Origin of the sequence: Marivirga sericea (assembly GCF_900177665.1) — a bacterium.
Classification (GTDB): domain Bacteria; phylum Bacteroidota; class Bacteroidia; order Cytophagales; family Cyclobacteriaceae; genus Marivirga; species Marivirga sericea.
Map to the genome: position 1 here is coordinate 261669 of NZ_FXAW01000003.1, position 57671 is coordinate 319339.

Here is a 57671-nt window from a genome sequence, read left to right on the forward strand (position 1 = left end):
TATTTTTAAGCAATTATTAAAGGATAGTGTACACATTTAATTACTTTTAACGTTGGAAGCATGCGTATTTATGTATAGACGACTTAATATTAACAACAATCAAAATATAATATTCTTGAAACCCATCGCTATCTTTCTATTAATTGCCATTTTATCAGCATTTAATGCAAAGTCTTTAAGAGCGCAAGTTCTGATTGGGGCTAAAACAGCCGCAAATATATCGTGGATGCGATACGAGGACTTTGATACTGAACAATTTGAAAAAAAACCTGCATTTGGATACAGTGCTGGAATAACGGCCGCTTACAAGGTACAAAAAAGGTTTTTAGTTCAGCTTGATATCATGTATACCCAAACAGGAAAAAAAATAGATGGAATTAGTGGCCCTTCATTTAAGAATTATGCTAAGTACCATCATTTGAATACTCCAATCGTATACAAATTAGATTTCAAAAATGCTTTATTTAACAGAACGTTCAAATGGTATGTGGGGGCAGGTCCAGATGTGAACTTTTGGCTGGGTGGAAATGGAATCTTGCAGTCTGAAGAATTAAGAGAGGAAGCTATTGAGGAACTTGATTATAAAATTATTTTTAAAGACGTGCCAGCAAATCCTGAATATGGAGGCTTATATTATCCTGAAGTAAATAAAGTACAGGTGGGTTTAATTCTTTCAACAGGTATAGTGCTGGAGCCCATGCCAGGTTACTCACTGATGATTGATATTAGATATAAATGGGGTCATAGCTACATGGCAAGAGAGGACGCACAATTCAGTAATGTTATAAGCTACGAGGACAATCTAAGAGCAAGAAATCAAGCTTTAGAGATTTCAGTTGCTTATGTTTTCGACATTAAAAACAAAGGTAAAAAGGAAAAGAAGATTTATTATAAAAATCAATAGCTTTGGCCTAATATTTAGCACATTGTTAGACTGAAACACTATCTTTGAAGATTCTGCCGAATGAATTTTACCTTCGATCAAGTTCGTGTAGTTAGAAGGTGCTTGGTAAAACTTAGCAATATAAAAATATAATTGACCGGTGATTTGCACCAATATTTCTGATCTAATTTTTGAGATGTAAGTAGAACACCAAAAGACTTGGCATCAATTAAAAAAGTAGAATCTGACCAAATGAAATTTTAGAATTATAATTAAAGTCTCGTAATAGGAGCTACCATTTTCTTTCGTTGAAATGCAAAGAATCACCCTATCGATAAAAGACATGAATTCAAAAAACTTCTATATTTGATCTAATATTTTACTGCATTGCTTAGTAAAAATCGGCTTTTCATCGATTTTTTTATTAATAATATCGAATTTATTACATATGTGGTTATTATTTAGATTGAGCTAATAGTTATATCCTTATTATTATTAATATGCATATTAATTCAAATCCATATAGTATATTGATTCGTAAATTCACACTGCTATGAGAAAATTTTTACTACTATCCCTTTTTGCGTCTTTTTCGATTACTCTTGCTAATGCCCAAGAGATCTGCAATGACGGCATTGATAATGATGGAGATGGTTTTACAGATTGTTTTGATTCGGATTGCTCCGACAATAGTGCCTGTGACGGTTTCTACCTAGGGAATGATGCTTCTTGCCAGGCTGAACCCTCTGAATTTCCTCAATTTACGCTTTCTTTGGGTTACCAATCTAATAATGATGCAAGTTTAAATCTTAGTCGGATAGCTATAGGTGATTTGGATAGAGACGGAATCCCTGAAATTCTTTCTACTAATCAAGGTGATGATAGGATTTATATTCTTAATGGTGATGACGCCACTATAAAGCATCAGGCTACAACCAACAATCCTTCTTTTAGATCGGCTGCAATAGCAAATCTGCAAGATGACAATTGTGGAGAAGTGTTTATTATAAACGAAAATAACGGTAGTGATTATAGGATTAGATCTTTCGACTGCGAACTAAATGAATTATGGGTTTCTGAGAGATTTAATCAAGATCCTGTGTTTGTAAGTTTCGCAGATTTTGATCGAGATGGTCAAGCAGAAATGTATTATAAAGATGAAATTAGAGATCCAGTAACGGGAACCAGAATAGTAGCTTCTACTACTGGAAACTGGAATAATATCCCTAGTGGTGGAGTTGCTGTTGACATAGTGGGTGATGCTGATTTGGAATTAGTTTTGGGTAATAGAATTTATGCAGTTGAACTCAATGGAAGAACGCAGGATGTGGGCACCTTAACGCTATTAGCTACTATGCCTACCGCATATCAAACAAAAAATAATAGTTTTGCTTCTGCACAAAGTTCAACTACTTCAATAGCTGATTATAACTTAGATGGAAATCTTGATGTCATCATCACGGGTGCTAATGGAGGAAACGTATCCAGTGTTTTTTTCTGGGATGTAATCAATAATACGGCAAAGGTTTTTAATGACCCTATAGGTACTGGTACTTATCAATTTGGCTGGCAAAGAGGAATGGGTAGAGTTAATATAGCCGATTTAGATGGCGATGGTCAGTTAAATGCTGCTTTTGTTTCCGGACAATTCCTTTATGCCTTAGACGAAAATTGGGAACCATTATGGGTTGATGCATTTGGAGATCCTGCCCCAACAGTTGTTAATGAAGAAACCTCAGGCATTACGGGCTGTACCCTTTTTGATTTTAATGGTGATGGCCAGTCAGAGGTAGTGTACCGAGATGAAGATTATTTGTATATCATCAATGGAAATGATGGTAGTGTGAACACCCAAATTCATTGTCGCTCAAGAACTTCTGTTGAATATCCCATTGTCGCAGATGTGGATGCCGATGGCTCCACTGAAATTTGCGTAGTTTGTACGACCGAAACTCATAATGCCGCAACCCCAGGAAGAAATTTAGGTATAAATGATCCTGCAGAAGTGAGAATTTATAAATCGGGAGGAGAACCTTGGGTACCAGCCAGAAGAGTCTGGAATCAGCATGCTTATTTCAATGTTAATATAAATGATGACTTAACCGTCCCTCAAAATCAACAAAAGCATCAATTGGTATTTTCTAATGGAACTTGTGCTGCAGGTGCTGTTCGTCCTTTGAATAGCTTTCTAAATCAATCCCCCTTCCTAAGTTCAGATGGTTGTCCAACATATGCTTCTCCAGATTTGAATATACTAGAAAGCACGCTCTCAGTTACTCCTCCAAATTGCCCGGATGAACAGTTTACAGTGAGTTTTGATTTTGAAAATATTGGAGATGTTCCATTATCGGGTGATGTTCCCATCACTTTCTATGACGGTGATCCTTTAATTGCAGGTACAAATAAGTTAAATACTGTATTTATAACCCTTAATAATTTTGCAGTAGGAAATGTTGGCTCAGCTGTTGACCTCTTAATAGATGGGACTGGTGGACCTTTTACACTTTATGCGTCTTTGAATGATAATGGATCTACTACACCAACCCCCATAAGTTTTCCTGCCTCAAATTTTTTAGAATGTAGTTACGCTAATAATATTGTTTCTGCAGCAGTGAACCCGATTCCATTTACACTTTCAACGGAAACGACAAATAATATTGTATGTGCGTCAGGAGGTGTTCCTCCAAACGGATCTGCCAGAGTATTCAGATTAGTTGGAGGTACTGAAGTAACATCCGATTACGATTTCTTTTGGTTCAATGGCACAACCGTTGATGGCACGCCTGACTATACAGGCGCTATCTACACTGATCTGAGTGCAGGAACTTACACTGTTTTTGCTTCAGATAAAATAGCAGGATGTAGTTCAGATACCGTACAGGTTGTCATCAGTGAAAGCGCAAGAGATGTTACTGCTAACATTACCGTGGATAGAGGAAATGATAATTGTAGAAACCCTAACGGACAATTAACAGTGAGTATTAATGGCGGTGAGCCAGTAGGGAATTTTGATTATGAATGGTACGAAGGAAACACAGTGGGAGGGGGCTTACAAATCAGTAATAGTCACGTTGCAAATAATCTAGAATCAGCTACTTACACTGTCTTAATAACAGAGAAAGCAACGGGCTGTCAAACGATTGAATCCGCACAAGTGCCAGATGAGACCGTTACTCCTGTAGTCACAGCTACAGCAACTGACATTGCTTGTTCTGACACAGATACTGGAGTCATTTCGGCCAACGTTGGAGGTTCAACTACCGGATATACTTTCGAGTGGTATATCGGAACCAGTGAAAAACCAACTGCTGATTTTACCAGTAGCACAGTTAATAATTTACCGCAAGGAAGTTATACCGTGAAAGTCACTGATAACATCACCAATTGCGAGTCAGCTCTAGTAACAGTAGTTATCGATCAAACATTATCTCCTGAAATTGATTCGATAACAAGTACAGAAAACAATTCATGTGATCCTAACGATCCAAACGGAACAGTTACAGTTTCAATAGTAGGTAATCCATCAGAACACACCATTGAATGGTTTGCTGGAGCAAGTGCTACGGGTACTGCTATTGGAAGCGGGCTGTCCTTAGAGGGTTTAGGCGGTGGTGAATATACGGTAAAAGTGACAAATAATGATACAGGATGCTTCACAACCGATAGAGTTACCATCAACAACAATATCGTAATTCCAAATCTAAGCGCTACAACAAGTCCTGTAACTACCTGTAATCCATTTAACGGAAGAGTAGAAGCATCCGTTGATTTAGATAATGTAAGCGATTATACATTCTTTTGGTACGAAGGTGATCAGGTTGATAACTCTTTAGAGATAGAAGGAGAATCAAGTAATGTATTAGATAATCAAGAGCCTGGTTTTTATACCGTACAAGCACTCAATAACAATAGAAACTGTTTGGCTGATCCTATAACTGTTGAGGTAATCGATCAAGCTATAATTGCCATCACTCAAAATGATAATGTGCTCGCTTTGCCTAGTGATTGTTCAACTGATAATGGTGTTTTAGAAGTAGAAGCAAGTTCTCCAAATAACACTTCGGGCTTTTTATATGAATGGTATGCCGGAAATACAACTATTGGAACCCCCTTTCTATCTGAAACCGTAATTTCAGGTCCGTCTCGAGCAAGCAATTTATTTTCTGGTTTATATACAGTGGTAGCAACTGACTTAGATAATGGATGTTCCAATTCAAGAATATTTAATTTACCTTTTGTAGATGCTCCGAATTTAGAAACAATAACAGTAACCAATACTACAACATGTGATCCTAATGATGAAGGTAGTATAACAGTGGAATTAACTCCTACGACTGCAGCGATTGATGCGTTTGATTATACCATCAACCTTTATGAGGAAGATGACATCACTAACACCATTGATAGTCAACCAGGAGTTACCGGAGTTGCGACCTATACTTTTACTGGTTTAAGCGAGGGAAATTATACGGTTGAGGCATTATCAACGCCGGCCCTAGGAAGTTGTTCAGTTTATTCTTTTGCCGAAATTGAGTTAGATGCAACTGACCCAATTGTAAATATCATTAGCCGCGTACCTAATACGCATTGTACAAATTCATTAGCTAACGGCTCCTTAGAAGTCAGCATTGACAATGGAGCTTCTCCATCCTTGTACAGAATAAATTGGTATGAAGGAACTGATACATCCACACCTCTGGGAACCAATGTTGGAACAGCAGCGGGAGTCAATGGTGAAATTGCCAATGGTGTATTTGGCGGGAGTTATACAGTAGAGGTTTTTAATGAAGCTACAGAATGCTCCACCATCCGTACATTTAGTATTGTTGACAATCCTATCATTGTTTCAATCCCTTCAAGTGAACTAGATATTTCACCGATAACAAGATGTGATTTCAATGATAGCGAGGTGACCGTAAACAATGTTTACGAAAACGGTATTGTAGCAGACAAAAACGATTATATATTCGAATGGTATGATGCAGATGGTAATCAACTACCTAACGAATCCTCACCAAATAATACAGATACAATAGCAAGTATTCCAGAAGGTTCCTACTTTGTGAAGGCAATAAGTAACGTTTCGGGTTGTGAAACATCATTAACTGAATTCTCAATAGAGAATGAGATTGTCATACCTACTATTACGGTAGATTTCGAGCATCCACAAAGATGTGTGACTCCTGGATTAGGCGAATTACGTGTAACCGCATCTGCTCCTGCAACCTCTTTTTCCTATAACTGGTATAACGGAGAAATAGCTTCTGGCCCCGTAGTACAGACCGGTCCGGACTATGTAGATTTACCCGAAGGATTTTATACAGTAGAAATTACTGACAGTGTCTCAAATTGTATCTACACAGAAACTTACGAATTAGTAACTGAACTGAATTCAGTTAATATCTCAACTTCTGCAACCGCAGTTACCAATTGCGATGCACCTAATGGATCCGTCTTTGCTACGGTTACTTCTATAGGTGGTTATACCTATAATTGGACCGATGCTAGCGGTAATTCTATAGGAAATACTAAAGAAATAAATGGCCTTCCAGCTGGAGAATATACTATCGTTGTAACCGATACTACTGATACTTTCTGCGAGAATACCGCAACACTGGTAGTACCCAACGATCAAATAATACCTGCACTTGTATTAGAGCAAACCGCACCATTAACAGTTTGTGATGTGACCATAGCAAACGGAGCTGCAAAAGCATCAGTCGATGGTGGCTTTATAGGCTACACTTTCGAGTGGTTTGAAGGGAATTCTGCAAGTGGTACCGTTATTCATATTGGGCCCGAATACTCTGAGATGGAAGACAGAACGTATACGGTTCTAGCTACTAACAATCTAACGCAGTGTTCCAATGAAGTAAGTATCACGATTTCTTCTGACATCCCTACAGTTGAAGATCCTAGTATCGAAATATTAGCTAATGACACCCATTGTCAAATTGATAATGGAGCAATGAGAGTAGATGTTGGCGGAAATACCGGTAATTATACTTTTGATTGGTACAGAGGAGAAAACTCAAGCGGAACAGGATTTGCTACTGGTGATAGAATAACTGATTTGGCAGCTGGAACCTACACAGTAGTAGCCACTGATATAAGAACTGGATGTATTTCTGCAGCAGTAAGCGCTGAAATAATTGAAGAGTTGAGCTTCCCTGAGTTAAATATTGAAACACGGGAAGCAAATTGCAATCAAGACAATGGTGAAGCGACTGTATTTATAAGCGGAGGAGTAGAGGTGGAAAGAATCGAATGGTACAATAGTTTTGGTTCGCTTATTACCACAGGGCCTAACTTATCAGGAGTTCCTGCCGGTGATTACAGAGTAAGAGTAAGCACTGCAAAGGGATGTAGTGTTGAAGAAGATATTCAGATTCTATCAGAGATCAGTGCATTTAATGGTATCTCAAGAAATGGAGATGGTGCTAATAGTTTTTTCAAAATCGATTGTATAACGCTATACCCAGACAATGTTGTAAAAATCTACAACAGAGCAGGAACGCTGGTGTATCAAGGAAATGGCTATGATAACAACAATATCAAATTTGATGGTGTATCTAATAGAGGTATTAATATATTAGGGGAAAATTTACCAGATGGCACCTATTTTTACGTGATTGATAAGAAAGATGGTTCCAAAATTGTAAATGGTTATTTAGAAATAGTAAATTAGAAATAATGTCTACTAGTTATATTAAAAATAAGTCTTTATTTATCCTGATTTCCTTCTTATTGTTGGCAGGATCTATAAAGGCCCAGCAATATCCTATTTATTCACAATACATATTCAATGGGCTGATTTTAAACCCTGCCTATGCTGGAAGTCATGTACAGTTAAGTGCATCTGCCATGTATAGAAATCAATGGGTGAATTTTGACGGAGCACCTAAAACGTTGTTTTTTAGTGCACACACCTCTCTGATGGACGAAAGAATGGGGCTAGGTCTACTTATTAATGATGATCGTATCGGTAGTTACTCGAATCAAAATATTTACGGTAGCTATTCTTTCATCATTAAGACTCCTAAAGGAAAATTGGCCATGGGTGTGCAAGCGGGCCTCAATATTCTTTCAGCAGATTATAGCAAACTTAATTTAGATGACCCTGGTGATAATTCCTTTGCTAATGTAAGTGGAAATCTAAAGCCAAATTTTGGAACTGGGGTTTATTTTTACAATAAAACCCTATTCGCAGGTTTTTCTGTTCCTTTTCTGTTAAATAACGGATTTGCAAATATTGATATTGAAAATGCTTTTAATGAAATAAGATCAGCTCGTTATTACTATATGCATGGAGGCTTAATGCTTCCATTAAATCTAGATAAAACTGTAAAAATACAGCCGTCTGTTCTTATTAGAGGCCAAGAAGGCGCTCCACTTAACTTTGATATAAACACTAGTGTGATCTTTTATGATCTTCTTAATGTAGGTGTATCCTATAGGAATATTGATGCGGTTGTTTCCTACATCGATTTTAAATTAAGCGAGTCTTTTCATTTTAGCTATTCTTATGACTGGACTACTTCAGATATACTGAAAGCTTCTAATGGTACGCATGAATTTATGATTAATTACAGAGTGCGATTAAGAAACATCCATGATAATGTTATATGTCCTAAATTTAATGATTTTATGTAATGCTATGCATTAGACTTTTTGGGTAAGTACTTTATTGAAAAACATAAATACATTAAACATTAAAATTAACGCTTTCCTATTTTGTGGGATTTTTCTTCTGGAAGTATTTTATTAAATACTCATGAAGCTTCTACTGATTAATAGTGAAAAAAAACATCTAAGTGACTTTAATTGAATAATAAGCATCTCCATCAGTGTCGTTTGAAGTAGACCCTAATTAGTGGCTAAAAGATCTCTATTATTACTTACTTGCAACTAAATTCCAGCCAAAAACTCTTTTACCGTGTCTATTTCATGTGAATAAGCTTTAATTCAAATAGCTTATCTGTGATAATAAAACCTAATCACCACTTTTTACAGTTATCGTAATAAATAGAACCGACATGAAAAAGACTTTTGCATTCCTGCTCTTTCTACCTATTCTTTATTCCTGCAATGAAATTTGGGGCTACAAATTTAATACCGCCACAATTCCTACTACTCCCGTTAATCTCGACTTTATCAATTCTGAGTACGATGATTACAATTCGACATCTCCAGTATTAGGAGAAACATTCCCTATATGTTTTTCTTCCAATAGACGATCCGCAGGCGGAGAATATGACATCATTTACAAGCTTATAAGGTTTAATTTCTCCAAGTCATCTGGCGAATTTCAAATAGAGGAAGAAACAAATGGGAATATGGATGTCTTTACTGAAAATGCAGATTTAAAAAATGCTTTAAGAAAAATCAATAGCCCTTTTACTGAATTTGGACCCTACCTAACGACTAGATTTCCTTTTGGCAATGGCGGGGAAAGAATACTATTATATGCCAGTGATGAATTCGGAGACTTTGATATCAGATTCACTCATAATTTAAATAATATGAATTATGACTCCATTGCTCCTATTTCCTATTTAAATTCTGAATTCAACGACTACTATCCTGCATTTAATAAAGACAGCAGCCAAATTTACTGGTGCAGTGATCGAAATGGGCAGTTTGATATATTTAATGTTGAACTAGATAATTCTCTAAACTTGCTCGATAGATTGTATGACAATTCGGAAAAAACCCCTAGAACTATTGATGCATTAAATTCCTCATCGGATGACAAATGTCCATTTATCCTGGAGGATTTCATGGTGTTTTCTTCCAACAGACCTGGAGGGTTTGGAGGATTTGACCTTTACTATTCTCAAAAAACAAATGGAGAATGGACTAAACCAGAAAATTTTGGAGCCGAAATTAATTCTGAGCATGATGAATACCGCCCAATAATTAGGCCTCAAAGCGGAGAATTCACTAATGATTTGATGATCTTTTCATCCAACAGACCGGCAGGCTTAGGAGGTTTTGATCTGTACTATGTAGGAATTGACAGGGTAAATTGAAAAAATCTATTCCTAGAGCTATTAAGACTAAAAAAATGCACTTTCTGTTATTTTTATACTTCCAGTAAAACTTATCTATAAGCTCACAGTTTATAATTAAAAGGTCTTTAAGACTACATTTTACTGCCTTTAACAAAAGGAATTTAATATTTTCCTCCCTTTTTGAAGGAGAAATTATTAGTTTAAAGTTTCTATGGAAAACTATCTTAATCGCTATAACGAAATCAGAAAAACCACTGAAGGCATTTGCGAGCCACTACAAACTGAAGATTATGTTGCGCAACCAACTTCCGATGTAAGTCCTCCCAAATGGCATTTAGCACACACTACTTGGTTTTTCGAAACCTTCTTACTCAAGGAATTCGCTAAAGGCTATAAAGAATTTCATCCTCAATTCGCTTTTCTTTTTAACAGCTATTATGTGAGCGCTGGTGAAAGAATGTTGCGCCCTAACAGAGGAAATATGACCCGCCCAACTGTTGAGGAGATCTATCAGTATAGAAGATATGTGGACATAGCTGTTGGGAAATTATTGTCTCAAATCATTACTGATGAGATGAAAAACATTCTAGAAATTGGCTTTAATCATGAGCAGCAACACCAAGAGTTGCTGTTTTATGACATCAAATATATTTTAGGACACAATCCATTATTCCCAGTTTATGACAAAGGTTTTGAAGAATACTTTACTGAAGATTGGGAACATGATTGGGTACAAATCAATAAGGGGAATTATAAAATCGGCTTTGACGGTAAAGGCTTTTCTTTCGATAACGAGCATAATTACCATGAAGTCCATTTGGAAGGCGCCAAAATCGCTAACCAACTCGTAACGAATGGAGAATATGCTGAATTTATAGAAGCAAAAGGCTATGAAAACCATGCCTATTGGCATTCAGATGCTCGAGCTTGGTTAGAAGAAAGTGGGATTTCAACTCCACTGTATTGGCATAAGATAGACGGAAAATGGCATTATTACACTTTGGCCGGCTTAAAGCCCATCGATGAATCAGCTCCATTAATGCATATTAGTTTTTATGAAGCTTATGCATTCGCAGAATGGAAAGGATTGCGCTTACCAACAGAATTTGAATGGGAAACCGCTTCCAACTTATTTGATTGGGGAAAACGATGGGAGCATACCGGCAGTGCATATCTCCCCTATCCTGGATACAAAAAACCTTCAGGGGCCATCGGAGAATACAATGGAAAATTCATGGTAAACCAAATGGTGATGCGCGGTGCTTCTCGAGCTACATCAATTAATCATTCAAGAAAAACATACAGAAATTTCTTTCATCCGCATTTACAATGGCATTTCAGCGGAATAAGATTAGCAAAAGATTTATGACAACAACTGATAAAATCAACTTCTCCGTGGCAGATGCTGTAAAAGAAGGACTCACACAAAAAGAAAAATCACTCCCTAGTTGGCTTTTTTATGATGCTGAAGGAGACCGTCTCTTTCAAGAAATTATGAACATGCCGGAATATTATCTCACCAATTGTGAGTTTGATATATTTCAAAAATATAAAGATGAGATTCTTTCCATTATTTCAGCAGATGCTGATGGATTCAACCTGATTGAATTTGGTGCAGGAGATGGTTTAAAAACTGAAATTCTTTTAAAACATTTCGTAATAAAGAAAGCAAATTTCAATTATAAGCCTGTTGATATTTCAGAGAATGTTTTGAACTTATTGCAAGAAAGAATGCAAAAGTCAATTCCTGAACTAGATATTAAACCCATTAACAAAGAGTATTTTTCTGCCTTAGATGCTTTAAATGCAGAAAGGAAAAACCCAATGGTAGTCCTTTTCATGGGTGGAAATATTGGAAATTTTGCACTTCCTGATGCACAAACTTTTATCAATCATATAGCCGAAAAACTAAGAGTAGGAGACCAGATCATTATGGGCTTTGATATGAAAAAAGATCCCGATATGATCAGAAGCGCTTATAATGATCAACAAGGCATTACCCGCCAGTTTAATATGAATCTCTTGAAAAGGCTTAACAGTGAATTAGAGGCTAATTTTGATTTAGCAGAATTTAAACATTATCCGTCTTATGACCCTCAAAGTGGTACCACAAAAAGCTTCTTAATTTCTCAAAAAGAACAAACGGTCTATTTAAAAGGCATTGATACCACCATTCATTTTAGGGCTTGGGAACATATTCACGTGGAAGTATCTCAAAAATTTGATGAGGATATGATTGAAGATATCGCAAAAGAAGCAGGTTTAAATGTGGAAAAGTATTTTTATGATGATAAAAAGTATTTTGCGGATGTGGTGATGAGGAAATAGTTAAACTCGTCAAAGCTTCACGGATCTTGGCGTCTCGCTAAGATCTTGTCCCTGTTCCTTACAATCTTAGCGAGACGCTAAGACTAGGAGGTAAAACAGGGCATATTTTTCGCTTTATCGAAAATCCTTTTGTTTTTTTTTGACTCTTTTGCGTTTAAATTCCTGCTTTTAGCTGGCCTTATATTTTTCTTATTTTCTTTGCGAATTGGCACCTTTGCGGTTAATCACAGCCTTATCCTGTCATTGTTGATGTCCGACATTTCCAGTGAAGGTTTAATCATCATCGATGACTATCCTCATCCTCCAAAATACTTAAATAGCTCTCATATCGGCTAGGGGCAATCTTCCCTTCTTCCATGGCTTCCCGAAAAGCACAGCCTGGTTCATGCGTATGAGTGCAATTATGAAATTTACATTCTCCAATATATTCTCGCATTTCGGGGAAATAATGGCTTAATTCCTCGTTACCAATATCCCACAATCCTAATTCTTTAATTCCCGGAGTGTCAATCACAAAAGTCCCCTTGCTGGCTTCAAACATTTCTGCAAAAGTAGTGGTATGCACACCTTTTCCAACTGATTCAGACACCTCTCCAATTCTTTGATCAATATGAGGAGCAATTAAATTCAGTAGGGTTGACTTCCCTACTCCTGAATGACCAGCAAAAAGCGAGGTTTTTCCTTCTAAAACTTCTTTCAATTCTTCCATACCTACATTTTCTTCGGCAGACACTAACAAAACCTTATAGCCTAATTCCTGATAATCAAATTTTAGTGCTTCGTAATATTCTAAGCCCTCTTCATCTAATAAATCGGCTTTGTTAAATAGCAATACAGTGGGAATTCTAAAGGATTCGCAACTTACTAAGAACCTATCAATAAAACCCAAACTAGTTCTAGGGAAAGCCAAAGTCACTACCAAAACGGCTTGGTCGAGGTTAGCAGCCAAACGATGGCTATGTTTCTTTTTACGAGTGGATTTCCTGATGATATAATTTTCTCTAGGCAAAACATCCTTAATAATCGCTTCCTTTTCATTTTCAGGCGCAATGCTCACCCAATCTCCTACCGCCACAGGATTGGTTACTTTCTCATCATCCAAACGGAGCTTACCCCTCAATCTGCATTCGTAGAATTGCTCTTCTGCAAAAACAGTGTACCAACTTCCAGTCGATTTGAAAACTCTTCCTTTTATCATGATACTTTCATTTTTTGAACGATTGGCGCAATATATCTCATAATCTTTTCAGTGGCTCCTATGTTTTCCTTGACGTATTCCGAAGCATTTTTAGAGGCTTCTTCTATGTTAAATTGGCCTGAATTCATAATAAATAGAAAATCTTTAGCATTCGCCACTTGGAAAGCGCCTCCATTTTCCAATAAATCTAAAGCTTCTTGAAACTTTTTATAGTTTTTATTGCCAAAAACAACAGGCAATCCAAAACACGCAGCTTCCAGAGTGTTATGCAATCCATCTCCAAATGCACCGCCTATAAATGCTATTTTACCATATTGATATAGAGACGAAAGCATTCCGATATTATCAATCAAAATGACTCTTGTATTTGCAGCAGCAACAGCCTCGATCTTGCTAAAGCGTTCGGTTGGAATTTTCAAAATCTCTTCATGCAATTTCAAATTGGTTTCGCTTATATCATGAGGTGCTATAATGGCTTTCCAATTACTATTTTGTTGTAAAAAAGGTGCTATTACTTTAATATCTGGATCCCAAGTACTGCCTCCAATTACTACTGATTGTCCATTTGAAAATTCAGTAAATAAATCTTGAGGCTTTATACTATCTGTTATGGATTTAACCCTATCGAATCGAGTATCACCACTTACACTAACATTGTGAATGTGAATTCCCTTGAGCAAAGCAGCTACCTTCTTATTTTGCACGAAAATATGGTCGAAATGCTTTAATATTTTGCGATAAAAGTCTCCATGGAATTTAAAAAAACGCTGATTCGAACGAAATATGGCAGAAATAGAATATACCCAGCAATCTGCCTTTGCTAAGGCTTTTAAGTGATAATGCCAAAATTCATACTTCACAAAAAATCCTATCTTCGGATTAGTTATCTCCACAAATCGCTTGGCATTTTCTGCAGTATCTAATGGCATGTAACAGATGTAATCAGCCAATTCATAATTTTTTCGTACCTCATAACCAGAGGGTGAAAAGAAAGTCAGCAAAATAAAGAAATCTGGATGCTCATTTTTAAATGCTTCCATCACAGGTCTTCCTTGCTCAAATTCGCCCAATGACGCGCAGTGAAACCAGACTACAGGCTGGTCAACATCTTTAAATCTTTCTTCTAAATGAGGAAAAAGATCCCTTCTACCTTCTACGAACTTTTTGGACTTCGCATTGAATAAGGCAGAAATCTTAACACCAAGACTTAAAAATGATATGCCCAAACGATAAAAGAATTCTCCCATGCGGTAAAATTAAGGGGAAAAATTGGAAGTATAGAGAAAAGTGACTTTAGATTATGAATACCGTATATTTAAAAGTTCATAATCAAACGCATCTCAACTTTTTATGTGTTAGAATCAAGAAATCAAGCCTTCCTTCTAACAAACAAGGCCACAATAGCAGAAGTCAAAGTGCCAACAATAAGTGCAAAAACTGCACTTTGCCACAAGTAACTGGTCAAGTTAAAGTAATTACTGGCCTCTTCTTGGGTCATTTGGCCTTGATTTACAGCATAGGCAGAAACATTCTCAAAATAATCAGGCGTAATTAATTCATGCGTTACAAGTTGACTGAAAGGAGTCAATATGACTACTCCTAACGTTATAACCATACCAGAAATAAAGCCTTGCCTCCAAGTCATCACATTATTGAAATACTTTCTGCGCTTCTCTAATAACGCCAATACATACACAAGTACAGATGGAATGGCAACAAAATTGGTGTAAGCTGCATGCTCTGCAATATTTTCATCATGCCAGCCCATTGCTTTTTCAAAATACATCCAGAGTAGCATCATAATAACGAAAATCAATCCCCATTTAATTTCAATTAGTCTCTTTTGCATGTTTAGGTTTCTTTTGTTGACTCACTAAATATACTCCAAAAAATATCATCAATGCAAATAAGCTTTTTTCCCAACGAAAGACCTCTTGACCAATGATAATGGTAATAAGTGTAGCAAAAACAGGTTGTAAGTAGATGTAATAACCAACAATCGTTGAGTTGACATGCTTTAAAGCCATAGCATTCAGCAGATATGCTAGAAAAGTGGTTCCAATAATCACGTAAACAATGCTCCACCAAATATCAGCTGGAAAGGCTTGAAATTCCACATTGAAAATCGGCACGAGTCCTAAAGGAATTATCATCAATGTACCAAAAAGAAAAACCCATTTCACGACTGTAATAGGCTCATATCTCTGCATCAGTGGCTTGACCATCACCAAATAAATACCATAAAAAGTAGCATTCAAGAAAATAAAAATATCTCCCAAAAAGGCATCATTATCTATGCTAACCTCTTTATTTAACACCAATAAAATTACACCACAGGCACCAATTAGAATCCCAATTATCTTACGCCAAGTTATTTTTTCATTCAATAACCAAAAGGAAATCGCCAAAACAATAATCGGGTTAGCCGTCATGATAATGCTGGCATTTACAGGACTTGTCAAGCTTAATCCATTAAAGAAAATTAGTTGATTGCCCATTACACCAAAAACGGCACATTTTGCAAATAGCCAATAATCCTTTTTCCTAACTATCTTTTCTGAGGAAGTGAAAGCATGATAAATCCAAAAAAGAGCGGTCGCAACTGTTGCCCTTAACAATATAAAGGCATTGGGACTCATATAATTAGGCATTACACCTTTCGCAATCACATAATTTGCACCGTAGATTAAGCCTACTAAAGCAAGTGCCCCATGAATTTGCCATGTTTTATTCATTTGGCAAAACTAATGGAATATGTGGATATTGCAGTTTAATGATGGATTCAAAAATTTAAATTCTCAATAGCTTTTTTGTAGTAAATAATAGCTAAATGCTTAACAATAACGTGTAATTGCACTAAAGGCTTAATTCGTCTAAAATGAAACCTACAAGGTTTTAAAGAATATGGTATTGCAAAGCTAGAATAGGCTCAATTTAAAATTGGAAATAGTATGATATTTGGAGAAGATAAACCACTCGCAGAAAGGATGCGTCCAACTCAGTTGGAAGAATTGGTAGGGCAGCAACATCTGGTAGGGGAAAAAGGAGTATTAAGATTGACGATTGCGCAGGGGAAAATACCTTCGATGATTTTTTGGGGACCTCCTGGAGTAGGCAAAACTACCATTGCAAATATAATAGCCAATCAAGTAAAGGCCCCCTTTCAAACACTAAGTGCCATAAGCGCTGGTGTAAAAGATGTCAGGGAAGTCATCCAAAGAGCATCCCGTTCGGGTAAAATAATTTTGTTTATAGATGAAATACACCGTTTCAACAAATCCCAGCAAGATGCTTTATTAGGAGCTGTGGAAAAAGGAGTGATTACCTTAATTGGCGCAACTACTGAAAACCCATCCTTTGAAGTAAATTCTGCACTTCTTTCCAGATGTCAAGTTTATACACTAAAAGCATTGGAATTAGAGGATTTAAAAGGGTTGCTCCATGCAGCTTTAAAAAATGATGAAAAATTAAAAGAGCTGAATATTGAAATCAAAGAATATGAAGCACTGATTCAACTCTCTGGTGGCGATGCCCGAAAGCTCTTGAATTTATTCGAATTGGTAATTGACGCATATGGTAAAGAGGAAAAAGTTAAAATCACCAATGAGCAAGTAAAGGAAATTGCTCAAAATAGAATGGCGATTTACGACAAATCAGGCGAACAACATTACGACATCATTTCTGCTTTTATTAAAAGCATAAGAGGAAGCGATCCAAATGCTGCTCTATATTGGCTTGCAAGAATGATTGAAGGTGGGGAAGATGTAAAGTTTATTGCAAGAAGATTACTGATTTCAGCTTCGGAGGATATCGGTCTTGCAAATCCTAATGCCTTATTAATCGCTACCAACACTTTTCAAGCGGTTAGCATGATTGGATATCCTGAAGCCGAAATAGTGTTGGCTCAATGTGTCACTTACTTAGCATGTTCCCCAAAAAGCAATGCATCTTATCTAGCAATTAAAAAAGCTAGGCAGCTAGTTCGAGAAACCGGGGATTTATCCGTTCCATTGCATTTACGAAATGCACCCACGAAATTGATGAAAGATATGAAATATGGAAGCGGATATAAATATTCTCATGATTTTCCTGGAAATTTTGCTTACCAAGAGTTTATGCCTGATGAAATCAGTAAAAACACCCTCTACGAGCCTCAAGATAATGCTAGAGAGAAAGATTTTCGACAAAAGCTGCAAAATCTTTGGCGAAAGAAGTACGGTTATAACTAATCTAAGAATTATGGTATTTTTTTTATTAATTTAATTACCTACCTTTAATTTCAATATAAATAAGCAAAACTATAACTAAAACAGAACATGGATCCAAAACTGGAAAAGTGGAAAGAGATTGAATTTAATGTGGATCTTCCTCACGCTAAATACGAAGTCTCGAATTACGGCAGAATCAAAAGTTATTCGACCCGTGAAACCGGAAAAATCATCAAAGGATCAAATGTCAATGGCTATCAAGCTATCATGGTTCGATTTGATAAAAGAATTACTCAAAGCTATTATGTACACCGTTTGGTTGCCGAATCATTTATCCCAAAAGATAACGACAATCAGGTGTATGTCACTCACTTAGACTACGACAAAGCCAACAATCATTTAAGCAATCTAAAGTGGGTTTCTGAAAGAGAATTAGCTGATCATAATAATAAAAATCCAAAAGTTTTAAAGAAAAGAATTACCGGATATAAGCTAACAGAATCAGATGTAAGAGTGATCAAAAAGATGTTGAAAAACGAAAAGACTAGATATAGTCAGATCGCACGACAGTTTGGGATCACACATACTCAATTGAATCGAATTAGAAAAGGCCATAATTGGGGACATGTAACTATTGATGAATAAGGTATCTATTATTGTTCTTTTTAAACTAAAGCATGTTTTTCTAAAGTAGAGAACATGCTTTTTTTTATCTCGAAAGACATTTTTGCTATCCATTCAAAAATTTATCTAACTGTTTACAAAAGCTTCAAGCTTTTCAATTGTATATCCCGTAATTCTGCGCTAATTTTATGTCCAAATTGGTTTACAAAATGCAAAGAGATAATTTAGTATTCGACCTCATCAAGCAGGAACAAAAACGACAAGAAACAGGTGTTGAACTAATCGCATCAGAAAACTTCACTTCGCCCGAAGTGATGGAAGCAATGGGCAGCGTTCTGACTAATAAATACGCAGAAGGCTTACCAGGAAAAAGGTATTATGGTGGATGCGAAGTGGTAGATGAAGTTGAAAACTTAGCTATAGAAAGAGTAAAAGAATTATTTGGCGCTACTTGGGCAAATGTTCAGCCTCATTCTGGTGCTCAAGCCAATGCTGCTGTGATGTTAGCCTGTCTTAACCCAGGTGATAAAATATTAGGATTTGATTTATCGCATGGAGGTCATTTAACGCATGGCTCAACTGTAAACTTCTCAGGAAAGCTCTACAGTCCCTCTTTTTACGGAGTTGAAGAAGAAACTGGTTTGATTGATTGGGATAAAGTAGAGACTACAGCCAAAAAAGAACAACCAAAAATGATTATTTGTGGTGCTTCTGCTTATAGTCGTGAATGGAATTATAAAAAACTAAGAGAAATAGCAGACGAAGTGGGTGCTATTTTAGTAGCAGATATTTCTCATCCAAGCGGTTTAATTGCAAGAGGTCTGCTTGACGATCCCTTGGATTACTGCCATATTGTTACCACCACTACTCATAAGACTTTAAGAGGTCCGAGAGGTGGTTTGATTATGATGCGTGATGACTTTGAAAATCCATTTGGATACAAAAATCCAAAAGGAGAGCTACGTAAAATGACTCAATTATTGGATTCTGGAGTATTTCCTGGTACCCAAGGAGGACCTTTGGAACATGTTATTGCTGCTAAAGCAGTAGCTTTTGGGCAGTGTTTGACAGATGATTACTTCGATTACATATTACAAGTAAAGAAAAATGCTGAGGTGATGGCTACAGCATTTATGGATCGAGATTACAAAATTATTTCGGGGGGAACAGACAACCACTTAATGTTAATCGACTTAAGATCTAAAGGTATCACTGGAAAGATTGCTGAGGCAGTTTTAGGAGAAGCAGATATCACCATCAATAAAAACATGGTACCTTTTGATGATAAATCACCATTTGTGACTTCCGGAATGAGAATTGGAACCGCAGCAGTAACATCAAGAGGTTTAGTGGAGTCTGATATGGTGAAAATAGTAGATTTCATTGATACTGTAATCACTCAACATGAAGATAAGCAAAAGCTTGCTTCTATAAAGAATGAAATTAATGAGTGGATGGTAGCTTTTCCTTTGTTTAAATAGAGCCTTTTACGCAACTATTAGAGCAAATTTAGAAATCCAAGTACCAACATTAAACTTTTATCTATTTATAATTTAAGTTTCATATAATCAATATATGCCAGCAGATCAACCACAAGTGGAGATGAGCTTTTTGGATCATCTGGAAGCCTTTCGATGGCATATCGTAAGGGCTTTATCCGCTGTAGTAGTTTTTTCTATTATTGCTTTTGCCTCTAAAGAATTTGTTTTTGGCACTTTGATTCTTGGTCCATCACGACCAGATTTTTGGTTCTACCAGATGGCATGTAATCTAGGACAAACTTTAGCAAATTCAACAGCATTTTGTATTGAAGAACTGCCATTCATTATCCAAAGTAGAAAAATGACTGGGCAGTTTAGCATGCACATTACCTCTTCCATAGTATTGGGAATCATAGTGGCCTTTCCATATTTCTTTTGGGAAATGTGGAGATTTGTGAGTCCTGCATTATACGACAATGAAAAGAAAACCAGTAGAGGTGCTACTTTTTTTGTGAGCCTATTATTTATGTCTGGAGTATTATTTGGATACTATATAGTAGCCCCTATTTCCATAAATTTCTTGGCCAATTATCAAGTAGATGCATCAGTTTTAAATGAGTTTGATATAACATCTTATGTCTCAACATTAACGATGTTGGTTTTAGCATGCGGTTTAATGTTTCAGTTACCAATGGTAATTCTCTTTATGAGTAAAGCTGGTATTATCAATCCACAAATTTTGAAGCAGTATAGAAAAATTGCAATAGTAGTCATTTTGGTGATCAGCGCTTTTATAACACCACCAGATCCTATTAGCCAATTATTGATCTCTTTTCCGCTTTTAATTCTTTATGAAATAAGTATTTATATTTCAGCAATAATCCATAAAAGGAAAGATAAAAAAGAAGCTGAATTAAAGAAATTAGAAGATAGCAAAAACTAAGTACTATGCTCTTTGCCGATATACCAGGACTTACTGATTTAAAAGAACAACTTATAAAGGGAGTAAAATCTGGTAAAATTGCTCATGCTCAATTATTTTGGGGAAACCCCGGTACAGCAAACTTACCAATGGCTTTAGCATATGCTACTTACTTAAATTGCGAAAATCCTGGGGAAAATGATGCTTGTGGACAATGCAATTCCTGTCATAAAAATGCCAAATTCATCCATCCTGATTTTCAGTTCTCATTTCCTACGGCAGCAAACGACAACATAAAAGGAGACGACTCCAAACTCAGCAATAACTTCATGAAATATTGGAGATCTTTCCTTTTGACAGATAGCTTTGCCTCTGCTGCTAATTGGATTGATCATATTGGTACTGGCAATAAGCAACTCAATATCGCTAAGGATGAGAGTAAAAATATCATCCGAAACCTTTCCCTAAAAGCATTTGAAGGCAAATATAAAATCATGTTGATTTGGTTGCCCGAATACTTACACCCCTCTGCAGCCAATGCATTATTGAAAATAATTGAAGAACCTTCTGATAAAACTGTCTTTCTTCTGGTTTCTAATAATCGGGAGAAATTAATCGGAACCATCATTTCGAGAACGCAGGCTGTACATGTGCCCAACTATTCTGATGATGAAGTAAGAGATATTCTGGTTTCTACATATGAAGTAGCAGAGAACCAAGCTAAACAGCTAGCGCATATAGCTCAGGGAGATCTCCACAAAGCAGTTGAATTGATTGATGATGTTTCAGACGATGCTCAACAAGAATTTGAACAATGGATGAGAGAATGCTGGGCAAATGATTACACAAAATTGGTGAAAAGATCTGATGATTTTCATAAGTGGGGCAAAATGAATCAGCAACAATGGCTGGTTCATGCAGAAAATATATTGAGAGAATCTTTAGTAGCGCTCATGCAAAGCACGGAACTAATGAGAGTACCAGATGAGCATGAGCAATTTGTGATGAAATTCAGCAAAACATTAAGCTTGGAAAAGATTGCACAAATGAATGAAATCCTAAACAAAGCCATCTACTATCTTGAGAGAAACGCAAGTGCTAAGATGACTTTGCTCAATGTTTCTTTACAATTGGCAGCGATCTTAAGAAGAAAATAATTTTATAACAACACATTGGGAATTGACCTTCAATTCCTCTTGATGCTACAACAAAAACCCATTTTCCGATTTGGAGGCTTCAGGAATGTTCTCGTCCTGTATCATCTCTCGTAAATCTATTTCTATAGTTCTGGAAATGGCTGTAATGGGTACATCATTGTAGGTTCCCTCAAATGGGTTCTCAGAGTAATCCCCTATTTTCTCCATTAAAAAGAAAACCCAAATTACAAGTGCAGAAAGTAGAGGGGACAACCAATACATCCAGTCAGCCATGTTTTTGAATACATCTAGCATTCCAAATGGGACTAAGAAGGCGAATACAAAAGTCAACCATAAAGCAGTAGAAGCATATTGTCTTGGAAAAGGAAAAGTTTTAATTCGTTCTGATTTCCCCTGCCCATTATAAAATTCACTAATCAAATGATGAAATTCCATATGCCTAAAATCTTCAAAATAATTCTGCGTTCTCAATTCTTGTAGTCGTTCAGCTTGTTTTCTCATTATTTGAGTGGCCTTATTTGAATTATCACTGTAAGTCTTAAGTTCAGCATCAGAAATAAACTTAGAAAGCTCTGCATCTAAGGTATTTGTATAGTTTTCACAAACCGTTGCATTGAACAATTTATCTAGCCGCATGTCAGTATGCTCCCATTCTTTACTTAATCTCAGTTGAAAACGCAGAGCAGTCAACCATGCAAGATGTCTATAAATCAGTTCTTTTTTTATCTGGTCATCTTCGGCACCCGCCACGAAACTACATACAGCTGCTCCGAACGATCGGCTATTATTTACAATTTCGCCCCAGATTTTTCTTGCTTCCCAGGTACGATCATAGGAACTATTATTTTTAAATCCTAGATAAAACGCAACCGCTATACCTATGACACTTAGAGGTTGCCAGGGTAGGTTAAAGCTTAAATCAAAAATATACGCTAAGAGCGAAATGACAAAACCATATCCCAAGCCCAATAAGAAGGGCTTACTTGACCATCCAAAAGTCATCCAAAAACCGTAATTCTTATTTATATACATTTAAAAGCTGATTTAAAGTAATACCACATAAACATAGAAATAAAATCCCACAAATGCATTCCTATTTTATTAGCTCAATCTTAACAGTATCAAGTATTCAGATAAATTAAACCTTCCGAACAATCGGTGCTCCAGTCCATTTATAGTATATAGAATATTGCCTATATTAAAATTCACGCAAACCCAACAGCTCTATGACTAAATTATACAAATATTTATTTCTATTTCTTTTTACTACGCCTTTACATGGACAAATTCTTCATTACGAGAATTTTGCTGTAATTCTGGATACTACCAAGCATGTAAAAGGTAATATAGTCCCGAGCTTTCAGTATCAAAACCTAAAAGAGGATTTGATAAAATTTGAAAATACTGCTGACCTTTCACTATTATTTAAGAAAAATGCCATGACGATAGCAAATAAGGTGGAATTGTCCCGTTTTGGCGATGAAACTTTCGAGAGTGGTGGATACTTTTTTATTGAATACCGAAGAATTCAAGATACTTTACCTTTCGCTCTTGAACCTTATTTTCAAGCTCACTGGAATGAAGTTAGGGGTTTAGATAGAAAATATGCTGCAGGAGCAAATTTACGATGGAGAGCACTTTACAAAAAAAATACTGGTGTTTTTGCTGGCTTCGGCCCATTTTATGAATATGAAAAATGGGATTACCGAGGTGTTCCAGATTCGGAAACTATACCAAACCCTGCGAACTCCATCACAAATGAATTGATCAGATTAGGTAGTTACATAAGTTTTAAGCAAAGATTTGCGGAAAAATTCCTGCTAGATCTGAGCATCTACTATCAGGATGATATACAAAATCTATTTACCAACCCAAGAGCTGGAAGTAGCTCTAGACTAACTTATAAGCTCACCAAATACTTAGGATTAACTTTACTTTATCAGAATATGTACGATCCGCAGCCACTTGTACCCATCGATAAAGTATATCATAATGTGGTATTTAGCTTTAGCATAAATATCTAATCCTGGTCCAAAAAACTCATACAAGCATTTAATGATAAGATTGCAAAAATATTTAGCACCCAAATCGATTAACTGCAAGGAGAGCACTAGGATAAAGGTCTGAAAATCAATTCATTGAAATAGTGACAAAATGTAATAACTCTTGATCCTTGCCTCTAATTTCAGCTTCTATACTTAAACCTTCTTGCTTTTCTTCTATCTTAATTATCCCATAGTTCAAATCACTGACCAACTCTCCTAGTCGATGTCGGTTAGGTTCTTGAGGAGCATTGTTCCAGGTATGTGTTAAACCGCTTGAGGTTACTTCTACCAAAGGATAGTCAAGATCTTTAATATCTAATCTTGATATTTCTGCAATATGACGGTCTCCACTTAACAATAATGTGCCTTTTGGCTTCTTCTCTTGGATTAAAGACAAGAGTCTTTGTCTTTCCTGAGGAAAATTTGCCCATTTTTCATAATTGTGATCTTCAGGAATCATTTGAATACCACTAGCTATGATAAATAACGAAACATCTTTATCTGACATTTCACCTTCCAGCCACGACCATTGTTCTTCCCCCAATATTGTACCCTCTTGATTTACCTGATAGACACGATCTATTCTCTCAAGGCTATCTCTATGGTATCTTCCATCTAATAAAATAAGTCTTATGGTATGGGACTTCCATTTTACGTCATAGGAAGAGTACGCGCCTTTCCTTTCTCTTCTTTCGTCTTCAGCTGGCACATCAAAGAAATCCAAAAACAGCTGTTGACTTTCTTCTTTATAAGCATATTCCTTTCCAGCATCATTTTTACCATAATCATGATCATCCCAAACGCCTATCACTGGCATTTGCTCTCGAAGCTCTTTATAATCAGGGTGATTTTTCTGTATTTGATATTTATCCTTTAAAATCTGCATATCATCCGTATCACCATAAATATTATCCCCTAAAAACATGAATAAATCGGGATTGTGATCTATGATGGGTTGCCATAGAGGCTGAGCTAAGTTTTGACGATTACATGAGCCGAAAGACAAAGTCAAAGTTTCTTTCGAACCAAATTCAAAGGATTGATCTTGAGCAAAAAGACATGTGATAGTGAAAAGAGTAAGCAAAAATGACAATAAAGATGTGCGCATGTTTTCTTAGTTTTTGAAGATATCGCAAATTTATTGCATTAATTTACAAAGACTGTAATTTAAGATTAACTTTTTGCTAATTTATGTGAAAATTATAATGAAATAATATTATCTAATGTATTGTAAATTTGATAAGCACCAGAAACACATGGAGTGGGTATTTTTTATAAGTGATAAAAAGTTTTTCCAATAATAACTCCAAATTCCTTGAAATATGAAAGGTTCGCTGGATCCTAAACGGAAACTAATCTTGGGGAGCTACAATGTCAAATACCGCACTGATCCGCTCAGAATCGTAGAGATTTAAAGCCTGTTGCAATCTTCTTGAGGCTAAAATATAATCCTGCTCATGAATGGCAATCAGCCCCTGATTGAAAAATTGTAAAGCACTTAATTGTCTCAAGCTTATTTCTTTATAGATTGTTTTGGAGTTGGGTTCCCCATATCCTAAAGCACCTATAGACAGGTTTTGATTCAATAATGTAGCGCTATTATCAGGTAGAAAATCCTCCTTAAATTCTTTTATCTCATTTGCATTTGACAACCATCCACTTCTTGGGTCGGTTGTTTCTAAAATATACTCTTGATCACTAATACTAGCAATGATAAAAACATGATAATCAGTTTCAATAATGCTATGCTCAATATCAAAATATTTTAGTAAAATGGAATAAGTAATACTAGCAGAGACACAGTCATAATCGCCGGACTCCAATAAATTATTGAAAGTCGTCCCTTTGCGATATTCTTTCAATAGCTTTTGATGTGTTTTGTAAAAAATGTATTCTAAAAAATATTCTGCATCTGAATTGGATTTTCTCTCCAACTTCCTAATTAGTTGATTCCAGTTTTTATGATTTTCAAACTTATCTACCGATGCTATAAATGCAATATCATTTAGTAGCTCTTTATTTTGGGGATTGAAATTCTGGGCATTTACAGGACCAATTAAACCCAATATCATTATGAAAATTCCCCCAAGAATGGCTGTGCGGTAGCTTCGATATGGTGTTAAGAATGTTTTCAATATTACCTTAATGTTAACATACAACGATTGAACGTTATACAAAGTTAACAATTTATTAATAAATATAATAAATAGGTAATATAAAATTACTATCTAATTTTTTTTTAATTAACTGACGCATAGTTTTTTAGATGACTAAATGAATGACTTGAGCTTATAAAACCAACATCTTAATACAAAATTAAGGATCTTAACAATAAATATTAAGTAAGCTAGTTTCGCTTGGAAATGGCATTTTGAGATTTAGGATCATTTTCTTTTTTTTGAAATGAACCAAAAGATTTGTCCCCCGCTGACTTTATACAATTTCAATTCCCGTAGTCTATTATTAATTTCTTAAAGCTCATCGGCATGTGCTAAATAATAATCTGCCTGCTTTAATAAATCTTCCTTTTCTTGATCAGATTTCTTGTCCCAAGTTCTGTACATCATAGAAATTCGTTGATTTTTAGCTAGCTTATCGCGGTGAGTATTGTAAAAATTCCAGTACAAACTATTGAAAGGGCAAGCTTTTTCTCCAACTTTCTTTTTATGGTCATAATGGCAATTAGCACAGTAATTACTCATTTTATGCATATAGTTAGCACTAGCTAGGTAAGGCTTAGAACCTACTATTCCACCATCCGCAAACTGACTCATCCCTCTGGTATTCGTAATTTCTACCCACTCAATTGCATCAATGTAAATTCCTAAATACCATTTATCTACTTCATCAGGATCTGTCATATTGAGCAAAGCGAAATTACCCGTCACCATCAATCGCTGAATATGATGCGCATAGGCTTCCGTTAATGATTGCTTAATGGATTTCTCCATACATTTCATTTTAGTTTTACCTGTCCAATAAAAATCAGGAAGTGGACGATCATGCTCAAAGAAATTCTTTTCAGCATAATCTGGCATTTTTGCCCAATAAATTCCCCGCATGTATTCTCGCCATCCAATCACCTGCCTAATATAACCCTCCACTTGGGCTATATTGATTTTATCTTGATCTTCCTCCCAAGCCTTAATGATTTTATCTACGAGCTCCCTAGGGCTGATCAATTTTGAATTAAGTGCAAATGAAATTCTGGAATGAAACAAAAATTGCTCTTCGGTATGCATGGCATCTTGATAGGTGCCGAAATAAGGCAATAATTCACGGCAAAAGTATCTTGCAAATTGTAACGCCTGTTTTCTATCAATCGGCCAGTGGAAATTATCAGCATCAACAGTCCCTATTGTTTTTATTCCTGCGTTCTCAATATCTTTAAAAACCTCTTTTACATCATTTTTATAGCTGTACGCAGGTGGAATCGGGACTTCTCCCTTATATTTATTTCGATTATCATGATCAAAATTCCACTTCCCTCCTATTGGTTCTTTCCCGTCCATAAGGATATCATGATCTTTTCTCATTTTGCGATAAAAATTCTCCATTAGGAATTGTTTTTTACCACTAAAAAAATCAGCAATATCATTTCTACCAGTCAAAAAATGCTCTGTGTCTACCGAATTACTAGAAATGGAAATCTCTTCAACTAAACTTCTCAACTGCTGATCTAATCTATATTCATCGGGTAAGAGATATTCGAAATGCTCTATTTTATGTTCTTTAATAATACTCTTGATATTATCTTTTAATGATTGCTTGTTTCCAGCATCGTTAATTTTAATGTAGAGGAACTTATGACCTTTCGCTTCTAATTCAACTTTAAAAGCTCGCATCGCTGAAAAAAAGGATACCACTTTTTGAATGTGATGAGTGACGTAATCTGTTTCTTGACGCATTTCCATCAGCACATATAAGACATCATCGTTCTCTTCTGAAAACCAAGAATGTTTCTGATTAAGTTGATCACCCAAAATAAGTCTTAAGGTCTTTTTCATAATTTAAATTTCATTATGAACTCATGGATTTATCATTTGTTGGCAAAAAAACATTTGTTTATTGCATTAAGAAAGGATTATTGGAATTAAACCAATAATAATAATTTGATAAGTAGACCTTATTCTTTACCAATCGTATAATATTTATAAATTTACAGTAGAGTAAAAGCAAATTTAACTTATGAAAAAGCTATTAATCATCCTTAGCAGTATTATTGCACTTTTTGTTCTGACCATTATATTGGTCCCTGTTTTATTTAAAGACAGAATAGTTTCAGCAGTTCAAACGGAAATCGACAACTCCATTAATGCAAAAGTCACTTTTGATCCTTCTAAAATAAGCATTTCGCTTTTATCAAACTTCCCCGACTTAACCTTGGGAATTCGTGATTTCTCTATTACTGGAAAAGACACATTTGAAGGAGATACTCTTTTTTCGGCAAATGACTTTTCAGTTGAAATGGATATAGTAGCCATTATAAAAGGAGAACCTTTGAATATAAAAGGTATCATGCTCGATCAGCCTTTGATCAATATCTTGGTTTTGGAAGATGGTTCTGCAAACTATGACATTACCTATCCTTCTGATGAGGAAGAAACAGAAGAAGTCAGCACATCAGAAGAGGAATTTAAATTGGGCATTGACCACTGGGAAATCAAAAGTGGTAGGATCAACTATTATGATCAGATGAATGAAGTGGCAATTTCATTATTAGGTGTTGACCATACCGGAAATGGCGATTTCACACTCTCTGTTTTTGACATGGAAACGAAAACCTCTGCCAAAGATTTCTCTTTTGCTTATGGAGGTGATGTGTATGTTGCTCATAAGAGTCTACAAGCAGATTTGTTTTTAGGAATGGATATGGACAATATGAAATTCACATTTAAGGATGCTCAAACAACTTTAAATGATTTTCACTTAAATTTTGATGGGTATTTCGCCATGCCAACTGATGATTATGAAATGGATATTAACTTCGCCACCACTGATACACAATTCAAAAATATCCTATCATTAGTGCCCGGCATGTATGCCAGTGGTTTCGATGATTTGGAAACAAGAGGAGAATTTGATTTTTCAGGATTTGTAAAAGGGGTGTATAGTGATACGCGGATGCCTTCTTTTGCCATTGATTTAGTAGTAAGAGACGCTTTTGTAAAATCGGCTGATGTTCCCCTTCCTATAGAGAATATTGAGATGGAAATGCATGCTAAATCTCAATCAGGTGATTTGAAGGACGGATTTTTGGAGCTCAAAAATTTCGGATTAAGTATTGATAAAGATAGATTTACTGCTCAGGCAGTTGTCAACAACTTTGACTCTCCTGTTTGGGACTTAAGCATGCAAGGAGCTTTAAATTTGGATATCATCTCCAAAATCGAGCCATCTGAGGATTTCAAAATGGGCGGTATTATTACAGCCAATATTAACTCAAAAGGCTCTTACGCAGACGTAGAAAAAGAGGATTACAGTAAATTGCAAACCACAGGCGACCTTAAAATGCAGAATTTTTCATACGCTGAAAAAGATGCTCCTGATTTTATCATTTCTAATGCTGCTATGGATTTTAATCCTGAATCAATTAATCTCACAGTCTTAAAGGGAAATTACGGGAAAAGTGATTTCACCTTGAACGGTAGTTTAAGCAATTATATAGCTTATGCTTTGGATGACAGTGCAGTCATAAGAGGAAATATGAAACTAACCTCTACCCTCTTAGACCTCAATGAAATGATGGGGGTTTCAGAGGAGGAAGTTGCTGAAAGCACTGAAGACACTACAGCCATGGAGGTAGTCGTTATTCCTCAAAATATTGACTTTACATTTGATGCAACAGCTCAAACCATCAAATATGATAATTTCGAGATGAAAAATGCTTTAGGTCAAATACGTGTAAAAGATGGCATCTTAACGCTTGATCCAATGAAAGTAAATATGCTAGGTGGATCTATCAAAATGACAGGCCTGTACAACAGCCAAGATGAGTATGACCCAAAGTTTGATTTCCGATTAGATATTTCTCAGTTAAGCATTCCAGAAACTTTTAAAAATGTTCTAACTATTCAAAAATTCGTTCCTATTGCTGAGAAAATGGAAGGTAGATTCAGTACTGATTTCTCTGTCAGTGGATTATTGACGCAAGAAATGATGCCTAATCTGTCAACATTAAGCGGGGGTGGTCTTATTAAGATTATGAATGCGGCAGTTAAGGATTCAAAAGTAATCAGCGGAGTTACTTCTCTGTCGAAACTAGATAATACAAATGAGGTACAAATTAACGATGTCAAAGTTCAAGCTGAAATTAAAGACGGCAGATTATCCGTTAAACCATTTGATGTGAAAATGGGGAAATATAAAGCGACTATTGACGGAAGTACTGGTTTAGAGGGCGACATTGCTTATAACTTACAGATGAACGTACCAACAGGTAGTATGGGACAAGCTGCTAATTCTGCCATATCTAATCTGTTAGGTAGTAAAGTGGAAGCCGTTGGAAGTTCTGTTAACCTTAACTTTAATATTGGCGGTACTTATGATGATCCTAAAGTGAAGTTAGGAAAAACTACTACCGAAGGTGGAAGTTCTGTTACCTCTTCGGTAAAAGAACAAGTTACCGATAAACTAACTGAAGAGAAAGATAAGTTAAAAGCAGAAGCAGAACAAAAAGCGCAAGCCGCTAAAGATAGCGCAAAAGCAGAAATAGAAAGAAAGAAAAAGCAAGCAGAAGAAGAGGCTAAAAAGAAGGCCGAAGAAGAAAAGGAAAAGCTTAAAAATAAGGCTAAAAGTAAGCTGAAAGATATGTTTGGAGATGGATAACTCAAACAAATAACTCTTTAAAGAAAGCAGGAATCGAAATTCCTGCTTTTTTTGTTCCTATAAATTCTAATCAGACGGAGAAGCATGACCTTCTTTCAATAATGCAGAATTTTAAAGCGATTTGAAAAGGCTTTTCAAGTAAAAAAAACACATCTATCTAAACAAAATTTTTTAAAATCGTAAGCATGGAAAGAAGGTGGAAATTTCGTTGCAATTGGTAAGGCAAACTGAAATATTTACCTAATTTTAGACTTTTATTTTTCAAGTATAAATTATTCAAAATATGTCAACAGCAATTTATAAGGTACCCGTTCCAAAAAACGAACCTGTTAATAGTTATGCACCTGGAACTCCAGAGAGAACTTCTTTACAAGCCAAGCTGAAAGAATTAAGAGGGCAAGAAGTAGATGTTCCAATGTATATCGGTGCTGAAGAGGTAAGGACCGGAAAAACGCATCCATTAAGTCCTCCTCACGATCATCAACATAAATTAGGCCAATTTCATGAAGGAGATGGTAGCCATGTCGAACAAGCTATTAAAGCTGCATTAGCTGCTAAGCAGGAATGGGCTGATCTTCATTGGCAACAAAGAGCATCTGTTTTCTTGAAAGCCGCAGATTTAATTGCTGGACCTTACAGGGATAAAATCAACGCAGCCACAATGTTAGGGCAATCAAAAAATGCTTACCAAGCTGAAATTGATTCGGCATGCGAATTAGCTGATTTCCTTAGATTCAATGTGCAATACATGACTGAAATCTATGAAGAGCAGCCATTCTCTCCAGATGGAGTTTGGAACAAAATGGAATACAGACCGCTTGAAGGTTTTGTATTTGCCTTAACGCCTTTCAACTTTACAGCCATTGCTGGTAATTTACCATCAAGTGCAGCATTAATGGGTAATACGGTAGTATGGAAGCCTGCGTATTCTCAAATCTATTCTGCTAATGTGGTAATGGAAATATTTAAAGAAGCTGGAGTACCTGATGGGGTTATCAACTTAATTTATGTTGATGGTCCAACCACAGGAGACATCATTTTTAAACACCCGGAATTTGCAGGTATTCATTTTACAGGTAGTACAGGTGTATTCCAAAATATCTGGAAGTTGATAGGTGAAAATATTGAAAAGTATAAATCTTACCCTAGAATTGTGGGCGAGACGGGTGGAAAAGATTTCATTTTAGCTCATAAAACAGCTGATCCAAAGCAAGTAGCAACAGCGATTACTAGAGGTGCATTTGAGTTCCAAGGACAAAAATGTTCTGCTGCCTCAAGGGTATATATAGCTAATAATATCTGGGACGATGTTAAAGAAAACCTAGTAGCGGATATCAAAGATATCAAGATGGGTGGTCCGGAAGACTTCGATAACTTCTTCAATGCGGTAATTGATAAAAAAGCTTTTGATAAAATTAAAGGCTATATAGATGATGCAAAAGAAAGTAATGTTGCGGAAGTTATAGCTGGAGGCGAATGCGATGATTCAAAAGGATACTTCATTCAGCCAACAGTAATTGTAACAAAGGATCCGCAATATGTAACGATGCAAGAAGAAATATTTGGTCCGGTAGTAACTATTTATGTTTACGATGCTGAGAATTTCGAGGAGACTTTAACTTTAGTTGATGAAACATCTCCTTATGCACTTACTGGAGCAATATTTAGTAATGATCGTTATATTATAGAGCGTGCGACAAAACGTTTGAGTCAAGCTGCTGGTAACTTCTATGTAAATGATAAACCAACTGGAGCTGTTGTAAATCAAAATCCATTTGGTGGAGCAAGGAAATCCGGAACTAATGATAAAGCGGGATCTAAATTGAATTTATTGCGTTGGTGTTCGGCTAGAATGGTGAAAGAAACATTTGTTACGCCTACTGATTACAAATATCCATTTATGGGAGAATAAAATCTAGAAAACAGATTTAAGAATTGATTAGTTTTATTGCAAAGCCTTCGGAAGAAATTCCGAGGGCTTTTTTATTCGAAATTTCGTCCACTAAGACCTTTCCTACACTGCCTCAAAAATTTAACAATTGGCGAACAAATAGATGTAATATTTGTTTTATATTCGCAATTAAATTAAAAAATAATTCAATCTAAAACACTCAACTTATGATGAAAAGACTGATAATCGGGTCTTTGTGTTTATTGATGGCTTTTGGCTCAATAGCACAAAAAAAGGAAATCGAATTTACCGAATTCGATTTAGACAATGGAATGCATGTAATTTTACATCAGGATAATTCAACTCCAATTGTGGTAGTATCAGTAATGTACCATGTAGGGTCGAAAAATGAGAATCCTGAAAGGACAGGTTTTGCGCATTTCTTTGAGCATTTATTATTTGAAGGTTCAAAAAATATTGAAAGAGGTCAGTTTGATAAATACATAACCAATGCAGGTGGTGTCAATAATGCAAACACTTCTAGCGACAGAACCTATTATTATGAACTTTTACCTTCAAATCAATTGAAATTAGGATTATGGCTAGAGTCTGAAAGATTGATGCATGCGCAAATACAAGAAATTGGTGTAGAAACGCAGCGTGAAGTTGTTAAAGAAGAGAAAAGACAAAGATATGATAACCAGCCTTACGGTACTATCTTGCCGGAAATCATGAAAAGAGCTTATACCGAGCATCCTTACAGGTGGACGCCAATCGGTTCTTTAGATCACTTAAATGCGGCATCATTAGACGAGTTCGTAGAGTTTTACGAGACTTTCTATGTTCCTGAAAACGCTACATTGTCAATTGCTGGTGACATTGAGATAGAAGAGGCTAAAAAATTAATCGAAGATTATTTTGGACCAATCCCAAGAGGTGAACAAGAAATTCCTAGACCTGATATCGTGGAGCCTGAACAAAAAGAAGAAGTTCGTGATACTATTTATGATAACATTCAATTGCCTGCTGTAATTCAAGCATACCACATGCCAGCGCAAGGAACTGAAGATTCTTATGCTTTGGAAATGTTAAGTACTGCGCTTTCTGGCGGACAATCCGCTAGAATGTACAAATCGTTGGTTGATGAACAACAAAAAGCATTACAAGTAGCTGCTATCCCTTTTTCATCTGAAGACCCAGGATTGTACCTGCTTTTCGGATTACCAACCATAGGTGGAGATTTGAAAGAATTAGAAAATGCAATGGATGCAGAAATCCAAAAGGTACAAGAAGAACTTATTTCTGATCAGGAATTTGAAAAAATCAGAAACCAGAAGGAAAATGATTTTATTTCAGGTAACAGCACCATGGCGGGTATTGCCGAAAGTTTGGCTAACTACCATGTTTATTATGGAGATGCTGACTTAATCAATAAAGAGATTGAGCGATACATGAAAGTTACCAAAGAGGATATTAGAAGAGTTGCGAAAGAATACCTTACTGAGGATAATAGAGTGGTATTATATTACTTACCTAAATCTCAACAAAATCAATAATTCGTTTCACGAAATAATTTTAGAAAAATGATTAAGAAGATATATATAAGTTTCGTTTTCGCTTTGATGGCAAGTTTTGGATTTGCCCAGGTGGACAGAACAACTGCTCCGGAACCAACACCGGCAAAGGAAATCAATATAGGCGAACCTACCACTTTCACTTTGAAAAATGGATTGAAAGTATTTGTGGTAGAAAATCACAAACTACCTAGAGTAGCATTTTCATTGACATTTGACAGAGACCCTATTTTAGAGGGAGATCAAGCAGGTTATGTAAGCATGGCTGGTCAAATGTTGATGAAAGGAACAAAAAACCGCACAAAAGCAGAATTAGATCAAGATATTGACTTCATTGGGGCCAATATCAACACATATTCTACTGGAATGTATGCTACATCATTAACCAAGCATCAAGATAAATTGATGGAGTTGATGACAGATGTTTTATTTAACCCTGCATTTCCTGAGGATGAATTAGATAAATTAAAAAAACAGACTTTATCTGGTCTAGCGGCTTCAAAAGACGATCCTAATGCAATTGCTTCAAATGTGAGAGGCAAGTTGGTTTACGGGGATGATCATCCTTATGGGGAGTTTGAAACTGAAGAAACAGTAGAGAACATTACTTTAGAAGAAATCAAAGCGTATTACAGTAGCTATTTCAGACCTAATATCGGTTATTTGGCTATAGTTGGAGACATAACACCAAAAGAAGCAAAGAAACTCATCAAGAAAAATTTTGAGAAGTGGGAAAAAGGGGATGTTCCGACAAATGAATACGCAATGCCAACTCCACCGGAGGAAACCTTTGTTGCCTTAGTAGACAGAGAAGCTTCAGTTCAGTCCGTGATCAATGTGACTTACCCAGTTGAACTTACAATAGGTAGCGAGGATGTACTAACTGCTAGAGTTCTTAACCAGATTTTAGGTGGTGGTTTCTCTTCAAGATTGATGCAGAACCTAAGAGAAGATAACGCATTCACATATGGGGCAAGATCTTCCCTAAGCGCTGATGAATTTGTTGGAAGTTTTACCGCAAGTGCAAGTGTTAGAAATGAAGTAACGGATAGTGCTGTAAATGAATTTATGGCTGAACTTGCTATGATTAATGAAGAAGGTGTAACCCAAGACGAGCTGGACGCTGCAAAGGCATCTATCTCGGGTAGTTTCGCTCGTTCTTTGGAAAGCCCTCAAACAGTAGCTTCTTTTGCAATCAATACTGCACGATATAATTTACCGAAAGATTACTATGCCAACTACTTGAAAAATCTTGAGGCTGTAACATTGGAGGATGTTAAAGCTGCGGCACAGAAGTACATATTGCCAAACAATGCCAATATCTTGGTGGTAGGTAAAGGTGAAGATGTAGCTGAAAATTTATCACAATTTGGTGAAGTGAAATACTATAACCGAAAAGGTGAAGAGTATGATCCGAATGACAAAAGTGCAATGCCTGCCGGATTAACTGCTGAAAAAGTATTGGAAAAGTATTTTGAAGCATTAGGTGGAAAATCTAAAATAGAAGCAGTAAAATCTATGAAAACTTCTTACAGTGCCAGTGTTCAGGGCCAGAACATTAGCATAAATGAAGTGAAGGATAATACTAATTATAAGCAAGAAGTTGCAATGGGGCCGATGGTGATAAGTAAAGTTTTAGTAAATGATGAAGGCGTAAAAGTGTTTCAACAAGGTCAAGAAGTGCCTTTACCTGAACAAACAAAATCGGCTGTAAAAGCTGGTGCTAAGATTTTCCCAGAGCTATACTATTCAGAAATGGAAGCAACACTTGAACTGAAAAATGTGGAAGAAATCAATGGAAAGCCGGCTTATGGCGTATCAGTTACCATGCCTTCAGGTCAAAGCAGTACCTCATACTTCGATGCTGAATCAGGTTTGAAAGTGAAAACATCATCTGCTCAGGCAACTGAAGAAATTAAGAGTTATAAAGAAGTTGATGGAATTATGATTCCTGAGAAAAGAGCCATTAATCAAGGATTTCAAATGAACGCTGATTTGCAGTCTGCTGAAATCAATGTCGAAATTAAAGAGGATACTTTTCAGTAATCAGATCACTAGTTTTTAATAAAGGCCCGAATGAAGTATTGCTTTATTCGGGCCTTTTTTTATCGATTGAAAAACCGTAAAATCTACAATCACAAATCTGAAATATTTCAGATTTTTATGCTGCATTTCTTGCCGCATTCACAATCCCAAACATACTTCTCAATATCAGCTTTTTATAGATGTCTTCATTTTTGACACCCTGCCTTAATTTCTGGATTGCATATTGTTGGATAGTAATCAAAGGCAATACGATTTTCTCTCTGATGGCGATAGATGCCTGAGATACTGGCGCTTCATGTAATAGGCCCTTTCCACCACTTATGCCATCCAGCTCCTCTTTGCTGAGATCAAATTCTTTTTTCATTAATTGCCAAAACTGACCATATTCTTTATCCTTCTCAAGATAAGCAGTGGCAGGATAAAAAGATTTAGCAATGGATTGCATGGAGTTTCCTAAAAGAGTTCTGAAAAATAGAGACTCTGCATATAGTTGCTTGACATCCTTTCCTTTGCCCTGTTTTTTTAGTGTGCTAAGTGCAGTACCCACTCCGTAAAAACCTGGAATATTTTGTTTCATTTGAGCCCAAGCACCTACAAAAGGTATCGCTCTTAAATCTTCAAATTTTAACTCTCCTTTCTTCCCTCTGCTAGTGGGTCTACTTCCTACATTCGTGTCTCCAAAATATTTTAAAGGAGTCACATTACTTAAATAACTGGTGAATTTGTCGTGACTTTTAAAGTCTTTATACAGTTGATAAGCAGTTTCTGCCAACTGATCTAAGAGGCCTCGCTCTTTTTCAGCAAGCACTCTATTATCATCTGCAAATAAATGATTTTCTAAGCCTGCGGATAGCAGTTGCTCCATATTATAACGGCAAGACCCCACCTTTCCATAATTGGAGCTGATTGTTTGCCCCTGAATGGTCACCTGCACTTCCTCATCTTCTATTTTTGAGCCTAGCGAAGCATAAAAATCGTGCATATTACCACCTCCCCTAGCAGGTGGTCCTCCCCTTCCATCAAAGAAAATAACTTTAACTCCATACTCCCTCGAAATTTCGGTAAGTGCCTCTTTAGCTTGAAAAATTGACCAGTTAGCTCGTAAATAACCACCATCTTTAGTTCCATCAGAGAAGCCTACCATAATGGTTTGCTTATTGCCCCTACTCTTCACGTGCTCTCGATAAGCAGGTATTTCATATAATTGCTTCATTATGCCTGAAGCATTAGCCAAATCATCAATGGTTTCAAATAGAGGTACTACATCCAGTGTATTGAAGGCATTGGGAGTTAAATTAATCTTTGCCAACTGGAATACTTCCACTACATGAAGGGCCGATTGACAATTACTAATAATATAACGGTGACAAGCCCTGTTTCCATTTCTCTTTTTGACCTCTTCCAATGCATCAAAGCTCTTCAGCATTTCTTGATGAAATTCATCATAAATGCTAATTTCACTAGGCACGCTTTTCAAACCCAACAAGTGATTAATCTTGTCCTGCTCTTGCATTTTTTCATATTGCGCCACAATACTATTATCGTCTTGATTCGCCAAAATATCATCCCACAAGGCATCATGTTTACGGCTATCCTGTCGGATATCCATGATTGAAAAATGGAAGCCAAAGATTCTCACTTTAAGAATAAACTTCTCTAGAAGCTCTGAGAAGATTCCATTATGATCCGATTTAAGACACTCAAATGCTTCTCTTAATACTTCTATTAATTCTTCCGGATTATTAAAGCCTTTTGATTTTTCACCGTAAAGAGCATCATACACTTTTTGCTCAGCTTGTAGAATTTTATCCTCCACTCCTTTAAAAGTGAGCCTTCGTCTGATGGCACGTAAATCTCTGTAGTAACATTTTAAAATCGTTTCTCTAAGTCTATCTGCTACTTTAATAGTAATATCATGCGTTACAAAAGGATTGCCATCCCTATCACCACCAGGCCAGAACCCTACCGTTAATAAATCAGGGTTTACCCAATCTTCCCAGGGCTCATCTATTTCTTCAATTAAATCATACAAAACAGAAGGGATACTCTTATAAAACACATTTTCCAGATACCAACACAGACTCACGGCCTCATCATAAGGACTAGGTTTTTCCTTATTAATAAAAGGGGTCTTCCCTAATTGTAACATCAAAGAATTAATAGAAGCAAGATCATCTTTTCTAATGGCATTTTCCAAGTCAGTATTGATAGCTAGTACATTGCCAGGATAAAATTGAGTAGGGTGAGCGGTTAAAACAATTCGGACTGAAAAAGTCTTTAATTTTTCTTTCAGCTCCTCCATTTTGTTGGTATGCCTAACCCTTCCTATAAGTTCCTTTACGGAACCTTTTCCTTCTACATTAAATATTTTTTCAAAAGCTGCATCTTCAATAGAATCAAAAAGTAAAACTTGTCTTTCTACATACTGAATCAATTGAAACAATAGTTGATGAAGATGTTTTTCCTCTTTATCGCCCAAAATCTCTCGCTTAAATTGATCAACAATTTCTGCCGGGTCTTTACCACTTGCAAAACCTTGGGTGCTTAACTGCTCTAGTATTGGCAATAGTGTCCCTGTCCTATAAATATGGTCATAAGGCAGATCAAGAAAAAGACTGTTGTAAGCCGTATATCTAGTGGCTACTTCATCCTTATAATTCAATTTCTTCATAAGTTTCAATTTTTTTGGGTAATATTTGAAGGGGAATTTCTTCAAATCCTCTAATTTGCTACTTTAATATACTGAATTGAGACCAGTATGTTCATATTAATAATCATAAATAAAACACTAATTCATCAAAATCAGGCTGAATAAACTTTAAGATATTAGAGAAATATTCCAATGTAAAGCCTTTGGGTTTAGTAGATCTCTCAATTGAATCAGATATGATTTTTCCAGTTCCTGTGTAAGAGCACTAAGGAGAAAGTACGATAGCACCTTCAATACCATTCTTTCTGCTATTACTTTAACAATTCTATTTCATGCTTATTTACAGCCCAATGTTTAAAAAAAAGAGCAGCTTTCGCTCTATTCTTCAATCGAAACAAGTATGAATACACTGTGTGCTATTTTGTCTGGAAATTCTTTGATTTCATTCGGTTGACATCTGAAACAAACAAACAGGCGCTTTAGCATAATGAGCCGGTAGACTGCTGGTATCTTTCAAATTTACCATCCCTAAATAATCAAAGCCACATGAAGTATAATATTTTATCAACCCCTGATTTTCTCCTACTGTATCCAATCTAATAAATTGCTTTTCTTCTGATTTTGCAAAAATTTTAGACCATTCAATAATCTCCTTCACTATTTTTTGTCCTCTAAAGTCAGGATTCAGCGCAATCCTATGGAGATAAACTGAAGGATCTACATTACGATCCTCCCAAATCAAAGGATCTTGAAAAGTAGTTGCCCAAATACCAGCTATTTTTCCATTTATAATCAATTTCCACTGATGTTTATCAATGATCTCTTGGGTAATCATACTTATCGGTATATTCGGCCAAACTACTGATTCTTTTTTATACTGATATTCTCTCGCATCTTGGTAAAGATGTAGAATTTCATTGATGTCCTTCACAGTGCTGTTTTCTATCTGGTTCATAAGATTAAAATATAGTACTATCAGGTACGCCCTCTATTGACATTGTAATCTAGCATATTTGAATTGATGCATTCTAAAGCTTAATTTTAACACCCCCATTAATTACAAAACCATCAACAGGTGCATAAATATCCCGAAATTCAGGATCATTGATATCTCCAGTAACAATCGTATCAAAGGCTGTTTGCCGAGTATCTAAAAAATTCTCAAAATTTAAAAAAACCGAGAAATGATCTCCGATTGTCTTCTCAGTCATCAAACCTGTAATCCAATAAGCTTGTCCGGTTGCACCATCATTTAATTTCTGCGGACTGAAATAATAGGCTTCCAATCCTACCCAAAAATTCCCGTGCTTCTCATACATCAATACATTATTTAATCTGTTTTTGGCCACCAAGGGGAAGGTAGTTTTATCTCCATTGGAATAAGTATTCACATCTGAATAAGTATACCCTACAAAGAGCTTGAAATCATAATACGACCATTTCATATTGACCTCAGCTCCTTTGGTATCAATATATCCATCAAATTGCTGAAATTCGAAGGTACTTCCAAGGTTTCTCAACATGAGTGGATTTTCAATTTGAGTGTAAAAAAACAGTACATTACTTGAAAGTGTTAATTCATCAGTTACAGATTTCTTATAATTGATATCAAAATTAGCTCCAAGTGACCGTTCCGCATCGGTTAGATTAGTGTTAATGGGTTGAATGTTTCTAAACTGCCTTTTCTCTGCATCTTCAGAAAAAACAGTAGGCGTTTTATATCCCAAACCTCCACCTAGCCTAAAAGTAAGTTCCTCTTGTGGTTCAAACATTAAGGAAAGCCTTGGCAAAGGAAAAAATCCATATTCACTGTGATAATCAACCCTAAAACCAGTTTCTAAAGTCCAAATTTCAGTCATATTCCAGATATTTTGAGCAAATACCCCCAAGGTGTTATTCTCAAAATCCAATTCCTGATTAGGAGATCCCTCAACTTGATTAAATTGATCGGTCCAAAGGTTGACTCCTGTCACCCACTCTGATATTTCATTAAAATTAGAATAATTGACTTCACTGAAAGAAGAAATTTGTCTCCCTGAAAATGTAAAATCTGGCACCTCTATGGTTCTATCATAAAAATTAATGCTGTTTTTGATCTCTATTTGGGAATTTTCATCTGTTTGATGTGTGAAATTAAGTTGCGAAGAAAGCCTATCAGTTTCATTATTTTCAAAATAGGCATCCGTTACATCTTCTCCATTAACGAAATCCATGTTACCACCTAAACGGTCTTCAGTTACAACGTTTACGCCAAGATTCATTTCCGTTTCTTCATTGAAGTAAAGAAATAGGCGAGGATTTAAGGTAAAGCGATCAAACTTAGGAATAGCGGTGAGTCCAATATTAGCAGGATCATAAGCCGTTCCTTTATTATAGGAAGCAAAAATAGTGGTGCCTATTTTATCATTTCTTTTAGAGTAGAAACTACTTGCATCCAAGCCAAGTGCTGAAGTCCCGTTAAACATAAAACTTAATTCCTTCTCGTAATCAGGTTCTTTAGTGATGAGGTTGACAAGGCCAGCAATGGCCCCACCTCCATATAAAGTGGACGAAGAACCTTTGATCACCTCTACCTGCTTTAAATCCAAGGGTGCAATTTGCATCAAGCTTAATCCACCTGAAAATCCGGAATAGAGTGGTAGTCCGTCTCTCATTAGTTGAGTGTATTTCCCATCTAAGCCTTGAATCCTGATACTTGAATTATAACTGGTAGCAGAGGTTTGCTGGGTTTGAATACCTGTACTTTCGTTCAACAACATTCTTATATCTCCGGGTTTCATATTCCCCTTTTCGGCTAATTCCTCACCTGCTATTACTTCCACTCTTGTGGGGATATCTTCAATGGTTCTGCTACTTCGCGTAGAAGTAACCGTAACTTCCTCCATTTCCTCATGATCATGATGCATTGAAATGCTTAGAGGCAACAAATCATCTGTTAAAGGAAATGAATAAGATTTCTTTATCGTTTCGTAGCCTACGTAGCTGATTTGTAGTTGGTGCTTCCCATCGGGAATTCCAGTGACACTCACATTTCCATTTACATCGGTGACTTCTCCTTTTTCTAAGTTTGAAAAATAGACACTTGCCCCTACTATAGGTTCTGCAGTTTCTTCATCAAGAATAGTGGCTTTAAAAGTATTTTGTGAATAGGCATTTTGACTGCTCAAAAAAAGCAGTGTTCCCAATATATATTTTAACATTTTATTTAAGATTTAAGATTCCACTTGATAACACTTCCAGCAAATAGAGAAAGCGATAAAATAATCCAAAGTTCTTAAATCTGTTTGGGAGGTTTTAGTAAAGATGGTCTGTACATTTTAGACACACCCTGAAAACAGCTAGTACTAAAATCAGACTGTTCATGGAATTCACCATTGAAGTCTGAGAAATCCAAAGTAGTCACATTAAAACCTGTACAAGAACCACATGAATAAAAAGGTAAACAAGGTAATTCAGGCTTATCATTATCCACAGGCAAAGGCGTTTCATCCCTACATGATTCTATTTCTTCATGACAAGTATCCTGTTCTGCACGACAAGGTGCGGCAGATAGGCACAAAATTAAAATGGAAAGAAAAATAGTAATCACTTTCATAATGTAAATATAGCCTTTCGATTTTCAAATGCCACTCTTTCAGAATTTGAAAACATTATAAATACTATTAATTAAGGAAAGAAATCGAGAACAGACTGTTCCAATAACTTAGGATCAAGCTTCTCAATTGGATGAGGGCAGCTTGATAAAAGCTTCATTTCTCCCTTTAAAAGAACACTGTAAAAAGCCTTGGTCTCTTCTAAACTTACCATATGATCTTGATCTCCCAAGCACAATTTAATGGGCAAATCTATAGTGGAAATATTTTCCGTAGTCAAAATGGGACTTACACCCAGCCCTTTCATCATATGAGCAGTTTGCCTACACAGATGATCCCAATTTTTACCATGAAGAGATTTTAAATGATCAGCAAATTGCGGGACTTTCTCCTGAATTTTTTCAGGATTTAACATTTTACTTTCTTTTTCAGATTGTTCAGGTTTCCAATCCAACTTGGTGCCTAACGTCATTATTTTCTGAAATTGCTCAGGATGTTTCAACGCCAAAGAAAGCGCAACATAGCCTCCCATACTAAACCCAAATACATTAGCAGAGTGGATATTCTCTTTTTGCAAGATATTTTCAAAATCCGTAATCAAATCTTGCATTCGAAATTTAGAATCTGCAGCTGATCTGCTACCATGCCATTTCAAATCAGGAATAATCAAATTAAAATTTTTAGATAATAAAGGTTTTAAATTTTCAAATGATTGTGAACTTCCTAAAGCACCATGTAAAAGGATAAGGTTTGGTTTTTGCATCTTCTTATTTTTTCAATTTTTACTTTATAAAGCTAATTGCATGGATGAAGCTTGTTAGCTTTCTAAGCATTTAATTTGGAAAATAATATCGTTTTCTTCATTAATCTCCAAAAAACCAAATAGGTTATTTTAAAAGTACTGATTCGAAATAGTAGCCCAGAGCGACTTTATGATTTTAAAAAATTTCGATATTTCAGCTTATAAATATCCCGCCAACCAATAAGCAGAATAACCCATCCATTCTTTAAATAAGATTGTCCATTTCAGTAGCGCTTCGTAAGAAGGCAGGAACATAGAGAGGCTTATCAATTCATCATTGGTAAAGTAAACAGCAGGATATGCTACCACATTAAAATCTTCTTTTGCAAAACAACCCATTGCTCTTGGCATATGGGAAGCACTGGTGATCAACAGTATTTTCCTTTGTTTGCTAATAAAGTCACTTGCAAAGCGAGCACTTTCCACTGTGTTTCTCGATTGATCTTCAATGATCACTTTCTCAATTGGAAAATTAATAGATTCCAGATACGACAATAGCACTCGAGATTCCTGTAAATCTTTTCTTAAGGCTGTTGCTCCCCCACCTGAAATATATAGTGTATCAATTATTCCTTGCTCAAATAGCATCATAGATTGCAACAGCCGATCTGCATTCTGATTAAAATAAACTCGATCTTTTGGTTCCTTTAAGGTATTGGTCATACCTGTTAAAAGTACACCGTAAGTATAGTTTTGAGCTTTAATTTTACCAAGATTAGCGGGTTCGGTCTGCCATGCTTTCAAAAAGGAATTTGCTAAAAAATCGTTTGTAAAGACGATAAAACAGACAAAACCCAAAAGTGCTAAGTATTTTCGGAACTTCCATTTACGAAAAATAAAGTATGCTAACCATATCAAGCCGATTAAAGTAGCCGGCATAAGAAGATAACTTATGGTTTTAGATAGAATGAAGAACATCGAATAGAAATCAAATTACTATGACTGATAAATCTCTTTATACTGATCCTGTTTTACTGTACAATTAATCCAGCCTTCATCTAAGTCAGCTCCAATGGCCTTATAAAATTCGATAGAAGGCTCATTCCAATCCAGAACTTGCCAAGTGCACAATCTGCAACTTTGTTCATCAGCTTCTTGCAAAATGGCATTTAATAATTTTCTACCGTAGCCATTTCCTCTCTCGGATTCGGTTACGATCAAATCCTCCAAATAAAGTACTTTCCCATTCCATGTAGAATATCGGAAATAATACAAGGCTATTCCCACAATCTCTTTTTCTGTTTCTGCTACAAATAAGCCATAGGCAGGGTTTTCACCGAAACCGTCCTTGGTGAGTTCTTCTACATCTATCACCACTGCATTCGGCTCGCGTTCATAAACTGCCAGTTCTTGGATTAACTCTAAAGTTCTTGGAATATCTTTTTCTGTTGCTCTTCTGATTTTTACGTTCATAAAGATAAAAATAAAAGCAAAGTCGATAAGGCGCAAAGATTTTACAGAAAAATAAAAATGACCTAGTTAAAAAAGAAAGATAAGCATCAGTCGAAACTTCAACTATTACAATTACTTTTACTAATGAACTCAGAAGGTAGGAAAATCAATCTATGTTCTCTTGAAAATGGAGTTCCCTGCTATCTAAATTAAAGCAGCATAAATTGCCTTCATTTTTCTCTCCAGCTTTATAGCATCCATTATCGATATCCAAGACTCGATCTTTGTCAAGATTATCTCGCATCGCTAATATCAACTGTTTTGGTAAAATATTATGACCATGGACAATTATACGATCACCCAATCTGTCATAATCTATATCACCGTACCAATCATTGATCCAAAGCATATTTTCATTTTTCTTCAAAATATCATCCTCATGAAAATCTAAACCTGCGTGCACTAAGATGTATTCCTCGGAAGTATGAAAGTATTCTAAATTTTTAATCCATTGCTTATATTCTTCTTCCAATTCAGTAAAATGACTAATTCCAAAGCTTGCATGTAAGGAGTCATCTCCTCCAGAAAAGTCTTTGACCTTAGAAGAATCAAATAACATATCCTCATGATTGCCTTTGGAAAATTTAACCTGATAATCGCCTTTTTCTAATTGCATTAAAAAATCAATAACCTGTTTGCTATTACCTCCTCTATTGATAAAATCACCAGAAAAAAATAACTGATCTTCTTTGTTGAAACCTACTACATCGAGTAATTCTCTTAAAGTATAAAAACATCCATGAATATCACTGATTGCATATCTTGCCATTGATCCTATTGTTTTAAGTCCTAATAAAGATCCGGTTAGAATTCATCTCATATTTTCTTTCGAATTCCGGGTTTTCAATCCTATCTCTGTATTTTCTTACTACTAATTTAACTTCTTGGATAAACTATTGCTACAGACCGGCGAGTATTGTCAATGTTGGGATAATAAAAGCTATTACAAAAAAGTGGAAGATTATTTGATCTAGAACTCAAAGGAAGAATTAGATTGCTATCGTGTTTTTAGAATTCATTGGCTATCTGAATCATTTTCATATAATCGGGCACAAGCTCCTGCTTTAGTTCTTTTGCATCAATCTTACTGAGAAATAATTTTAGCTGCTGAACGGCCGCGATGCGATCTTCTAGCTCATCACTATCAATGCAGCCAATTAAATCAATGCAAGCGTCATACTTAATCGCACTGCTGCTGGGCTGAAGCTCCACCCCAGCTATTAAGGATTGTAAGCTTACTTTTTGACCGTGACTATCACGCAAAAAATTCGATAAGTCTAAAACTAGGTTCTCCAACGAGTTAGTCTTAAAACGAGGTAAATGTTCGCGAATAATACTAGCTGCCTTTTTCTTTGCAAAGCGTGTATCTATGCCCGGGGGTTTGTCAAAATAGCCCACTAATAACCCCATAACCAAATGAAAAGGATTCAGGCTGACTTGCTCTTTCTTGTCGAATTTAGCTTTTTCTTCTTCACTCAAAAAATATGGGAGACTGAAGTCTTGCTCAGCATTTAAGCGATCCCCTATTTCAGAATTATGATTAAAATGCTTCCAAATCACGGCATATTTTTCTGAATTCATATACTTTATATTTGAGCGAATTGATTACAAATGCAAAACTGCAAGCTTTTATTAGTTTTAGCAAAAAAATAGTTTGTCGTTATTGTGAGTAAAACTAAGCAATGTAGCTTTTCCCATCTTGTAACTTAATAGCTGTAGCTTTTCGGAATTTGTAATTCCGAAAGCACTATCATTGGATTTTCAATCCTAATAAAAAAAAGACTCCAACTTCCGATAATATCAGAAATTAGAGTCTTCACCTCATTTATTCAATCTCTTATTCAGATTACAAAAATCTACATTTCCTCATTCATGGGAATCAAACCCATATTGTACCAAGCGAATGCATACTTATCAGCTATACCATCAATGATTTTATCAGTTGGTTTACCAGCTCCGTGCCCTGCATTGGTTTCAATTCTAATTAAAACAGGACTTTCGCCCGCATGCTTTTCCTGCAATTCCGCTGCAAATTTGAATGAATGAGCCGGCACTACCCTATCGTCATGATCAGCTGTGGTGACCATGGTGGCTGGATATTTCACGCCTTCTTTTACATTATGAACCGGAGAGTAGCCTTTCAAATACTGAAACATCTCTTTGCTGTCCTCCGAAGTTCCGTAATCATAAGCCCAGCCTGCTCCTGCTGTAAAGGTGTGATATCTCAACATATCCATTACTCCCACAGCCGGAAATGCAACTTTCATCAAATCAGGACGCTGGGTCATGGTAGCTCCAACTAGTAATCCACCATTAGATCCACCTGAAATGGCCAGTTTATCAGAACTGGTATAGCCTTCAGCAATGAGATATTCAGCTGCCGCAATGAAATCATCGAATACATTTTGCTTTTGCATTTTTGTGCCGGCTTTATGCCATTCTTCTCCATATTCTCCTCCTCCTCTTAAATTCGGTTGTGCATAAATTCCTCCTTCTTCCAGCCAAACCAATCGGGCTACACTAAAGCTTGGACGCAAACTCACATTAAATCCGCCATAAGCATAAAGCTCCGTTGGGTTTTTACCATTTAATTCAATTCCTTTTTTATGGGTAATAAACATCGGGATTTTAGTACCATCCTTACTTTCATAAAATACTTGTTCTGTTTCATAATCTTCAGGATTGAAATCTATTTCTGGTTTCCAGTACAATTCAGAAGTTCCTGCTTCAATGTCATATTCAAAAATTGCAGAAGGATAAGTGAATGATGTAAAGCTATAATATAATTTTTCATCTTCTTTCTCAGCAGCAAACCCACCTGCAGAACCGATACCCGGCAATTCAACTTGACGAACTTTATTGCCTTCATAATCAAATTGATGGACTTCGGTTTTCACATCCACCATATAGTTTGCAAAAAGATAGCCACCTGCAGCCCCTACATTCAATACATTTTCGGTTTCCGGAATCACATCCTTATAATTTTCGGTAGAAGGATTATTGGCATCCACTTCTACCAATCTTTTATTGGGCGCATTTAAATTCGTTTCAATTAATAATCTATTGCCATCATTGTCCAATACAGAATGCTCGCTATCAAACCCTTCTGCTATTGGAACAATTGGATTACTCCTATCTGATAAGTCTTTCACATACAATTCATTACCACTAGTGCTTTCAGAGGCAGAAATAAATAAAAACTTTTCATCTTCACTCACATATCCACCAATGTATCTTCTTGGGGTTTGGCTTCCGCCAAATATCAGTTCATCTTCTGCTTGAGGAGTGTTTAGTTTATGATAATATAATTTATGCTCCTGAGTTTTAGCAGAAAGTTCACTTCCCTCTGGTTTGTCATAACTGCTGTAAAAAAAGCCTTCATTTCCTTTCCAGGAAACCCCACTAAATTTCACGTTTCGGATAGTGTCCTCCACTATGGATTTATCCTCTGCATTCATTACGATTACTTTTCTCCAGTCAGAACCTCCTTCAGAAATGGAATAAGCCAAAAGGCTTCCATCTTTAGTGAAAGAAGTACCTGCCAAGGAAGTTGTAGCATCATCAGAAAAAGTATTAGGATCAAGGAAAACGCTTTCCTCACCCTCTAATCCTTTTTTACGATATACTACCCACTGGTTTTGCAATCCATCATTTTTGTATGTATAATAATAATCACCATGCTTTCTTGGCGCACTTTCTTTGGCGTAATTCCAAAGCTCAGTCAATCTAGCTTCTATTTTATCTCTGAAAGGAATATTGTTCAAATAGCCGAAAGTCACTTCATTTTGTGCTTTCACCCATTCTGCTGTTTCTTCGGAGCGGTCATCTTCCAACCAACGATATGGATCAGGTACCTCAGTACCAAAATAATTATCTACTGTATCTACCATAGCTGTTTCAGGATAATCTTTAATTTCCATTTTTGATTTTTTTTCACCACTGCTGCATGCAATAACTACCAATGCAAGTGGAAAAGCCCATATTTTCTTCATGATAAAATTATTATTTTTATCTAAAATACGAGCTTTTCGGGAGAAAAACAGCGGATTTATAAAAGCGGTGGATGTTGGGGATAGAGGGGTCTTGCATTTTATTTAGTATTCTATTTAATACTTCTCATCTCACACTTCACAATCGCCAAATTATCCCCCTCTTCAAAGTTGTTAATTTTTGATAGTAGTCTTTGGTTCAGCTCACTTTTTGATGAAGTTTTAATGAGCGTCCCTCCCATATTTTCATTATAGGCTTCTAAGCTAAGGATGAAATAAATATGGTTGCCGTCCATTGCGATGGGTCTATGTGAATACCCGATTTTCTCTCCTGTATTCAGACCAAAAACATCATTACTGATCTCATCAAAAACACTTGATTCTCCAGTTTTAGGATTAATATATAAATGATAATCCTGCTCATTCTTTCTTACTGAAGCAAATAGTAGATTTTCTTCTAATAGAAAATTTCCTAGACCGTAGGCATATCCACTTTTGGCCATAGCCTGGCTAAATTCTCTAACATCCTGATATGAATTTTCAAAAAACTCGGCCGGAATATTATGTTGACCAAAATCAAGATATAAAGAATCATTTACCGCATCTTCACTCAATTCATAAACGTTCTGATTGTAAACCTGAAAGAAACTGGCAGGGCTCTTAGAGAAATTTCTAGGCTCTATAAAAAGCATAAATACCGCTTTTTTCTCTTCAAATGGGAGATAGCTTGATTCAACTTTCCCTTCGTTCTTATTCCAAATCTGCATTTGATAACCTTCAGTTCCAGCATAGAAATTCCCCCCATAAAGAAAATAATCTTCCCCATTTAAGCTTAAGAAACTGCCTACATTTTGCAATTTTTCATTTTGATATACCGATAACAAGCCCCCTTTTAAATTATAGGTTAAGATTTTCCCAGCCTGCCCGTCTAACAGCTCAATCTGACCTTTTTCATTAATGAAGAAATCATTTAGCTTTTGATATTGATTAGGCCCTTCACCTTTTGCTGATATCACTATCTCCTCTCCAGTTCTCATATCCTTTATTAAGAGATAATCTAACCCCCTTCCGCAATGCAAAACCAGTTTATTGTTGATGACACTAGATTTTATAAGATGATCAACTACCAGACTATCAGAAAAATAAATGACATCTTTCAACTTGAAATGATCGCTTACTTTTAAGGTTTGGGCTTTGTCTAAGTTGATTTTGATTGTTTCATCTTCTGATTTTTCTTTACTCTCATTGTTTGTACAAGAAATAAGAAATACACTAAAAATTGATAAAATAGTAATACTATTCACTAATTTCATAAAGGGATTTAATCTGGGTTAAATATAATTTTATTTCAATAATTTTTTTAATTCTTGATCCTCCACTTCCAACAAGCCAACCTTGGGCAATCTTTTAGTCAATTCTCGCCAATTAGCATCTTGCTTATAAATCTTTTGAAGCATTTTTACTGCCTGATCTGTTTTGCCGTCATTTGCTAAGGTTATGGCCGTCCAATATTGCATTTCAAGGTTTTCAGGGAACATTTCCATGGCCGAATTATATTGGTTCATTGCTTCTTGCATTTTACCCTTTTCCACAAAATAATCGCCTTGGTTCATGTGCTCATAGGCTCTATAAACTTTCACCAATCTGTTTAATTCCAGAACTGGGTTTTGATGATCATCTACTCTTAAATCTAATACTCTATCATTCCAAGGTTCATTTGAAGCTTCTGCTTTTACCACCAAAAGTGCAGCAGATTGCTTTCCTCTGATATCTCCGCCCTGAGCTTGTGCGGCATCCAATACTTTGACCATACGCTCTGCCAAAGCTAAATCACTGTGTTTTTTCCAAGCTTCTTCCATGGTAGGAACCACGGTATCGTTCAGCATCATATTGGCTTGTACTGAAAAGTTATCGCCATTGGCATGACCTGCTTCGTCTATACATTTCGCTCCTGTATGTGTGGCTACTCTTCCTTTGACATCTAAAATCGCGACTTGTCTGAAAGCTTTTCCATCGTCATTGTTCAACAAACTGTCCATTGCTTCTTGAGGACTTAATCCTGCTTTTAGCATGGCCAAGCCTCTTAAGCCAAATGATTTATTGGTGAAAGATTGTGTGGCCACAACCCCCACACCGGCTTCTCCCCAGGAAACAGCTGTTCCAACGCTGAACCAATGGCTCTGTACGGCTACGGCCATTTCACCAGTTTTGGCGTCTCTTGCTACAATAGAATAGGTATGGGCAAGAGGATCGTTAGGTCTATTAAGTTGAGCTAATGAATTGAAACTGAAAAAAGCAGCGCAAAGAATTATGAATAGTGGTCTCATGATTTTTTATTTTTGATTAGAAAGAAAGTCTTTTATGAATCGGTTATAATCTTCAGGGTTATCATTTAAAGTGGAATGACCGGATGCTGGCACGACTTCAAATCTTGAATTGGGCACTAAACTGTTAAAATACTTAATCGTTTCGGGTCTGGCTTCATCAAATTCTCCCGTTAAAAACAAAACTGGCACCTCAATTTCGGACAAGCTGGCTGTTCTATCAAAGTCTTTTAAAGTTCCCGTGCATCTAAATTCACTTGGCCCCCACATATAATTATAAATCACACTGTTTCCCGATACCTCCACTGTATCCATAGGATGAGATTTCTTTGATGTTCTCATTCCAAATTGACTCCAATAATAAGAGTTCGCTTTATCATATTCGGGAGTATCGTATTCACCGGTTTTATTAGCTTCAAGCACTATTTTTTGCAAACTATCAGGTAATTCAGTAACTAATGTATCCGCATCTGCTTCCCAACGCGGAGTTGAAATCAAAGGACTAGTGAGAATCAATCCTTCGATCCCTTCTGGATGATGCATATAATATTCCACCGCCAAGGCGCCACCCCATGATTGCCCTAGCAAATAAAAATCTTCTAGCTTTAAATGATCTACAACCGCCTTCACTTGATTGACAAAATGATCAACCGTCATGAGCGTGGTATCAGTATGATAATCTGATCTGCCACTGCCTAACTGATCAAATAGAATTACTTTTCTATCTTCATTTTGAGGGCTTAGCTTATAAAAATAACGATGTGTTCCACCCGGACCTCCATGTAAGGTCAAAATCGGAATACCATCTCCTTTGCCCATTACTTTATACCATAACTCACCTCCTTCCACTTGAATTTTACCTTCGTGAGCAGAAAGTTGATCCTCTGATTCTTTAGTTTGACAACTAAAAAATAAGAAAAGTGACAGAGCAGCTAAATAGATTTTCATGAAATAGTGATTTAATTAAATTTCAAATTAATAAATTAATCTTGAAAGTATTTCACTTTTCAAGTTAAGACATAAAAAAACGCATGAAGCAGAGCTCCATGCGTTTCCAATTTTAACTTAATTTTTAGTAATTATTTAACGATGAAATTGGCACTTACGGCCTCTTTCGCTGTATTTGCTTTTAGTATATACATTCCTTTTTCCAAAGTGCTAACATCAATGCTATTAACTTCTTTTCCAGTATTGATAGATTTAACAAGAGCGCCATTGCTGCTGTAAATCTGAATACCTTTAGAGGAATCAATATTTCTTATGTTGACATTTAATTGATCTTGTGCCGGATTTGGATACAAGCTATAAACGGCAATATTACCTTCTTTCCCTAATAGCTCAGAGTCGAAATCTGCCATTGCATAGTTGGAAGGAGTATTTGTAATATTAACAGTATAATCTTCTACTTCACCGTAATTAAAGGTCTCACAAGGAGTTCCTTGAGCGTTATACTTCATCATTACTCTCATTCTAGTATTTCCTGTCAATGCAGTAGATGGAATATTCAACGTAGCATTTAAAAGATTACTGCTACTAGAAGAACCATTAACTAATCTTTCACCGGAAGAGAAAGTACCATCTTGGTTTAAGTCTATCCATACGCTCCAATATTCAGTATAGCTACTTCCACTAAATCCTGCTTGAACATTCATAGAAGTTGAGGTACCACGCTGAACATTTGCCACTTGACTTGTGAAATCAGCATAACCGCCATTATCTCCACTGGTATTGTCAATTGCACCTAATACAACTCTCTGAATCCATTCGAAACTTGAGTCGTCTCCACTTGCATTACAATAAGTAATTGCAACCGGTGCATCTGTAGTAAATAAATCAGATGAAGAATAGTTAGAACTGCTACTTGTGCAATTACTTCTCACTTGCCATTCATATTCAGTATCAGCAGACAGTCCGCTTACTGATCTTGAGTTAGAAGTAGCTGATAATGTAGACCAAGTGCTGGCTCCATTCACTCTTATTCTTACAGTATAATCATTTGCTGCACTCTCAGAAGACCAATTAAGTGTAGCCGTATTTTCACCCACGCTTGACACGCTTAAGCTGCTAGGCACCGTGCATACTTCAGGAGTACCTGTAGTAATAGTAACCGTATAATCTTCTACTTCACCATAAGAAAATGATTCACAAGAAGTAGGTATACCATTATATTTCATAGACACTCTCATAGTGGTATTTCCAGAAAGCGCTGAAGTTGGTACTGTAAAGCTTCCGCTGACAGGAGTCGTCTGCGTAGCAGATTGTGTCCAAACTTGTTCACCTGCATCATTGAAATCTCCATCTTGGTTATAATCAATCCATACGCTATAACCTTCGTTGTAAACTGTTCCAGTCCATTCAGGTGTTACTGTAATTGTGTTAGCATCTCCTTTTCCTAAATCCGTAGACTGAGAGGTAAAGTCAGCATAACCTGAAGAAGCTGCACCAGAAGAATTATCCAGCGTACCTAGCTGAACTCTTCCGATGTATTCATCAGAAACATTATTTCCGTTTGAATCACAGTACACTAATTGTACTTCTGTAGTAGTGAAACTTACACTTGAAGAATAAGCAGAAGAAGTTCCATCAGAACATTTACTTCTTACTTGGGCCTCATACTGTGTGGTTGAGCTTAAGCCAGAAAGCGTTAATGAACTGGAAGAAGAGCTTTCAGTAGTCCATGAAGAAGTTCCTGAAACTCTATAACGAACATCGTAAGTTGTTCCGCTCACATCACTCCAATTTAAATCAGCACTATTTGAACCTACGTTCGAAGCTGAGAAACTAGTTGGTGTAGTAGCTTCGCAAACAACAGGAGTTCCTGTTAGGCCTGTTACGATCAATGAGAAATCTTGACTTCCACTTGCTAATGACCCTTTATGTGTAACAGTAATAGTATAAGAACCACTAGCATTATTAATGTCTACTCTTTCAAAAGGGTCAACATTATTGTCACCTTTAGAATTGCTGTTAACACCTGTCAGTCGGTAAGGCGAGTAAGTAGTTGAGTTCTTAGTTACTCTAATATCTAAATCGTTCACCAAAACGGGGGTGCTAAGATTTGTGGTACCTGTATTAGCCGTTCCTCCTTGATCAGTCCAGGAAATAGAAGCCAATAATGGGCTATTTCCGTCTGATTCAACTGTAACAGAATAAGATTGTCCATTATTTAATGTTAGTTCTTCTATTTTAGAAATATCACCTGCACCGGTCATGGTTTCAGCTGCTCTTTTAGCATTCATTAATCCCCAACCCCAAACTGCGTCTGGGCCTGTGATACCTGCATCATCTGCAGTATGCAAAACAATACCTTTTAGAGTCGCAGCTCTTACATAGTTTCCGAATACATTGTTAGCATGCTCTTGTAAAACCAATATGGATCCAGCAACATTAGGTGAGGCCATGGAAGTACCTGTTATAGTATTATAGGCAGTGTTACTGCTTTCATAAGTAGAATAAAGACCTGTCCCATTTCCAGTAATATCCGGTTTGATTCTCAAATCATCTGTCGGTCCTTCACTTGAAGAACTATTAATACTCACCCCGATTAAATTTCCGTTACTATCAATATTTGCATCTTGTGCATTGGCTACTACCAAGTTGTTCTTTGCAGTAGCATGACCTGATAATTTATCAAAAGAGCTGTTTCCATTAAGAGGAGCACTGTTTGAAGAATTATCGCCTCCATCATTACCGCCCGCAACTACCATCATGTAATAAGGTGAATTATACATCAAATCATCCCAATCTCTTGATTCAGCTATGTATGCACCAAAATACCAATCTGGTAGCTGACTCGCTCTATATCCGTAAGAATGGTTCGAAACTAACATTCCGTTAGAAGCTGCATTGGTAGCCTCCGAAAGATCGCTATTCCAATCATATCCAACAGCATTTGCATGAGGAGCCATTCCTTTAGCAGCCGCTTGAACACCGGAAGCTATAATTGTACCTGTCACGTGTGCTGCATGAAAATTCAATGTGCTTGATCCGTCTCCTACAGAGAAACGATTTGAACCCCCAGCACCATCGTACTCTTGGTGAGATGCACGAGCCAAACCACCATCCCAAACGTGGGCAGTCATATTGTCTCCATTAAGGTTCAGTCCTAGTCCTCCGCCTGAATTCAAAAAATTAGTTCTTGTTGATTTTGCAGCATCTGTATTGTAAGTAATATAATAGATGGGTTCGCCATTTGCCGTTACTTTCTGCAATTCTGCATAGCGACCATCTTCTAATGTCATTTTCACTTCCCATCCTTTTTGTTTAGCCATTTCAAGAGCTTCTTTTTTCTCATTTTGGGCTTTGGCTGAAAAGCTTCGCTCTAGCTCACTCAATACTTGCTTATTGTATTGATTTGCAATCTTAGCTTTTTGTTGAGCTGTTTGGGCCATAACAGAGCTTGCTAGAAACAAGCAGCTTATGACTACTAAATTTAGTTTTGTAAAAATTGTATTCATTTCATTTAGTTTTCGTAAAAAGAAACACTGAATACTTTATCCAGCATATTATGTAAAAAAAATAAATTATAATTATTCTAATATTATCTATTTAGCTACAAAGGTCATCTAAACTGAAAATCTTCTAAAAACATAATTAAAGAAGATTGAACCATGATTGTAATCGATGTAAGTACACGTAAAATGCGTGCTCTTTTAAGTGGTAGGAAATCGTTAGTACTAAAATATTGCTCTTCTTCAATCACTGACATCAATTAAGGGTTTTGGCTTATTTTTTGATATTTTCTATTCATTTAATTACAATTATAAGAATTTTATTCGTGAAATTTAAAATTTACAGAGACAAATATTTTATACAACCATAAGTATAGAATGTCAAAATATCCTATAATTTACGTATAAACCATTTAAAAAAGACATTTCGCCCAATGTACTATTTTAAAATTTTTTCACCTTTTTTAGGACTTGTTTTAACGGAAAAGTTATATTAACCAGTAATTCAAAGAGGATAATAGTATTTACTATAATTGAATATTTCTAACAATTAACAATTTACTTTCCTAATTCAATGCAGAACACAAGTATCACCGCTTAAATCAATATTTTCTTTGGAATCACACTGTTTTTATTGATCAAAGCACCCTCTTTAAGGCTGAAATAAATTAGTTTTTTAGCATTTAGGCTTTTAATTGCTACTCTCACTCCTAATCTTGAGTTACAGTTGCTGAACTTTGGTTCTGTACTAGTATATTTAGATAAATTAAATGTGATTGATCATGAAAATGCTTTACCTATTCATCTGTTACTTTTTGCTATCCTCCACTTATTCCTTTAGCCAGTATTATCCTAAGCAAATATGGGAGCGAAAAGCAGCTAACAGCCTTCAAATGAATCAGCAATTATTAGATAGTGCGGTGACTATAGCCAAAAAATATGAAAACACTGTCAATAAAGTTTTGAGGATTGCTATAATTGAAGCTTTCTCCCGAGAACCTGAATTTGAAATTCTTGGGCAAGTGAGAGAAAGAGGAGGAGCTGCTGGATTAGTTATAAAGGACGGTTATATCGTGGCAGAATGGGGTGACATTGACAGGGTCGACATGACTTTTAGTGTTGCCAAAAGCTACCTCTCAACCGTAGCAGGTTTAGCACTGGATAAGAACTTAATTAGCGATCTTGATGATAAGGTTTATCAATATGTTTGGGATGGCACTTTTGAAGGAACACATAATCAAAAAATAACTTGGGACCATTTACTCACACAATCTTCTGATTGGGCAGGGCAACAGTTCGGATTATATGATTGGGCAGATCGACCGCCGAAAGAAGGTGGAGTTGACGATTGGAGAGCAAGAACTCTTCACGAACCTGGAACATTCTATAAATACAATGATGTAAGAGTTAATGTATTAGCTTATTCACTGCTGCAAGTTTGGAGGAAACCGCTTCCACAAGTACTAAAAGATGAAATCATGGATCCAATTGGTGCTTCTTCAACCTGGAGATGGCTTGGCTACCACAATTCTTATGTTAATGTAGACGGTTTACAGGTGCAATCCGTTAGCGGTGGTGGACATTTTGGAGGTGGAATATTTATCAATACGCTAGACCATGCTAGGTTTGGCCTACTATTTTTAAGAAACGGTAAGTGGAATGGTCAAGAATTACTAACTGAAGATTGGATCAAAAGTGTTCAAAAATCATCTGCTAGTAATCCCGATTACGGCTATTTATGGTGGAATAACAGCCAAGGCGCTTGGCAAGGTGTTTCCAAAGAAGTTTATTATGCAGCAGGCTTTGGCGGAAATTATATTATTATAGATGAAGCAAATGATATGGTAGTAGTCACTAGATGGATCGACAACTCAAAAATTGATGACGTAATGAGGTTACTTCAAAAATCTGTTAAATGAGATACTATTTAATTCTATCCGTCATTTTTTACCTTTTGGTTCCTAAAAATCAGGCGTTTGCTCAAAGAAACTACCAAGATGGCTATGTGGTAACCAACCGTAATGACACAATTTATGGTCGATTAAGAGATCGGACACCAGAAACATCTGTTCAAATTTTCAAGATGGTCAAAATGAAAGGCTTTTGGTTTTTTGAAAAAAAATATCGCCCCAACGATATCATTTCCTATCGAATTCAGGACCGTACTTACGAATCGCTCTGGTTCTATAACCGTATTAGATGGTTTACTAG

Annotated in this window: 40 protein-coding genes (1 of these 40 only partly in view); 18 read left to right on the forward strand and 22 right to left on the reverse strand. The window is 36.2% G+C overall.

The genetic code is table 11. The features are described from left to right. Positions 1 to 70: 70 nt before the first annotated feature. The 6 genes from B9Y84_RS08815 (at position 71) to B9Y84_RS08840 (ending at position 12225) form a co-directional block, all read left to right on the forward strand. A complete protein-coding gene (locus B9Y84_RS08815) occupies positions 71 to 904 on the forward strand; it encodes an outer membrane beta-barrel protein (protein WP_085516718.1) in 834 nt (277 codons plus the stop codon). Between the two features lie 532 nt (positions 905 to 1436). Then, positions 1437 to 7571, forward strand: coding sequence for a T9SS type B sorting domain-containing protein (locus B9Y84_RS08820; RefSeq protein WP_085516719.1), 6135 nt, complete (start codon positions 1437 to 1439; stop codon positions 7569 to 7571). 5 nt (positions 7572 to 7576) lie between these two features. Beyond that, positions 7577 to 8536, forward strand: coding sequence for a PorP/SprF family type IX secretion system membrane protein (locus tag B9Y84_RS08825; RefSeq protein WP_085516720.1), 960 nt, complete (start codon positions 7577 to 7579; stop codon positions 8534 to 8536). 383 nt (positions 8537 to 8919) lie between these two features. Beyond that, positions 8920 to 9915, forward strand: coding sequence for a TolB family protein (locus B9Y84_RS08830; protein ID WP_085516721.1), 996 nt, complete (start codon positions 8920 to 8922; stop codon positions 9913 to 9915). 193 nt (positions 9916 to 10108) lie between these two features. Then, positions 10109 to 11266 (forward strand): ergothioneine biosynthesis protein EgtB, encoded by a 1158-nt coding sequence (gene egtB, locus B9Y84_RS08835; RefSeq protein ID WP_085516722.1) that lies wholly within the window; start codon positions 10109 to 10111, stop codon positions 11264 to 11266. Beyond that, the gene (locus tag B9Y84_RS08840; protein WP_085516723.1) at positions 11263 to 12225 is read left to right on the forward strand and encodes an L-histidine N(alpha)-methyltransferase; all 963 of its coding nucleotides are present in this window, start codon (positions 11263 to 11265) and stop codon (positions 12223 to 12225) included. The genes egtB and B9Y84_RS08840 overlap by 4 nt, the downstream gene beginning before the upstream one ends. Before the next feature lie 280 nt (positions 12226 to 12505). Here B9Y84_RS08840 and rsgA read toward each other — a convergent pair whose 3' ends face one another. The 4 genes from rsgA to B9Y84_RS08860 all read right to left on the reverse strand — a co-directional run bounded on the left by rsgA (position 12506) and on the right by B9Y84_RS08860 (position 16158). After that, entirely contained in the window at positions 12506 to 13423 is a 918-nt protein-coding gene (rsgA, locus tag B9Y84_RS08845) for a ribosome small subunit-dependent GTPase A (RefSeq protein ID WP_085516724.1), read from the reverse strand. Further along, a complete protein-coding gene (locus tag B9Y84_RS08850; protein WP_085516725.1) occupies positions 13420 to 14670 on the reverse strand; it encodes a 3-deoxy-D-manno-octulosonic acid transferase in 1251 nt (416 codons plus the stop codon). The genes rsgA and B9Y84_RS08850 overlap by 4 nt, the downstream gene beginning before the upstream one ends. A gap of 122 nt (positions 14671 to 14792) precedes the next feature. Next, complete coding sequence (locus B9Y84_RS08855) at positions 14793 to 15272, reverse strand: DUF4199 domain-containing protein (protein WP_085516726.1); 480 nt, start codon at positions 15270 to 15272, stop codon at positions 14793 to 14795. After that, on the reverse strand, positions 15253 to 16158 hold the full coding sequence (locus B9Y84_RS08860) for a DMT family transporter (protein WP_085516727.1): 906 nt from the start codon (positions 16156 to 16158) through the stop codon (positions 15253 to 15255). The genes B9Y84_RS08855 and B9Y84_RS08860 overlap by 20 nt, the downstream gene beginning before the upstream one ends. 216 nt (positions 16159 to 16374) lie before the next feature. On the opposite strand from B9Y84_RS08860, the gene B9Y84_RS08865 reads away from it, so the two are divergent. From B9Y84_RS08865 to B9Y84_RS08885, 5 genes are all read left to right on the forward strand, one after another. Next, positions 16375 to 17652, forward strand: a complete 1278-nt coding sequence (locus tag B9Y84_RS08865) for a replication-associated recombination protein A (RefSeq protein ID WP_085516728.1) — start codon at positions 16375 to 16377, stop codon at positions 17650 to 17652. 87 nt (positions 17653 to 17739) lie between these two features. Beyond that, positions 17740 to 18276 carry an NUMOD4 domain-containing protein gene (locus B9Y84_RS08870; RefSeq protein WP_085516729.1) on the forward strand — a complete coding sequence of 179 codons (537 nt, stop codon included), beginning with the start codon at positions 17740 to 17742 and terminating at the stop codon, positions 18274 to 18276. 188 nt (positions 18277 to 18464) lie between these two features. Further along, positions 18465 to 19736, forward strand: coding sequence for a serine hydroxymethyltransferase (locus tag B9Y84_RS08875; RefSeq protein WP_085516935.1), 1272 nt, complete (start codon positions 18465 to 18467; stop codon positions 19734 to 19736). Between the two features lie 94 nt (positions 19737 to 19830). After that, positions 19831 to 20679: a twin-arginine translocase subunit TatC gene (gene tatC / locus B9Y84_RS08880; protein WP_085516730.1), complete on the forward strand. Its 849-nt coding sequence runs from the start codon at positions 19831 to 19833 to the stop codon at positions 20677 to 20679. A 5-nt stretch (positions 20680 to 20684) separates the two neighbouring features. Beyond that, positions 20685 to 21815, forward strand: coding sequence for a DNA polymerase III subunit (locus B9Y84_RS08885; RefSeq protein ID WP_085516731.1), 1131 nt, complete (start codon positions 20685 to 20687; stop codon positions 21813 to 21815). A gap of 45 nt (positions 21816 to 21860) precedes the next feature. On the opposite strand, the gene B9Y84_RS08890 is transcribed toward B9Y84_RS08885, so the two are convergent. Next, on the reverse strand, positions 21861 to 22847 hold the full coding sequence (locus tag B9Y84_RS08890; protein ID WP_085516732.1) for a bestrophin family protein: 987 nt from the start codon (positions 22845 to 22847) through the stop codon (positions 21861 to 21863). Positions 22848 to 23041: 194 nt separating this feature from the next. Here B9Y84_RS08890 and B9Y84_RS08895 point away from each other — a divergent pair, with 194 nt between their 5' ends. After that, positions 23042 to 23839: a DUF481 domain-containing protein gene (locus B9Y84_RS08895; protein WP_085516733.1), complete on the forward strand. Its 798-nt coding sequence runs from the start codon at positions 23042 to 23044 to the stop codon at positions 23837 to 23839. Between the two features lie 106 nt (positions 23840 to 23945). On the opposite strand, the gene B9Y84_RS08900 is transcribed toward B9Y84_RS08895, so the two are convergent. The 3 genes from B9Y84_RS08900 to B9Y84_RS08910 form a co-directional block, all read right to left on the reverse strand. Further along, positions 23946 to 24968 carry an alkaline phosphatase D family protein gene (locus B9Y84_RS08900; RefSeq protein WP_085516734.1) on the reverse strand — a complete coding sequence of 341 codons (1023 nt, stop codon included), beginning with the start codon at positions 24966 to 24968 and terminating at the stop codon, positions 23946 to 23948. Positions 24969 to 25212: 244 nt separating this feature from the next. Further along, positions 25213 to 25932, reverse strand: coding sequence for a hypothetical protein (locus B9Y84_RS08905; RefSeq protein ID WP_085516735.1), 720 nt, complete (start codon positions 25930 to 25932; stop codon positions 25213 to 25215). A gap of 399 nt (positions 25933 to 26331) precedes the next feature. Next, positions 26332 to 27867, reverse strand: a complete 1536-nt coding sequence (locus B9Y84_RS08910; RefSeq protein ID WP_085516736.1) for a cryptochrome/photolyase family protein — start codon at positions 27865 to 27867, stop codon at positions 26332 to 26334. Positions 27868 to 28048: 181 nt separating this feature from the next. On the opposite strand from B9Y84_RS08910, the gene B9Y84_RS08915 reads away from it, so the two are divergent. The 4 genes from B9Y84_RS08915 to B9Y84_RS08930 all read left to right on the forward strand — a co-directional run bounded on the left by B9Y84_RS08915 (position 28049) and on the right by B9Y84_RS08930 (position 36199). Beyond that, positions 28049 to 30688 (forward strand): AsmA family protein, encoded by a 2640-nt coding sequence (locus B9Y84_RS08915; protein WP_085516737.1) that lies wholly within the window; start codon positions 28049 to 28051, stop codon positions 30686 to 30688. A gap of 283 nt (positions 30689 to 30971) precedes the next feature. Further along, positions 30972 to 32600, forward strand: a complete 1629-nt coding sequence (pruA, locus tag B9Y84_RS08920) for an L-glutamate gamma-semialdehyde dehydrogenase (RefSeq protein ID WP_085516738.1) — start codon at positions 30972 to 30974, stop codon at positions 32598 to 32600. 206 nt (positions 32601 to 32806) lie between these two features. Further along, on the forward strand, positions 32807 to 34135 hold the full coding sequence (locus tag B9Y84_RS08925) for a M16 family metallopeptidase (RefSeq protein WP_085516739.1): 1329 nt from the start codon (positions 32807 to 32809) through the stop codon (positions 34133 to 34135). Positions 34136 to 34162: 27 nt separating this feature from the next. Continuing rightward, positions 34163 to 36199, forward strand: coding sequence for a M16 family metallopeptidase (locus tag B9Y84_RS08930; protein WP_085516740.1), 2037 nt, complete (start codon positions 34163 to 34165; stop codon positions 36197 to 36199). A gap of 115 nt (positions 36200 to 36314) precedes the next feature. Here the strand turns inward: B9Y84_RS08930 and B9Y84_RS08935 are convergent, their stop codons facing one another. The 14 genes from B9Y84_RS08935 to B9Y84_RS09000 form a co-directional block, all read right to left on the reverse strand. Then, positions 36315 to 38870 carry a phosphoenolpyruvate carboxylase gene (locus B9Y84_RS08935; protein WP_085516741.1) on the reverse strand — a complete coding sequence of 852 codons (2556 nt, stop codon included), beginning with the start codon at positions 38868 to 38870 and terminating at the stop codon, positions 36315 to 36317. A 421-nt stretch (positions 38871 to 39291) separates the two neighbouring features. Further along, on the reverse strand, positions 39292 to 39804 hold the full coding sequence (locus B9Y84_RS08940; protein WP_085516742.1) for a GNAT family N-acetyltransferase: 513 nt from the start codon (positions 39802 to 39804) through the stop codon (positions 39292 to 39294). Between the two features lie 73 nt (positions 39805 to 39877). Further along, positions 39878 to 42049, reverse strand: a complete 2172-nt coding sequence (locus tag B9Y84_RS08945) for a TonB-dependent receptor (protein ID WP_085516743.1) — start codon at positions 42047 to 42049, stop codon at positions 39878 to 39880. A 74-nt stretch (positions 42050 to 42123) separates the two neighbouring features. Next, positions 42124 to 42444 (reverse strand): hypothetical protein, encoded by a 321-nt coding sequence (locus B9Y84_RS08950; protein WP_085516744.1) that lies wholly within the window; start codon positions 42442 to 42444, stop codon positions 42124 to 42126. A gap of 71 nt (positions 42445 to 42515) precedes the next feature. Further along, positions 42516 to 43205 carry an alpha/beta fold hydrolase gene (locus tag B9Y84_RS08955; protein WP_085516745.1) on the reverse strand — a complete coding sequence of 230 codons (690 nt, stop codon included), beginning with the start codon at positions 43203 to 43205 and terminating at the stop codon, positions 42516 to 42518. Positions 43206 to 43403: 198 nt separating this feature from the next. Beyond that, complete coding sequence (locus tag B9Y84_RS08960; RefSeq protein ID WP_176223759.1) at positions 43404 to 44123, reverse strand: YdcF family protein; 720 nt, start codon at positions 44121 to 44123, stop codon at positions 43404 to 43406. A gap of 57 nt (positions 44124 to 44180) precedes the next feature. Then, a complete protein-coding gene (locus tag B9Y84_RS08965) occupies positions 44181 to 44657 on the reverse strand; it encodes a GNAT family N-acetyltransferase (RefSeq protein ID WP_085516747.1) in 477 nt (158 codons plus the stop codon). A 145-nt stretch (positions 44658 to 44802) separates the two neighbouring features. Next, a complete protein-coding gene (locus B9Y84_RS08970) occupies positions 44803 to 45465 on the reverse strand; it encodes a metallophosphoesterase (RefSeq protein ID WP_085516748.1) in 663 nt (220 codons plus the stop codon). Between the two features lie 239 nt (positions 45466 to 45704). After that, a complete protein-coding gene (locus tag B9Y84_RS08975) occupies positions 45705 to 46277 on the reverse strand; it encodes a hypothetical protein (protein WP_085516749.1) in 573 nt (190 codons plus the stop codon). A 275-nt stretch (positions 46278 to 46552) separates the two neighbouring features. Continuing rightward, positions 46553 to 48688: a prolyl oligopeptidase family serine peptidase gene (locus tag B9Y84_RS08980; RefSeq protein WP_085516750.1), complete on the reverse strand. Its 2136-nt coding sequence runs from the start codon at positions 48686 to 48688 to the stop codon at positions 46553 to 46555. 110 nt (positions 48689 to 48798) lie between these two features. Further along, positions 48799 to 49998, reverse strand: a complete 1200-nt coding sequence (locus B9Y84_RS08985; protein ID WP_085516751.1) for a 6-bladed beta-propeller — start codon at positions 49996 to 49998, stop codon at positions 48799 to 48801. A gap of 30 nt (positions 49999 to 50028) precedes the next feature. Next, complete coding sequence (locus B9Y84_RS08990; protein ID WP_085516752.1) at positions 50029 to 51012, reverse strand: DUF1028 domain-containing protein; 984 nt, start codon at positions 51010 to 51012, stop codon at positions 50029 to 50031. 6 nt (positions 51013 to 51018) lie between these two features. Next, complete coding sequence (locus B9Y84_RS08995) at positions 51019 to 51957, reverse strand: proline iminopeptidase-family hydrolase (protein WP_085516753.1); 939 nt, start codon at positions 51955 to 51957, stop codon at positions 51019 to 51021. 131 nt (positions 51958 to 52088) lie between these two features. Continuing rightward, entirely contained in the window at positions 52089 to 55466 is a 3378-nt protein-coding gene (locus B9Y84_RS09000) for a GEVED domain-containing protein (protein WP_085516754.1), read from the reverse strand. Between the two features lie 776 nt (positions 55467 to 56242). Here B9Y84_RS09000 and B9Y84_RS09005 point away from each other — a divergent pair. Next, a complete protein-coding gene (locus tag B9Y84_RS09005) occupies positions 56243 to 57379 on the forward strand; it encodes a serine hydrolase domain-containing protein (RefSeq protein WP_085516755.1) in 1137 nt (378 codons plus the stop codon). Next, positions 57376 to 57671, forward strand: partial view of a hypothetical protein gene (locus tag B9Y84_RS09010; RefSeq protein ID WP_085516756.1) — the 5' end (the start) only. 304 nt of this gene lie beyond the right edge of the window; only the first 296 of its 600 coding nucleotides appear in the window; its start codon is at positions 57376 to 57378; its stop codon lies beyond the right edge, outside the window. The genes B9Y84_RS09005 and B9Y84_RS09010 overlap by 4 nt, the downstream gene beginning before the upstream one ends.

Excerpts from the sequence above, each read along its gene's own strand:
- B9Y84_RS08815 (WP_085516718.1), top strand. The coding sequence starts at position 71 with ATGTATAGACGACTTAATATTAACAACAATCAAAATATAATATTCTTG.
- B9Y84_RS08820 (WP_085516719.1), top strand. The coding sequence starts at position 1,437 with ATGAGAAAATTTTTACTACTATCCCTTTTTGCGTCTTTTTCGATTACT.
- B9Y84_RS08825 (WP_085516720.1), top strand. The coding sequence starts at position 7,577 with ATGTCTACTAGTTATATTAAAAATAAGTCTTTATTTATCCTGATTTCC.
- B9Y84_RS08830 (WP_085516721.1), top strand. The coding sequence starts at position 8,920 with ATGAAAAAGACTTTTGCATTCCTGCTCTTTCTACCTATTCTTTATTCC.
- egtB (WP_085516722.1), top strand. The coding sequence starts at position 10,109 with ATGGAAAACTATCTTAATCGCTATAACGAAATCAGAAAAACCACTGAA.
- B9Y84_RS08840 (WP_085516723.1), top strand. The coding sequence starts at position 11,263 with ATGACAACAACTGATAAAATCAACTTCTCCGTGGCAGATGCTGTAAAA.
- rsgA (WP_085516724.1), bottom strand. The coding sequence starts at position 13,423 with ATGATAAAAGGAAGAGTTTTCAAATCGACTGGAAGTTGGTACACTGTT.
- B9Y84_RS08850 (WP_085516725.1), bottom strand. The coding sequence starts at position 14,670 with ATGGGAGAATTCTTTTATCGTTTGGGCATATCATTTTTAAGTCTTGGT.
- B9Y84_RS08855 (WP_085516726.1), bottom strand. The coding sequence starts at position 15,272 with ATGCAAAAGAGACTAATTGAAATTAAATGGGGATTGATTTTCGTTATT.
- B9Y84_RS08860 (WP_085516727.1), bottom strand. The coding sequence starts at position 16,158 with ATGAATAAAACATGGCAAATTCATGGGGCACTTGCTTTAGTAGGCTTA.
- B9Y84_RS08865 (WP_085516728.1), top strand. The coding sequence starts at position 16,375 with ATGATATTTGGAGAAGATAAACCACTCGCAGAAAGGATGCGTCCAACT.
- B9Y84_RS08870 (WP_085516729.1), top strand. The coding sequence starts at position 17,740 with ATGGATCCAAAACTGGAAAAGTGGAAAGAGATTGAATTTAATGTGGAT.
- B9Y84_RS08875 (WP_085516935.1), top strand. The coding sequence starts at position 18,465 with ATGCAAAGAGATAATTTAGTATTCGACCTCATCAAGCAGGAACAAAAA.
- tatC (WP_085516730.1), top strand. The coding sequence starts at position 19,831 with ATGCCAGCAGATCAACCACAAGTGGAGATGAGCTTTTTGGATCATCTG.
- B9Y84_RS08885 (WP_085516731.1), top strand. The coding sequence starts at position 20,685 with ATGCTCTTTGCCGATATACCAGGACTTACTGATTTAAAAGAACAACTT.
- B9Y84_RS08890 (WP_085516732.1), bottom strand. The coding sequence starts at position 22,847 with ATGTATATAAATAAGAATTACGGTTTTTGGATGACTTTTGGATGGTCA.
- B9Y84_RS08895 (WP_085516733.1), top strand. The coding sequence starts at position 23,042 with ATGACTAAATTATACAAATATTTATTTCTATTTCTTTTTACTACGCCT.
- B9Y84_RS08900 (WP_085516734.1), bottom strand. The coding sequence starts at position 24,968 with ATGCGCACATCTTTATTGTCATTTTTGCTTACTCTTTTCACTATCACA.
- B9Y84_RS08905 (WP_085516735.1), bottom strand. The coding sequence starts at position 25,932 with ATGATATTGGGTTTAATTGGTCCTGTAAATGCCCAGAATTTCAATCCC.
- B9Y84_RS08910 (WP_085516736.1), bottom strand. The coding sequence starts at position 27,867 with ATGAAAAAGACCTTAAGACTTATTTTGGGTGATCAACTTAATCAGAAA.
- B9Y84_RS08915 (WP_085516737.1), top strand. The coding sequence starts at position 28,049 with ATGAAAAAGCTATTAATCATCCTTAGCAGTATTATTGCACTTTTTGTT.
- pruA (WP_085516738.1), top strand. The coding sequence starts at position 30,972 with ATGTCAACAGCAATTTATAAGGTACCCGTTCCAAAAAACGAACCTGTT.
- B9Y84_RS08925 (WP_085516739.1), top strand. The coding sequence starts at position 32,807 with ATGATGAAAAGACTGATAATCGGGTCTTTGTGTTTATTGATGGCTTTT.
- B9Y84_RS08930 (WP_085516740.1), top strand. The coding sequence starts at position 34,163 with ATGATTAAGAAGATATATATAAGTTTCGTTTTCGCTTTGATGGCAAGT.
- B9Y84_RS08935 (WP_085516741.1), bottom strand. The coding sequence starts at position 38,870 with ATGAAGAAATTGAATTATAAGGATGAAGTAGCCACTAGATATACGGCT.
- B9Y84_RS08940 (WP_085516742.1), bottom strand. The coding sequence starts at position 39,804 with ATGAACCAGATAGAAAACAGCACTGTGAAGGACATCAATGAAATTCTA.
- B9Y84_RS08945 (WP_085516743.1), bottom strand. The coding sequence starts at position 42,049 with ATGTTAAAATATATATTGGGAACACTGCTTTTTTTGAGCAGTCAAAAT.
- B9Y84_RS08950 (WP_085516744.1), bottom strand. The coding sequence starts at position 42,444 with ATGAAAGTGATTACTATTTTTCTTTCCATTTTAATTTTGTGCCTATCT.
- B9Y84_RS08955 (WP_085516745.1), bottom strand. The coding sequence starts at position 43,205 with ATGCAAAAACCAAACCTTATCCTTTTACATGGTGCTTTAGGAAGTTCA.
- B9Y84_RS08960 (WP_176223759.1), bottom strand. The coding sequence starts at position 44,123 with ATGCCGGCTACTTTAATCGGCTTGATATGGTTAGCATACTTTATTTTT.
- B9Y84_RS08965 (WP_085516747.1), bottom strand. The coding sequence starts at position 44,657 with ATGAACGTAAAAATCAGAAGAGCAACAGAAAAAGATATTCCAAGAACT.
- B9Y84_RS08970 (WP_085516748.1), bottom strand. The coding sequence starts at position 45,465 with ATGGCAAGATATGCAATCAGTGATATTCATGGATGTTTTTATACTTTA.
- B9Y84_RS08975 (WP_085516749.1), bottom strand. The coding sequence starts at position 46,277 with ATGAATTCAGAAAAATATGCCGTGATTTGGAAGCATTTTAATCATAAT.
- B9Y84_RS08980 (WP_085516750.1), bottom strand. The coding sequence starts at position 48,688 with ATGAAGAAAATATGGGCTTTTCCACTTGCATTGGTAGTTATTGCATGC.
- B9Y84_RS08985 (WP_085516751.1), bottom strand. The coding sequence starts at position 49,998 with ATGAAATTAGTGAATAGTATTACTATTTTATCAATTTTTAGTGTATTT.
- B9Y84_RS08990 (WP_085516752.1), bottom strand. The coding sequence starts at position 51,012 with ATGAGACCACTATTCATAATTCTTTGCGCTGCTTTTTTCAGTTTCAAT.
- B9Y84_RS08995 (WP_085516753.1), bottom strand. The coding sequence starts at position 51,957 with ATGAAAATCTATTTAGCTGCTCTGTCACTTTTCTTATTTTTTAGTTGT.
- B9Y84_RS09000 (WP_085516754.1), bottom strand. The coding sequence starts at position 55,466 with ATGAATACAATTTTTACAAAACTAAATTTAGTAGTCATAAGCTGCTTG.
- B9Y84_RS09005 (WP_085516755.1), top strand. The coding sequence starts at position 56,243 with ATGAAAATGCTTTACCTATTCATCTGTTACTTTTTGCTATCCTCCACT.